The following is a 57,373-nucleotide window of genomic DNA, read 5'->3' as shown; positions in this document are numbered from 1 at the left end:
GCCCTCCCAGTGGCCCAGCAGGAACGCGATCGGCTCAAGATCGGGATGTACGTCCATGCCGACAAGGCTAGTGCGGGTTTAGGCTGCGGGCATGGCACGCCAACTGGTGATCAAAGTGACCGCGGGCAGCGACGCCCCCGAGCGGTGCAACCAGGCCTTCAACGTCGCCGGGGCGGCGATCGTCAGCGGGGTCGGGGTGTCGCTGTGGCTGACCGGCGAGTCGTCGTGGTTCGCCCTGCCCGGCCGCGCCGAGGAGTTCAAGCTCGCCGAGGCCGCCCCCCTCGAAGATCTGCTGGCGGCGGTGCTGGCCGCCGGCCGGGTGACGTTGTGTACGCAGTGCGCCGCCCGCCGGGGCATCACCCCCGACGACGTGATCGACGGAATCCGCATCGCCGGGGCGCCGACCTTCGTCGAGGAGATCACCCAGGAAGGCGTTCAGGCGCTGGTCTACTAACGCGGCACGGGTGTCATTAGGCTTCGGCCTGACTGCAACAGGTCCCCTTATTTTGGGACGGGACGAATAATGACATCCGGCGACCCCCTGGCCGAATTGCGGTCACGCCTCCAGGAGCGATATCGCGTGGCGGGCAAACCGAGCTACCGCGAACTCGCCAAACAGACCGGAATGAGCCACACGTCGGCCCGCACGGTCATTCTCTGCGAACGCCTCCCCCGCTGGGGCGCCCTGGAACTGATCGTGGAATCCCTGAACAGCGACAAAACGGAATTCCACCACCTTTGGCTAACCGCCGACGCCGCCACGGTTCCGGGCAGTTCGCCCCTCGCATCGGATGACGAAATTTCCGGCATTGGCATTTCCGCGCCGCTCACAGGTGAGCGATCGACCGACACGGACATGGTCGCGGACGAGGGGTCCGGGCTCGTGCAGAAGCGGGTCGGGGGTGGCCTCCGGTCTCGGCGGGCCGTGCTCATCTCGCTTTCTTCGGTCGCGGTCGTGGCCGCTGCCGCTGTGGTCGCGCCTCGGCTGCTGGGTGGTGGGGTCGCGCCTCGGACCGGTGTCATGTTCGGGGGGCCGCTCTCTGGCGGGAACGGGGCCGTCTGGTCGGTGGCGCACGGGGTGCTCGCTGGGCGGGCGGTCGTTCTCTACGGGTGTCAGAACGGGACGGTGCATCTGCGGGACTTCGCCAGTGGTGAGCGGGTCGGCGCGGTGCTGACCGGGCACAGCCGGGCCGTGTTCGCGGCGAAGGTCGCCGTCGTGGGCGGGCGGGCTACCGGGGTCACGGGAGCGGCCGACGGGACCGTGCGGATGTGGGATCTCGCTTCGGGGCAGGGGCGGGTGCTGAACGCCGGGAAGGAGTCGGGCGGGATCAACGCGCTGGCCGTCGCGACCGTCGGAGGAAGGCCGTGGGCGTTCACGGCGGGCGACGATCTGGCGATCCGGCGGTGGGACCTGCAAGCCGCCGACCCCGCCGGTGAGGTGGTCGGGCAGCCGCTGGCCATGTCGCCCAAGGCCATCGCCATGGGTGAGGTGGCGGGGAAACTGACCGCCCTCTCCGGGGGCGACGACCGGCTGGTGCGCCGATGGGATCTGACCGAGCCCACGCCGACGGGTGTGCCCATCGGGGGGCACGACGGCACGATCTGGAACCTCACCATGGGCCAGGCCGACGGCCGGGCGATCGCCCTGTCGGCCAGTGAAGACGGCACCTCGCGGCTCTGGGACCTCTCGGAGCGGCAGCCCATCGGCCACCTGCTCGGCGAGCGGCTGCCGAACCCGGTCAAGTGCGTGGCGCTGGCCGTCGTCGGGGGGACCACGATCGGGTTCTCCGGTGCCGACGACGGCACCCTGCGCGAATGGGACCTGACCACCTCGAAGCAGGTCGGCCCGCCCGCCGAGGGGCCGACCTCGGGCCCGGAGGCCTTCGAGGTCGTGACCCACCAGGGACGGACCTACCTGTTCGCCGGCACCTGGGACGGCTACGTCTGGAAGTTCGACCTCGGTCCTACGGCTTGAGCACCGCGCCCAGGCGCTCGTTGCGGAGGCGTTCGTACCAGCTGTCGTCGATCGCGGGCAGCGGGCCGGCGGCCCAGCGGAGCAGGAGGTCGGCCAGGGCCGGGTTGCGGGCGAGGGCGGGGCCGTGGAGGTACGTACCGATGATCTTGCCGGCGAAACAGCCCTCGGTGCCATCGCCGTTGCCGGTGCCGACGAGGGTGCGTGACAGCGGGGTGACCCCGGGGCCCAGGCGGGTCACGCCCATGTGGTTCTCGAAGCCGGTCAGGGTCGGCAGGCCCAGCGACGGGTCGACCTCGGCGGCCAGTTCGCCGACCGAGCGGCGTTCGCCGCGGCCCGAGCTGATGTCGAGCAGGCCGATGCCGGGCACCGGCTGGCCCTCCTCGCCGCCGAAGACCGAGCCCATGATCTGGTAGCCCGCGCACACCGCCAGCAGCGAGGCGCCCCGCTGGATGGCCCGGTGGAGGCCGCCGTCACGCCGCAGGCGCTCGGCCCCGAGGATCTGGGGCCGGTCTTCGCCGCCGCCGATCAGGTAGATGTCACCCTGCTCGGGGACCGGGTCGGAGGAACGTACATGGACGACCTCGACGGGAATGCCCCGGCGGCGGGCGCGCTGTTCGAGCACGAGCACGTTGCCCTGGTCGCCGTAGGTCGACAGCAGGTCGGGGTAGATCCAGACGATGCGGAGGCTAGACTGCACGGCCGAACTCCGTCCGGATCGACTGGAACGCGGTGTAGTTGGCGATGACGTCGATGTCGCCCGGCGGGAGCGCGGCCACCGCCTGGCCGAAGTCGTCGACCAGGGTGAAGCCGACGCCGGCGACGTCGAGCCGCAGGGCCAGGTCGAGGCGGCGTTCGCCGGTCACGTAGACGCGGCGGCCGGTCAGGATGCGGTAGTCGACGTCCCACAACCACGAGGTGTCGCGGCCGTCGGGGCCCTGCGCGTTGACCGACAACACGATCGGGCGGTCGGGCCGGGTGACGTCGAAGGCTTCGAGCCAGCCGGCCGGGTTCTTGGCCAGCAGCAGCTTCATCACGCGGCCGTCCCGCTCGACGGTGGTGTAGCGGCCGGCGACCGACTTGACCTCGCGCAGCCTCGGCAGCGCGCGCTGCGGGTCGAGGCCGAACGCGGCGGCGGTGGCCAGGGCGATGACGGCGTTGGAGCGGTTGGCGGTGCCGGGGAGCTGGAGGTCGAGCCGCCAGCGCCGGCCGTGGGGGTCGACCGCGTCTTCGCCGTCGAGGATCCAGTTGGGCTCGGGACGGCTGAAGGTGCACTCGCGGCAGGCCCAGTCGGCGTTGACGATGCCCTCGGCGCGGTCGAGCGGGCCGCCGCACTCGGGGCAGCACCACGAGTCCTCGTGCCAGCGCTGGCCGCCGGCGACCCAGGTCACCCGGGCGGCCGTGGAGGCGCCCCAGGTGACGAGCGGGTCGTCGCAGTTGGCGATCACGTGGACGGGCTGGCCGGCCAGGGCGCGGCGCCACTTCTGGGCCAGCAGCCAGATCTCGGCCGCGCGGTCCATCTGGTCGCGGCTGAGGTTCATCAGCGTGACGACCCCGGCCTCGGTGGTGCTGAGCACCTCGGGGAGGTACTTCTCGTCGACCTCCAGGACGCCGTAGGGGGCGGCCTTGTTGGACGAGAGGGCCGAGACGTGGCCGGCGGGCATGTTGGCGCCGAACGCGTTGGTGGCCACCTCTCCGAGCTCCTGGAGCGCCGAGGCGATCAGGCGGGTGGTGGTGGTCTTGCCGTTGGTGGCGCTGACCAGTGCGAGCTTCTTCTCGTGGGCGAGTTTGCGCAGGAGGTCGGGCTCCAGCAGCAGGCCCACCCGCCCGCCGATCACGGACCCGTCGCCGCGCCCGGTCGCCCGGGAGAGTGTCGCGGCGGTTCGTCCGAGCGCGCTGGCGAGCTGGGCGCGCAACGGCAACTGACTCATGCAGTGATCCTAAGGGTCGGTGAAGGACAGCTCGGCAGGGGCGTCGCCGTCGAACGGGAGGACGAACCGGCGCGGCCAGGAGAGCACCGTCTCCAACCAGGCCGCTCCCATCGTGTGGGCGACATGCCGGATACGTTCACGAGGTTCGACGCCGACCGCGACGGTGGCGATGTCGCGCTGGATGCCCTCGTGCTCGTCGTCGCCCAGGATCACCCGCCAGGCCAGCGGGCGGTTGCGGTCGACCTCCATCGACAGCGGGTGGTGCCGCAGCGCCTTGGCCCGGTGGCCGAGCAGTTCGGTGCGGGTCTCGACGGCGACCCCGCCGCCGTTGACCCCGGCGTGCAGGTAGGGGCGGCCGGAGGGATCGGTACCGAAGAGGGCGTATTCCATCGCCGGGGCCGGGCTGCGCAGGTTGGGCGCCGGGTGGCCGTAGGGGAACAGCCGGTCGACCTCGTGCAGCCAGCGGATCTGCGGGATCACCCACGCCGGGCCGGGCTTGTCGCCGGCGGGTGCGCCGGACAGCAGCCCGGCCGCGATCTCCGCGGCCTTCTCGGTCAGCAGGGTCGGGTCGAACCAGGTGCGCAACGACCAGGCGCGGCGGGCGACGCTGCGCTCCACCAGCGTGGCCAGCAGGCACTCGCGGCGGCGCGGCGGCAGGTCGGCCCAGTTGTCGGCCAGGATGCGCGGCACCCCCGGCAGCGACCGGTTGGCGACGAACGACAGGATGACCGTGTCGGTCCAGATCCGCAGCCACGCCCACTCGGGCGCGACGGCGAGCAGGTCCGCTTCGCGGACCTCGAAGAGCGTGCAGGCTTTTCCGGTACGGCACTCGCGCCCGCAGGCGGCCGACCGGCGCCCCTTGATCGGCGGGGCCGGTGACTGGAGCACCCGCTCGCGGTCCTCCCCCAGCGGCACCTGGATGCGCAGCGGCCGGTCCATGCCGTCGGCGAAGACCGCCGCGAACCCGGGCTGCAGCGAGACCACCTGACGCGACTGCTCCTCCGACAGGTTCATCGCCGCCCCGACGAGGAACCGGTCGTCTTCGGCCGGCAGCCGGTGCACCACCTTGAGCGCGGTGTTCTTGACCACGTCGGAGACCAGCTTGGTGGGGATCTGCTCGGCCACCACGATGCCCTCGCCGTAGGCGCGGATCTCGGCCAGCATGCCGGCGAGGAGCTCGACCGCGTGGGTGGAGGCCCGCTGGGCGCCCCGGTCGCGCAGCAGCCGGTGGGCCTCCTCGATCACGATGACGTGCTGGAGCCCGGTCGACTTCTGCTGGCGGGCCCGCATCCGCAGGTGCTCGACGATGCGGATGATCAGGGTGCCCATGAGGAACGCCTTGTCCTCGTCGTTGGCGACGTCCTCGATCGCGAGCACCACGTTGCGCTGGAGCAGGCCGCCGATGTCGGCGGGGTGGCCGCCCTCGAAGAACCGCCCGGCCGAGCCGACCCGCAGCGACCGCAGGCGCAACGAGATGAAGCCCTCGACGTCGGCCTGCACCTCGTTGCCGTAGCCGATCTCCTCGATGACCTCCAGGGCGTGCTGCTGGAGCTGTTCGAGGGTCGGCACCTGCGGCTGGACGGCCGCGCCGGGGATGCCGCCGCCGGTGACGACGTCCCAGCCGTTGGCCTCGTAGACCCGCTGGAGCGCCAGCGACATGATCTGCGGGAACGGCTCCTCGGCGTCGAAGGCGGCCATGAACAGGGCCCGGACCATGTCGATGTGGGCCTGCACCGGATAGCCGGGCTCGGGGGCCAGCGGGTTGACGCTGAACGGCACCGCGTCAGGCGCCGACGGGTTGATCACGGTCAGCGGGGCCTGGCCTTCGAGGCGGCCGGCCATGGCGGCGTACTCGGACTTGGCCGGTTCGATGGCCAGCCACGGGATGCCCGCCTTGGTGAGCTGTTCGAGCAGGTGGCGGACGGTCTGGGACTTGCCCGAGCCGGTCGCGCCGGTGACGAAGGCGTGCCGGTTGAGGGTCGCCAGCGGGACGCGGAACGTGCCGACGGCCCGGTCCTGGCCGTCGACGATGGCGCCCAGGTCGAGCATGTCGCCGCCGGTCGAGTCGGCCTCGCTGGTGACGTCGAAGAAGCCGGTGTCGAGGACGCGTACACCAGGGACCTCGCGCCTCGGCAGCCCGGCCAGGGCCGCGAGCGCGCCCGCGGTGGCGGCGAAGGGGGCGGCGGCGCTGTCGGTCGGGTCCTGGAAGTTGACGTTCAGGGCCTCGGTGAAGCTGTAGACGGGCTCCTGGGCGCTCGGCCGGGCCGGGCCCGCCATCGCGCTGCGCAGCCGGTAGGGGTGGTGGCTCATCTCCACCGAGCCGACCAGGACGGGCGCGATCTGGCGCAGTTCCTCGGGGCCCGCCGCGCCCGCCAGGACCCGGACGTTCCACAGGCCCGCCTCGCGGAAGGCGTCGAGCTCCTGCATGCGGCGCTCGGCGCGTTCGGCGTCGTAGCGGGAGCGCTCGGAGGCGTCGCCGTACTGGCGCAGCACGTTGAGCTGGGTGCGGAGGTGGCTGACCTCCTGGTCGAGCAGGTCGGTCGGCTCGGCGACGACGACCCAGGCGAACGGGCGCGACATCAGCGTCGTCAGGGTCGACTCGAACAGGGTCGGCTGCTTCGGCTCGTCGGGCTCCGGCTCACGCCGCCCGTTCAGCGGCGGGGCCTGGCGGCCCGGACAGGGCGTCCAGACCAGATCGGCGAGATCGGCGAGCCAGTCGTCGCCGATCTCGACCCCCCGCGCGCCGCCGGGGAACAGCAGCGGCTGCGGCCCGGTCGGCACCACCTCGATCGCCGCGACGGCGGCCCGGCGCGGGGCGCGCGGCGGGGTCAGCGGACCCGCGTTGGTGATCAGTTCGAGCGGCGCCCCGGAACCCCGGGACAACCAGCCGATGACGAAGGGCCGGTCGCGCTGCGCGGCGGACAACACGGCGGGCAGCACGTTCACGAAGTCCCACTCGGCCGACGACGTGCGGGACGGAGCGGTGATCGCCTGGATCCGATACCACGGCCCGCTCAGGGGGAACGGTTGCATGAGACCCCTCTCTGCCAGGCTTTCACGGTCCTTTGCCGATCATGCTCACACATCCCCGTTGACGAACCTCTTACCGGAAGAAGCGTCAGGGTTTGCGCCAGTCGAGCCTCGGCGGCGGAGGTCCGAGGTTGGGCGGGGGCGCCTTCTCGTCGGTCTCCGGGGGCACCACGGGAGGGGTCGCCGAGAGCGACCTGACCTCCTCCAGCGTGGTCTTCGGGAAGGTCAGGATGGCCGGGTTGGCGTCGGCGAGGCGCACCTCGCGGCCGTCGGCGGTGGCGTGCGTGACGATCACTGAGGTGGTCGGGAGCTGCTGGAGCTGGTGGGGCTCGACGAGGAACTCCCGCGACCGCTGCATGACCCCCTCGTGGACCTTGCCGGCGCTGCGGCCCCATTCGGTCGACTCGGTGATGCCCTCTTTCAGGTCGCCCTCGGCCAGGGCCTCCATCTCGCCGCGGCCCTCGCCCACCGTCGAGGTGTAGCTGCCGCCGGCCCCGTTCACCACGGAGCTGACCGACTCGGTCAGCTGGGCCAGTTCGAGGCGGTGCTCGGTGCCGACGTGCTCGCTGGCGACCCGGGCGTCTTCGGCGTTGCCCAGGCGCATGAACGCGACGGCGGCGTGGCCCCGGCCCAGCCGCTCCCTGACGGTCGGGGTGAGGGAACGGTAGGTGAGGACCAGCCCGGTGCGCGAGGTCTCGCAGGCGTCCATGAGCCGGTCGAGGACGTCGCCGCGTAACTTGTCGGCCCCCGCCACGATGATCGTGTGATACCAGGGCCGTTCGCCGGCCGGCGACTGGCGCAGGATGTGGGTCAGCGCGGTCGCCACGTAGGTGCCGAGCACCCGGTTGCCGAACACCCCGGCCTGGCGGTCCATGCTGACCACGCGTAAGCGCGCGGGTGGCAGTCGCACGGCGTCGGAGCCGAGGGTCTCCAGCTTGCGCAGCTGTGACTCCAGCGCCCAGGCGCGCTCGATGACGACGCGGTCGGCCACGCCCCGGCCGAAGAGGGTGCCGATGCGTTCGAGCTGGATGGCGGTCAGCCGCCCCGACTTGAGGTCTTCGCGCGGGTCGCCGACCTGGGCCAGGGCCCGCAGCGCGGCGGTGACCTGGCTGATGGTGGCGGTCTCGCCGAGCACCTCCAGGACACGTTCGAGGATCGCGTTGTCGAACCCGATGTCGCGGCTGGTCTCCTCGCTGACGCTGACCACGTGGGCCAGCACGTCGGCGAACGCCTCGGGCTTCAGCGTCGCCCCGAGGTCGAGCTTGGGCAGGTCGGAGGGCAGCACCCAGACGAGCGGGTCGTCGCCGCCGCGTTTGGCGAGCTGGATCAGGTCTTTGGCGATCACGCCCTCGGACAGGTCGAGCACGGTGAGGTGGCCGCCGCTGTAGAGGCGGGTGGCGCCGATCAGGGTGATCAGGGCCGACCAGCCGGGCAGCGTGCCCCCGGCCACGTCGACGCGGTCGATGTCGTCGGGGACGGCGACGGCGTACCAGCTGATCTGCTTGTCGTAGACCGCCTTGCGCTCGGCCCAGTCGCGGTAGCGGGCGGCGTGCTCCTCCTGGGCCCTGACGTGCTCGCGCTCGCGCTTGGCGCGGTCGCGCTCGGTCTGGGCGAGCCGTTCCTGGACGCGGAAGCGCACCGCCTTGTTGCCCTGGTGGATCGCGAACGAGCAGACCCCGGCGACCCCGGCGGCCGCGATCACGCCCATGCCCACGAACGGCCAGCCGATCACCCCGGCGAACCCGAGGAGGGCGACCACCACGGCGAGCCCGGCCACCACGGTGCGGAACAACTTGACCGGACGGTTGAGAAGGTCTTCCTGTAGTCGTTCGTTGCGTAACAGTTCGGGGCCGGGATCAAGCGGCAGCTCGGCGTCGGCGCGCGGCGGGCGTTTCGGAGGCGGGCCGGGGTCGGGGTGCAGCAGCAGGTACTGCCACCCCAGGTAGATGCGGTCGGCGCGCAACTCCGCGTGCTCGGGGTGCGCGTCGGTCAGCCTCGCCATGGTCGCGCCTGGCCCCTCCGTATTTCGTCGTAAGGTCAAAGCGTAGGAGCTAGGTACCCGATCAGGGCAGGGTTCTCGGCATTCGGACGGCTTTCCCACCAAAGATAGGGACGATTGCGGCGGATGGGTCGAGTGTGGGCGTACTACCATCCATTGCCATGAGTCGGCGACCGGTGCTCGTGCCCGTGGTGGCGCTGTTGTCCGTGTCCGGGCTCGGGGTGACCGCCGGCACCGGCGGCCTCGACACCGAACCCGATTCGCCCCCGAAGCAGTACCAGGCCGGCGCGACGATCGATCAGAAGCTGTTCAAGACCCAGTTCGTCAAGGCCGTCGACGTTGCGGAGGGCGACCGCCACGCGGTGGAATTAGTCCTGAAGGTCACCAACGAGGGCGACACGACCGAGAGCGTCGGCGGCATGGCGACCGGTCCCATGGTCAGCCGGCACGGACGCCTCGGCTCGACGATCCTCAAGACCACCCCGCCGCTCGGCAAGCCCGACACCTACCCGGAGATCGGCGTGTGGAGCCACGGCGTCCGCAGCGCCCAGCTCCATCCGGGCATCACCCACACCGTCGTCATCCGCTACGACGTCCCGGAGGGCGCCAAGGCCCCCGACAAGGTGACGATCGACGTCGGCGGCTTCGTCGAGGAGCCCGTCAGCCGCCGCGACCCCCGCGAGTTCTGGCAGGTCGAGCCGGACAAGGACCTGCCGACCGGGGCCGGCGAAGAGATGGCCTTCATCAAGCCCAAGGTCATCGCGCAGGTCACCCTGCCGATCCGGCCCGAGGAGGCCTGATGGCCGGCTTCCTGCGCCGGCTGGGCGCGCTGACCCTCGGACTGAGCCTGGCCGCCGCCGCCGTCTACGCGCAGACCTTCGCGCTGGACCCCGGCGCGGCGGACGCCAACCTCACGGCCTCGGGGGCGTCCGGCGAGGAGGTCGTCACCAGCCGGTTCTCGGTCAAGGTGACCAAGACGGCGCTGGCGACCAGCGTCGACCTGCCCGACGACACGGTCGAGACGGGTGACCTGTTCCTCGTCGTGCACGTCTCGGCGACCTCGCCGGCCAAGCCCTTCCGGTTCCGGCCGCACACCGCCTGGCTGATGACCGAAGCCGACAAGAAATACCAGGTCACCGACAAGGTGGCCGAAGACTCCACGCTTCTGGGCAAGTGGGTGCAGGCGGGCTGGTGGATCGACGCCCCGCTCGTGTTCGAGGTGCCCAAGGAGGCGCTTCGAGGGTCGGAGCTGGTGCTCTTCAACGCCACCGACTCCCTCGTCGTCGACGTCCTCGCCCCGGAAGCGCAGATCGATCTCGGGCTGACCGGCGGCGAGAAGCCGGTCGAGCACTACTCGCTGGCCCCGGAGGGCACGTGAACCAGCAAGAGCCACCCCGCGACTGGTTTTCCCCGCCGCCGTCGCAGCCGACCGAGATCGACGACACGACCTACTCGGGACCGCTCCCGCCGATGATCCCGGCCTACATCCCGCCGCTGGCGCCGCCCAGCGACGTGCTGGTGTGGCCTCCGCCTCCGCCTCCGCAGGCGCCGGAGGAGGACGACGAGGGCTTCTCGACCCAGCCCTTCCCGGCCATCGCGGCGGGCCGTCCGCTGCCGCGCCCCCGGCCGTCGTTCCAGGACCCGGAGCCCTATCCGCCGTTCCCCGACCCGCCCCCCGCAGCGACGGAGGAACCGCCCCCGGCTCCCCCGGAGCCGGAACCCGAGCGGAAGAAGAAGGGCTGGGGCCGGTTCTTCGCCGGGGCCGCCGGTTCGGTGGTGCTCGCCGTCGGCGCGCCCGCCGCCGCGAACTGGTCGACCTACGTGTACGGCACCGGCGAGCCCGACGTCGTCCACGTCATCCCGGCGGGCGAGACCTACGAGTTCGAGCACGTCGCCTGGCGGTCGACCTTCGAGCGCATCCCGAACCCGGCGGGCGCGGCCGAGAAGCCCGGCCGCCAGTGGGTGAAGATCATGCTCACCCGCACCGCCCTCGACCGCGACGGCACGTTCCTGACGGGCCTGCCCGAGATGGACATCCGGGACGCCGACGGCCGCAGCTGGCGGACCGAGGTGCTGAAGAACGACACCCCGCTCGACCAGTCGGACGCCCAGATCGGCAAGGCGTTCCCGATCGAGATCTACGCCGTGGTGCCGACCGACGTCGCCGACACGGCCGAGTTCTTCATCCGGCCCGCCGGCTACCGCTCCGACACCCCGACCGAGGACCTGACCGACGACTTAAGCCCCGACCTCGACCTGCTCCGGTTCCTCCGTTAGCCGCTTGCGGGTCGCGGCCTGGTCGTAGGTGGCCGCGACCAGGCACATCGACAGGACGGTCACCACCAGGTCGACGACGAACGTGGTCGGCACGGTGGTGACGATCCACAGGTAGGGGCCGCCGGCGGTGGCGTAGGCGAGGAGTCTGCCCAGGTAGTCGCCGCCGACGTGGAGGCCGACGTAGAGCAGGGCGTACAGGCCGAAGAGGGCGGCGCCGCCCTTGGCGGTCAGCCGCAGGGAGTTGAGCAGCGGGATCCAGCGGGAGGTGAAGCCGCCGGCCAGCTTGGCCAGGGTGACCTGGGTCCAGTTGTGGCTGCGCTCGACGCGGGCGCCGACGCCCTCCAGGCGGGTGCCCCTGATCGTGGTCTGGGTGTCCTCCGCGTAGGCGCCGTACACCAGGATGCCGACGGTCAGCCAGGCCAGCGGGAGCACCAGCGCGTCGACGAGCAGCGGCCACACGTCGCCGAGCCACTCGAAGAACGGCGACTCGCGCACGTCCTCGGTCGCGTCGCTCACGCCCATGATGAGCGCCCGGTGCTCGATCCAGTCTTCGCGGAGCTTGAGGGCGGCGACGGTGGCGGTCAGGCCGTAGAAGACGAAGGCCAGTTCGCCGAAGGTGGTCAGGACGCCGGTGAACTTCCCCGGCTTGTTCTCGTGGCGGCGGCCGGCGAACCACTTGATCGCGAACGCGACGATCATGGCGGCGATCGAGATCCGCACGTCGAGGCCGGTCAGTCCGTCGCCGATGGTGCTCTGCACGCCCTGGAGGTTGTCGACGATCTGCTGGTCGGGGTTGAGGGTGCGGTCGATGTTCTCGAAGTCGCGCATGTCCTGGTCGACCAGGCCCCAGGTCATGTAGAGACCGGCGAAGGTCAGCGCGGTGCGGTTGAGCGCCCCGAAGATCGTCTCCTGCGCCTCGTCGCCCGCGCGGCGGGCCCGCGTCTCGGCCAGCGCCTCCCTGACGGTGTAGAGCATGGCGACCACGGTCGCCAGCGACACCATGACGACCAGGGTGAAGATGAACAGCACCCCCACGAGCCGCAGCTGGTACCAGGAGCCGTGGGACAGGTGCGCGGCCGCGTAGAGGAGCACCCAGCGCACGAACCGGCCGAGCGAGAACCACATGATCAGCGGCAGCGCGCACGACCCGGCGATCCGGAGCGCGTCGAGGGGTAAGCGCGCGGTCTTGGTGGACGTACCAGACATCTTGCGCATGCTAGCGGTCAAGGAGCCGGAAAGGTCAAAGATCGGCCGTCCGGGCTGGTCAACGACGGATATGCGGGAGGCGAGGTGGGACACTCCCTGAAGTCGTAGATCGGGGAATCAGACGGTGAGTGCGAAACGGGACGCCGGTCCAGGCCGGAGCCCGGGTTTCCTGCTGTGGCGGGCGACCCTTCGATGGCAGCGGGAGATCACCACGGCGCTGAAGACGATGGGGTTGACCCACGTGCAGTTCGCCCTCCTCGTCGACCTGTGGTGGTTCGACAGTCAGGGCGTCCGCCCCAGCCAGCGCGAACTGGCCGAACACGCCACCGTCGACGTGATGATGACCAGCCAGGTGGTCAGGGTGCTGGAGGTCAAGGGCCTGCTCGGCCGCGAAGAGGACCCCGCCGACATGCGCAAGAAGGTGCTCGTGATCACCGACGAGGGCCGCCGGCTGGCCGAACGCGCCGCCGGGGTGGTGGAGAACGTCGACCGCGCGTTCTTCAAGGTCGCCGGGGAGCACAACGCGCTCATCGACGTGCTGGAGCAACTCGCGGGCGTGCACTGAAAAAGCCCGGCCCCATGCGGGGCCGGGCTTCTCCATTGAGCTTTAGACGGCCACCGCGAGCTGGGCGACCTCGCCGAGCTTGGCCTCGACCGCGACGTCCTTGGTCCGGCCGCCGCCCGCGATGATGCGGACGGTCCAGGAGCCGGGGGCGGCGAAGAAGCGGAAGATGCCCTCGTCGGAGACGACGACCTCGCCGGTGAACTCACCGGAGTGGTCGAGGAGACGGGCGTAGGCGGTGCCGGCGCCGGTGACGACGCCCTGGATCACGGCCTGCTTGGACAGATCGATGCCGGTCGGCAGCGCCACGGTCTGCTCGGGCGCGGCGCACCCCTGCTGGATGGTGGTCATCGGGCCTCTCCCAGTTCCACCGGCACGCCCACGAGCGAGCCGTATTCGGTCCACGAACCGTCGTAGTTCTTGACGTTGGCCTGGCCGAGCAGCTCGTGCAGCACGAACCAGGTGTGCGCCGAGCGCTCGCCGATACGGCAGTAGGCGATGGTGTCCTTGCCGAAGTCGACCCCCGCGTCGGCGTAGAGGGTCTTGAGCTCGTCGTCGGAACGGAAGGTGCCGTCGTCGTTGGCGGCCTTGCTCCACGGGATGTTGCGGGCGGTCGGGATGTGCCCCGCACGCTGCGCCTGCTCCTGCGGAAGGTGGGCCGGAGCGAGCAGCTTGCCGGTGAACTCGTCGGGCGACCGGACGTCGACCAGGTTGAGCTTGCCGATCGCGGCCACGGCCTCGTCGCGGAACGCGCGGATCGACAGGTCCTGCTCGGTGGCGGTGTAGGTGGTGGCCTCGCGGTTCGGCACGTCCTTCACCAGCTCGCGGGAGTCGAGCTCCCACTTCTTGCGGCCGCCGTCGAGGAGCTTGACGTTCTCGTGGCCGTAGAGCTTGAAGTACCAGTAGGCGTAGGCGGCGAACCAGTTGTTGTTGCCACCGTAGAGGACCACGGTGTCGTCGTTGCCGATGCCGCGCGACGAGAGCAGCGCCTCGAAGCCGGCCTTGTCGACGAAGTCGCGGCGGACCGGGTCCTGCAGGTCGTCGCGCCAGTCGACCTTGACGGCACCGCGGATGTGACCCTTGTCGTAGGCGCTGGCGTCTTCGTCGACCTCGACCAGGACGACGCCGGGCGTGTCGAGGTTGGCCTCGACCCAGTCGGCGTCGACCAGTGCGGCGGAGCGACTCATGAATTTCTCCCAGGTTGTAGACGGCTGATGAGCGGTGGTGATGCGGGGGAAAGGCGGCCAGCAGTGCCGCTGCTGTCGCACCCAGGGCCGAAGGGACGATTCCGGAGGCGGGAACGATGCGAATGATGCCCAGGCCCCGAGACATGCCGGGGCGGAACCAGAGTGGTGTCGGCCGCGCCGGAGCGGGGGCCACGGGGATCGACCTGCATCGCCTGATGCTCCTGATGGGTTCGCGTGATGCGGCTTCAGACGCCGCCGGGAATCACCCTCAGGCCATGCGACAGAGAGCCGTCGCGACGCGGCAGAAGTCAACCGCCCGCCGCTTCGTGAGCATCTCTGTCGTGGGAGTCATGGGCACGACAGTACCCTTTCGTCTCGCCATCTGTCACATGCCGTCCGATTGCTGAGACCCGGTTTGAGACGCCGTGTCCAGAGCCAGAGCCAGGGCCGCGATGACGTCGGCTTTCCTGGGCTGCCCCGATGCCTTTTTCACGACATTTCCAGAACTGTCGAGAACTAACACCGTTGGGGTTTTCGTGACTTCATGAGCCTGTACGAGATCCAGCCGCGACTCGGCGTCGACCTCGACGTGGCGGACCCCGGGAACGATCGCGGCGACCTCGGCGAGCACCCGCCGGGTGGCCCGGCACGGCTGGCAGAAGGCCGTCGAGAAATGGACGAGCGTCGCCCGCTCACCCAATGACGCACCCAGGTCCATACGATCGGCAACCACCGGCGGCGACCGGGAAATTCCCGGTCAGCCCACCGGGATCGTGATGAGTGCGGCGCCGTTGGCGCCCCGCAGCTCGAACCGGGCGATCTCGGCGATCGGCAGGCTCGTCGAGCCGACGAAGGTGGCGCTGCCCTCGTCGTCGGCCTTGACCTCCCAGCTCGCCACCGACGTGCGCGGACCCTGCCGGGGCACCGCGAACAGTTCGGTCTTGGTGTCGACGGGCACGCCGGTCATGGTGGCGGTCACCTCGGTGCCGCCCTCGCGGCCGGCCAGGTCGAGCCGCAGCGTGACCTCCCCCCGCGACCGCTCCAGGGTCATGGTCTCGGGGGCGATCTTGGTGGTCGCCGGTTCGTCGGCCTGGGCCGACTCGGGGGCCGGGCTCGATTCGGGCTGCGCGGCCCTGGAGGCACGGGGCGCCTTCGACGACGCCGGCACCGGCTCCTGCGCGGGTGCGGCGTCGGTCTCGGCCGGGCCGGTGCCCGCCGCGGCGTCGCTCTGGGGTTCCTGGGTCAGCAGCGGCTGGGGCTCGGGGACGCCGTAGTCGTTCCGTTGCTGGGCGGCGATCTCGGGGACGGGCGCCGATGCCGGGGCGCCCCCGGCGGCCGTGGTGGCCGTCATCTCGCCGGATTCGTTCAGCAGGGTCGCGCCGCCCCAGGCCACGATCGCGACGCTCGCCGCCAGGCCCAGCATGGTGCGGGTGATGCGGCCGCGCCTGCGGCGCTTGGCCGAGTCGGCCAGCAGGCGGTCGAGCACCGCCCGGGGCGGGGCCGCGGCGTGCTCGACGTCGGCGGCCGACACGCGCGCCAGCATCGGCGGCAGGCCGGACAACTCGGCGAGTTCGGCGGTGCACTCGTCGCAGGTGTCGAGGTGGGCCTCGACCATGGCGGTCTCCCGGGCGTCGAGGGCGCCCAGGGCGTACACGCCCAGAGAGATCTTGACGTCGTCGTGGTTCACGGCGCGAGCCCCCGCTCCTCCAGCGCCAGCTTGAGCGCGCGCAGCGCGTAGTAGGTGCGCGACTTGACGGTGCCCGGCGGGATGCCGAGCGACTCGGCCGCCTCCTTGACCGACTGGCCGCCGTAGTAGACGGCCAGCAGGACCTCGCGGTGGTCGGGCCGGAGCGAGGCCAGCGCGTCGGCGATGGCCCACGACTCGACGGCCTTGTCGAGCTCGTCGTCGGCCGGGATGACCGCCAGCGCCTCGTCGCCGGTCTCCTGCGGTCGCGACTTGCGCGCCCTGGCCTGGTCGACGACCAGGTTGCGGGCCACGGTGAACAACCACGCCCGGACCGGCCGGTCGGCGATCGGGTTCTTCCAGGCACGGAGGATGGTCTCCTGCACGATGTCCTCCGCCCTCCCCGGGTCACCGGTCAATCGCAGTACGTAACCGTAGAGCGGCCCGGCATGGTCGTCGAAAAGGGCCCTGACGAGCTCCTCGTCGGCCGTACCGGCTGCGCTCACATCCTCAGAACGCAACCGGCGGCGCTTCGGTTCACCGCGAAAGAGGGACATCGGTCGCCGTCGCGTCGATGGCCAGGCCACCCCCGGGGGCGGACCGGACCTCGTCGATCTTCAGATCGAGCGGGAGGCCCTGCACGGGCACGGTGAAGGTGATCAGGCGCTCGGCGTTGGGCACGGTGAACCCGCCCGCGATCGTCACCTTGGCCGGGGTCAGCCGCAGCACCCCGTCTTTGACCTCGATCTTCATGTCGGCGGTCACCGGCACCTGGTTGCCGAACGCGGTCACCTCGCCGGAGACGCGCACGGTGCCGTTGCCGCCGCCGCCCTCGATCTTGATGCCGCGCGGGGCCCGGGAGTTGAGGGTGTCTTCGGAGATGGTCACCGTGCCGGTGACCCGCTCGGCGACGATCTTCGTGCCGGCGGCGTTCTGGACCAGGTCCATCAGCTGCGCCTCGACGCCGTAGAGGGTCGCCTGCACGTCGCTGAGCCGGATGCCCTCGCGCTGGATGTCGCCGATGTCGATGGCGATCTCCTCATAGCGCCCGCCGATCGCCTGGGTCAGGAACGGCACGCCCTTGACCTGCACGGTCGGGGGCGTGTCGAGATCGGCACTGGCCTGGACCTGCTTGGCGATCTCCCGCTGCACGCCGGCGACGGCCACGCGGTCGAGAACCACGGCCAGCACGACGAGCACGAGCAGCGCCACCACCAGCTTGCGCACCGCATCCTCCGTTGGCCGGGGGGTTTCGGATCAGCCTATCCGCCGGCAAACGGCGGCAAAACCTCAACCGTGGCGCCTTCGGGCAGCTCCACGGTGTGGGGATCCCGGGTGCCGGCCGGATTCCCGTCGACCAGGAACGAGCATCGCGGAAGCACCCTGGCCAGCGCGTCGTTCCTTGTGATTTTGGTAACAAGCTCGCCAAGGGTTTCCGCGTCGAAAGTCTCCTCGGCGACTCCGGCCGCTTCCTTCGCCGCGGCCCAAAAGCGCACCGTTCCCGTAGCCATACGCCTCTCCAGCCCCAGATCCGCACACTCACAGTGAGCGTTTGGATACGGTGATTCTCCACGTGAAGTGCTGTTCACACGGTGGACGCACATTGGACGCAAAGTTGCTGTGGGCTAATCTACGAGCAACGGGACCTGGGCGACGTAGCCCCCGGGTCCTTACGTGTTTCTACGGCCCTGCCGTTGACGCGGACCGAAGGAGGCGAGCCTGTGATCGTGCACAGCGCGGTGCTCTCCCGGCACGCCCGCCCGTTTGGCGAGGAGGCCTCATGAGCAATCTGCTTCTGCTGACCAACGCACTGGAACCGTCCGCCGAAGTCCTTCCGGCGCTCGGGCTGCTGCTCCACTCGGTCCGGGTCGCCCCGGCCGAGGGGACCGCCCTGCTCGACGCCCCGCCCGCCGACGCGATCCTGGTCGACGCGCGGCGCGAACTCGTCCAGGCCAAGAGCCTGTGCCGGTTGCTGCGGACCACGGGGATCGACTGCCCGCTCCTGGTCATCGTGACCGAGGGCGGCCTCGCGGCGATGACCGCCGAGTGGGGCGCCGACGACGTGATCCTCGACACCGCCGGCCCCGCCGAGGTCGAGGCGCGCCTGCGCATGGCCATCGGCAAGATGTCGCTGGCCGCCGCCGAGGAGGTGCCCGACGAGATCCGCAGCGGCGACCTGGCGATCGACGAGGCGACCTACACCGCGCGCCTGCGCGGCCGGGCGCTCGACCTCACGTTCAAGGAGTTCGAGCTGCTCAAATACCTGGCCCAGCACCCGGGCCGGGTCTTCACCCGGGCCCAGCTCCTCCAGGAGGTCTGGGGCTACGACTACTTCGGCGGCACCCGGACGGTCGACGTCCACGTGCGCCGCCTGCGCGCCAAGCTGGGCGCCGAGTACGAGGCCCTGATCGGCACGGTCCGCAACGTCGGCTACCGCTTCGTGCCCGACCGCGGCAACGAGATGGCCCAGGAACTGGAGACCGCCCGCCGCTGATCGGCGCTCCGATGACATAGGAAAAGCCCCCGGTCGCGCTCGACCGGGGGCTTCCCTGTTGTTACGGCAGAACCGTGATGTGGTTGGGGACCGGGGGGGCCACCGGGGAGTTGGCGGTCAGGTAGTCCTCGAACGCGTCGATGTCGAGCGGGCCGCTCCACAGGTCGGTGCCCTGGGTGAAGGCCGCGAAGGCGTCACCGCCGCCGACGAGGAAGTTGTTGGCCGCGACGCGGATCGACTGGGTCGAGGTCACCGGGACGCCGTCGATCTTGATGTCGGACACCTTCGAGCCCCACGCCGCGCTGTTGCTGTAGGAGTAGGTGAGGTTCGACGACGGCTGCAGGATCTTGGTGAAGGCCTGGTTGTTCGGGCCGCCCACCCACTGCTGCTCCAGCACCAGCTTGAGCTGGGCGCCGGTCAGCGTGACGACCTGCACGAGGTTGTTGAACGGCTGGACCGCGAAGATCTCGCCGTAGGTGGTCACGCCGGGGCCCTCGCCGACGGGCGAGCTGGCGTAGGTGAGGGTGGTGCGGATGCCGCCCGGGTTCATCAGGGCGATCTGGGCGTTGCCGCCGGCCTTGGCCGACTCCAGCTGCGAGTCGGCGATCAGGTTGCCCAGCGGGGACTCGCCCGAGGCGACCGCGACGTTGGTGATGTCGGCGGTGATGTCGCCGACCTTCTTGTTGGCGACGCTCGCGACGCGGGTCTTCCAGTCGTTGATGAACGACACGGTGGCCGGGTCGGGGGTGACGGTGCGGCGCACGACGGTGTTGTCGGCGGCGACCGAGGAGCGCACGATGTCGCCCGTGGCCTTGTCGATCTTGAAGTCGATCTGGGTCAGCACGCGGCCGAACGACGAGCCCTGCGTGTAGTAGCGCTGCTGGCCGGCCGGGTCGGTGGCCTTGCAGATGTACGCCTGGTGCGAGTGACCGCTGATCACGAGGTCGATCTCGGGGTCGATGCCCTCGGCGATGCGCGAGCCGGCGCCCTTGACGATCGGGCAGGCGTCGGGGCTCTGGTTCGGGGTGACCTGGTCGCCCTCGTGCACCAGCACGACCTGGGCCTTGATGCCCTTGACGTCGCGGAGGTACTGAGAGGTCTCGTTGGCGGCGGCGACCTCGTCGGTGAACTCGAGGCCGGCGATGCCGGAGGCGGTCACGATCGTCGGGGTGGTCTTGGTGACCAGGCCGATGAAGGCGACCTTCTCGCCGTTGATTCGTTCCACGTAGTAGGGCGCGAGGGCCGGCTTGTTCTTCTTGGTGTCGATCACGTTGGCCGCGATGAACTCGAAGTCGGTGCCCTTCCACTTGCCGGCGGGCGAGCACCCGTCGACCGGGTGGCACTTGCCCTCCATGACGCGCTTGAGCTCGGCGTAGCCCTCGTCGAACTCGTGGTTGCCGGCGCTGGAGGTGGCCAGCTCCAGCGAGTCGAGGAACGCGACCGTGGGCTCGTCGTGGAAGGCGGCCGACAGCAGCGGGGAGGCGCCGATCAGGTCGCCGGCCGCGACCAGGACGGTGTCGCGGTTGCGCTGCTGCTTGACGTAGGTGGCGAGGTAGGCGGCGCCGCCGGCGCCGTCGACGATGGTGCCGGTCTCATCGGCGATGCGGCCGCTGGACCCCGTCGGGGGCTCCAGGTTGCCGTGAAGGTCGTTGATCGAGAGGATCCGGATCGGGATCAGCTCGTCCTTCTTCTTCGCCGAGCCGCTCGCGCTGGCGCCCGCGGGCCCGATGGCCAGAGCGACGACACCCGCCGTGGCGACGGTGGCCACGGCGAGTCTCTTGAGGGATGCAGGGGTCATGGTAAGTGAGCCTAGAGTGACCACCTGACTGGCCAATGGCCCAAAGGTAACGATTCCCCCGGGTGACACCTGGCGGGATTTGCCAGTCGGGGGTACGTAGAGTGCGTTCCATGAACGCGCACGTGGAGATCAGGGAACGACTCGATGACGACACGGTTGCCGAGGTCAGGCGGCTCGTCCAGGCCGCGACCGACGCCGATGGCGTCCGCCCGCTGAACGAGCACGTCATGCTCCATCTGCGGTACGGGGGCGACCCCGGAGCCAAGTCGGCACTTTTGTATGACTCGGGCGTTTTGTCAGGTTTTGCCCATGTGGACCCGACCGACGAGGTCGAAGGGCCCAGCGGCGAACTCGTGATCGCCCCCGACGCCCGCCGCAAGGGCCACGGGCGCATGCTGCTCGACGCGATCATGATGGAGACCGGCGGACGGTTGCGCCTGTGGGCCCACGGCGACCACCCCGGGGCCGGGCGGCTGGCCGCCTCCTCCGGCTTCCAGCGGGTGCGCTCGCTCTGGCAGATGCGCCGCAGCCTGTTCGCGCCGTTCCCGGCCGCGCGGGTGCCCGAGAGCGTGCGCATCACCACGTTCGAGACCGGCCGCGACGAGAAGGAGTGGGTCGCCCTCAACGCCCGCGCCTTCGCCCACCACCCCGAGCAGGGCTCGTGGACCGTCGACGACGTGCGACGCCGCGAGCAGGAGCCGTGGTTCGACCCGGCGGGCTTCTTCCTGGCCTTCCGCGACGGGACCATGACGGGCTTCCACTGGACGAAGGTCCACGGCGACGGCGGCCACGGGCACGAACCCATCGGCGAGGTGTACGTGGTCGGGGTCGACCCGGCGGAGCAGGGGTCCGGCCTGGGGAAGGCGCTGACGCTCACCGGGCTCGCGCACCTGCGGTCGCTGGGGTTGTCGCAGGTGATGCTGTACGTGGACGAGGAGAACCGGGCGGCGATCCGGCTCTACGAGGGCCTGGGCTTCAGCCGGTGGGACGTCGACGTGATGTACGCCCCGGCCCGCTGATCGCCCGTGACGGCGCGCGGCCGGGAGCGCGGGGCCGGCGCCGGATCTCCGGGAGCGCCGGGGGCGGCGGGCGGTGCCGGGGTGGGCGTAGCCGTAACGGAAAAAGAAACAGGCGCGTGATCGGGTGATCACGCGCCTGACTCGTCGAGCGAGGGCTACTCGATGATCGCGTGGGCGATCCAGTAGGTGATCGCGGCGACGATGCCCGCCGCCGGGATCGTGAGGACCCAGGCGGTGACGATGTTGCCGGCGACGCCCCAGCGCACGGCCGACAGGCGCTTGGTCGCGCCGACGCCCATGATCGCGCTGGTGATCGTGTGGGTGGTGGAGATGGGCGCCTGGAAGCCGATCGCCGCCACGTAGAGGACCGTCGCGGCGGCGCTCTCGGCGGCGAAGCCCTGCGGCGGGTTGAGCGCGATGATGCGGCGGCCGAGGGTGCGCATGATGCGCCAGCCGCCCGCGTAGGTGCCCAGGGAGATCGCCGCCGCGGCGGCCAGGATCACCCACTGCGGGATGTTGTCGCCGGGCTGGTTGTAGCCGCCGACGACCAGTGCGAGGAAGATCACGCCCATGGTCTTCTGCGCGTCCTGCAGCCCGTGGCCGAGGGCCATGGCGGCGGCCGACACCGTCTGCGCGTAGCGGAACCCGCGGCCGGTGGTGTGCGGGTTCGACTTGCGGAAGATCCACAGAATCGCGATCATGATGCCACCCGCCAGGGTGAACCCCACGAGCGGCGACAAGATCATCGGAATGACGACTTTGTCCAGCACCCCATCCCAGTGGACAGTCGTGCTGGCCGCCAGCGCCGCCCCCACGAGCCCGCCGATGAGCGCGTGGGACGACGACGAGGGCAGCCCGAAATACCACGTGATCAGGTTCCACGTGATGGCCCCGACGAGGCCGGCCCCCACGATGACCAGACCGTGACTGCCTTCAGGCGGCTCGATGATGCCGCTGCCGACCGTCTTCGCGACCTGCTCCCCCAGATGGGCGCCGATGAAGTTCATCACGGCGGCCATCAGCAGCGCGGCCCGCGGCGTCAGCGCCCGCGTCGAGACCGAGGTCGCGATCGCGTTCGCGGCGTCGTGGAAGCCGTTCGTGTAGTCGAAGACCAGTGCGATGACGACCACACTGATGACGAGCGCAAGCTCCACTTAACTTTCCTTGACCGCAATCGACTCGACCGTGTTGGCGACGTGCTCGAACGCGTCAGCGGCGGACTCGAGCTGGTCGATGACCTCTTTCATCTTGAGGACGGTCAGGGCGTCGTACTCGCCGGAGAAGAGCTTGGCCAGCAGCCGCCGGTAGACCTGGTCGGCCTGGTTCTCGAGACGGTTGATCTCGATCCAGTACTCGTTCATGTTGTTGAGCGACCGCAGCCTCGGCATCGCCTCGGCGGTCAGCTCGGCCGCGCGTTCGAGCACCTCGACCTGCCGCACGACTTCCTTCGGCAGGTGGTCGATCTGGTAGAGCACGATCAGATCGGCCGCCGCCTCCATGAAGTCCATGACGTCATCGAGGTTGGAGGCGAGCTTGTAGATGTCCTCCCGGTCGAACGGTGTGATGAAGCTCTCGTTCAACCGGTTCAGAATCGCGTGAGTACGCTCGTCGCCCGCGTGCTCACACGCGCGCATCTTCTCAGCGAGAGCCTCACGGTCGGAACCGTCACTGATGATCTCGACCAGCAGCCGTGACGCTGTGACGAGGTTGTTCGCCGAGTCGGCGAACAAGTCGTAGTAACTGTCCTCACGGGGCGTGAGACGCAGACGCACGTGGATCTCCAGATGTGCGGGGACTGTCCGCAGAGAAGAGTAGAGGCAACCAGGCAGAACGTGAACTTAAGGTAGATGTCACCTAATGGTTGCCCAACGCGCTTCCCCTGACACATATGGTTCTTTGCTCGTTTTTTAGATCTTGGTGCGATGGAAGTTGAGGAAAGACCGCGACGGCGTCGGCCCACGCTGACCCTGGTACCTCGAACCGTACGCGGCCGACCCATACGGATGCTCGGCGGGGCTGCTCAGCCGGAACAGGCACAGCTGACCGATCTTCATCCCGGGCCACAACTTGATGGGCAACGTGGCGACGTTGCTGAGCTCAAGGGTGACATGACCCTCGAACCCGGGATCGATGAAGCCGGCCGTGGAGTGGGTCAGCAGCCCCAGCCTGCCGAGGCTCGACTTGCCTTCGAGGCGGCTGGCTATGTCGTCGGGGAGCTTGATGACCTCGTAGGTGCTCGCGAGGACGAACTCACCGGGGTGGAGGATGAAGGGCTCGTCCTTGTCCGGTTCGACGAGCCTGGTCAGGTCGGGCTGCTCACACGACGGGTCGATGTGCGGGTAACGGTGGTTCTCGAAGACCCGGAACATCCGGTCGAGCCGGACGTCGATGCTGGAGGGTTGGACCATGTCGGGGTCGTAGGGGGTGAGGGTGACTCTGCCCCTGTCCACCTCGGCTTTGATGTCGCGATCTGAAAGCAGCACGACGACAGGGTAGTGGGAATGGGGGGATGGGCTTGGCGTGGATCATGTAGAGTAGGCGGAGCACCTTGCGGGTGTAGTTCAATGGCAGAACATCAGCTTCCCAAGCTGACAGCGCGGGTTCGATTCCCGTCACCCGCTCTTACGACGAAGGCCCAGGTCAGAAGATATTTTCCGACCCGGGCCTTGATCTATTTCTGGGCTGATTCTCGCCGTCGTGCCAGATCCGTGCCAGAACAAGTGATCTTGCTGGTCAGGCGGTCGGGACGAGCACTCCCGCTGAGCCGTCGTCGCCTTCCTCACCCTTGGGCCTGAGGCCCTTCTCCACGATCTTGCCGAGGCCATCGGCGATCTCGCGGTCACGCTCCTTGGAGCCGTGGAGGTAGATCACTGCGGCCTTGGTGCTTGCGTGGCCCATGCGTGCCATGAGCTCTTTCAGGGTGGCGCCCGTGAGCGCTGCCAGGGTGTTGCCGGTGTGGCGGAGGTCATGAATGTGAATCTTCGGAAGGCCGGCCTTCTTGAGTGCCTTCGCCCACACCCGCGAGAAGTTGCTCCGGCGCAGTTGCGCGCCCTTCTCACCGACGAAGACCAGGCCGTCGTGCCTTTTCTCGCTGAACCGTTGGACGTGCCACGCCAGTTCCCCCGTGATGACCTCAGGGAGGTTGACCGTGCGGGTTCCGGCGTCCGACTTGGGCGGGCCGGTGAGCAGTTCGCCGGTCTTCATCTCGGAGACAGCGACCGCGATGCGGACCGTTCGGGCGTCGAGGTCGAGGTGGTTCTTCCGGAGGGCGGCCAGCTCGCCCCAACGCATGCTGCCGAACGTGGCGAGGAGCACCAGGGCGCGGAAGCAGGGAGGCATCGCGTCCGCCAGCCTGAAGACCTCGGGCACGGTGAGGACGGGGCGCTCTTCCGGGCGCTCGACACCCGCCTTCTTGATCTTGCAAGGGTTCTTCTTAATCAGCTCGTCGTCGACGGCGGTGTTGAGGATGCCGCGAAGGAGGCGGTACGCCTTGGCGATCGTCGATGCGCCGAGGCCGTGCTTGGTCAGGCCGGTGTGCCAGACGCGGACCTGACGGGACGTGATCTCCGTGAGCATGCACTCGCCGAAGGTCGGGTTGATGTGCAGCCGCAGCAACCCCTCGTAGAGCTGTTCCGTCTTGGGCCGAAGCGTCCTCTCAGTGAGCCAGGTGGCCGCGTAGTCGCTGAAGAGGACCTTCCCGGCGTCGGGGTTGGTCCACTCCTGCTGGAGTACTTCCGCTTCGGCCTTGGACAGCCATTTCTCGGCGTCGGTCTTGGTCGCGAAGGTCTGCGGCGCCGTGTACTCCTGTCCGTCCGGACCCTGATAGCGAGCCTGGAAGCGGCCCGAAGGCAGCTTGCGGACGGCACCGAAACGGCGACGAGATCCCTTGTTGTTGCCGCCCATCAGGCAGCCCTTCCCTTCCGGGTTGCGATCGGTTCGACGAGTCCGGCCCGGATGAACTCTTCTAGGGCCGATTCAGGGATGCGCACGCTCCGCCCGATGCGGACGAACGTGATCCGGCGCTCTGCGATGAGCCGCCGGGGGAAGCGGGTCGAGGTGTTGAGACGAGCGGCCACCTGGTCGACGGTCAGGAGGTTGTCCCTGATGGCGTTGGGGTCATCCGCCTTGCTCTGTCGCCTCATGCCGCCCTCCCCGTGGTTGCCGAAAGATCTAGGCCGTTCGCTGCGGCTTGGAGTTGGTTCATGTGGGCTCGCCAGCGGAGGCGTTCGCGGATGGAGCGCAGCAGCCGGACCCGGATCGGAGGTAGGTCGGGGTCGCCAGCCTTGACCGGGGACCAGACGTAGCGGCCAGCGTTGGCGGGTTCGTCAGCGACGCCGAGGGCCTCCAGGACCCAGGTCCGGCGGTCGGCCTTGTGCTCGCTAAGGGTCTTGTTCGACCACTTGCGGGAGACCAGGACGCGGCGCCCGCCGTAGCCGAGGTGTTCGGGACGGTGGGCCTTGCCCCTGCATCGGCCGGGGATCATGCCCGGCTTGGCGTTCTTGGGCTGGACGCCATAGCGGAGCCAGTTCGGGCAGGTCGGGGTGCAGGGTTCGTACCGCAGGACATCAGCGAGGCGGGCCGCGTGGTCCCGGGCTGCTTGGGAGTCGGCGGCCTGACCGAGTGACTTGGTCAGGTACTTGGACAGGTAGCGGATCGCCTGGTCTGCGTCCGGGGTGCCCGAGAGGATGCCCTGGGCGTCGATCTGAGGACCGAAGCGGACGACATGGAGCGGTTGGGCGTCGGGATCGGCGTCGAGCTCGTCGAGGGCCTCATCCCAGGTGGGGAGGATCTCGCCGGTAGCGGGGTCGAGGTAGCCGGCCTTCTCATCCCAGACCGGCAGATGCCCGCCCTCGAAGCGGATCGTGTCGCAGGAGGGCCACCACACTTGGTGATAGGTCGCCGCAACAACGGCGCGGATGTCGGCGCGGGACATGCTGCCCCGCATGGCCATGTGCAGGTGCGGTGCCAGACGCTTTTGCATCTCGACCGTGGCGAAGTACTGGACGTCATAGCCCGCGACGCGGCGAAGGTTCTGCACGAACCGGTCGATCAGCTTCGAGAAGTGGAGAGCATCCCGGGCCGCCTTCACATAGTCGTAGGTGGCCGGGTCGACCGGGACGCCGTTGTTGACCCGGCCATAGGAGTCGAGCGTGAGCGTGATGAACATCGAGGGTCGGTAGCTGCGGCCGTCCGGGCTTTCGTAGGTGCGGCCCAGCGTGGTCGCCGTCATGGCCCGCTTCGGAAGGTCGGGAGCGTCCTGCCGTCGACGAGTTGAGCGGGAGCGCTTGGAAGCGGTCCGGCCGAGGACGTTCCCGCGCACTCCAGCGGCGTTGATCTCGATGTCGAGTTCGGCGATGGCCTGGTCATAGTCATCGGTAGGAAGCCCCGCGGATTCGAGTTCGTCGCGGAGGGCCTGGGCGTCGGCGCGCCACTCCACCAGGTGCCGTTGATAGTCGTTCGGTTCATCCGGGGTGATGGCCGGTTCGGTCGTCAGGTGCCAGCCCTCGCGGCACTGGGCCTTTCGCAGAGCGCGGTTCCGCTTGGCGCACGGAGGGCACTTGGCCTCAAGGGTCGCCCCGCACGGCGCGTTGATGATGTCGCTGATCCCGGTCTTCAGATCCATCCGGCGCAGCCCCACCGGGCGGATGCACACGCCGTTGTCGATCGCGAGAGCCTCGACCACCTCGTGCGCCAGGGGCATCGTCTGCTTGATGGCGCGCGGGGTGTGCCGGTCGTTCGGGTTGGTCAAGGCACCTCCTACTGGTCGAGGGCGTCGAGGATCACGACGGCCTTGGTCCCGCACTCGCGGCACTCGACGACGCCCCGGACGGGATAGATCCACAGGCAGTCGGTGGTGCCGCAGGACGCGCAGGTCAGGTCATCCAGGGCGCGAGCCAGTTCAGCCATTGGCGTCTCCCTCGACGAGGTCGGCGGTCAGGCGGACGAGGCCCGTGTACGGCTGGGTGCTGATCTGGACGTCGGCCAGGTGCAGGAAGCGCACCACCCCCGAGGGGGTCAGCCGGGCGAAGACGATCTGTTCGGGGACGCGGGTGATCTCGGTGCGGGTGCCGGTCAGTGTGAGCCTCACGCGGCCCTCGTCTCATCGGCGGTGGCGGTCCACAGGTGGGCGACCATGGCGCGGATGTCGTCGTCAGAGACGTAGGTGGCGCGGACGCGGATCGGGTCTGGGGAGGACTCCAGCCGGACGTAGCCGATGCCCGCGCCTTGGGCCGGGTTGGGTGAGATGAGGTCGGCTAGCGCTCCCCGGCCGCGTGCACCGTCGCCGAGGACCATGTCGACCTGTTCGGACTCATCCAGTCGGAGCGCGATCTTGTCGGGGAACAGGTTGCGGATGTTCATGACCTCTTTGCGCGGGTCCTGAAGCGCCGCCAGGACGCCGAAGCCGACCGCCCGACCTTGGGTGGTGAGTGTGGCCAGAGCAGCGGTGATGCGCTGCTTGAGGTGCTTGTCGGACTGATAGGCGGTCAGGAACGCCACTTCGTCGACGACCACCAGGACGAACGGCTCATCTGTCGTGGCGGTGTGGGTGCGCCGGACACCGGCGTACTTGTCGGCACGCTGCTGCATCTGCGCCACGGCCGTCTCCAGCAGGTCGGCGCACTCCTCCGGGGTGGCGGCGTACTTGCCCCGGAAGAGGTCCTTGCCGAGGGACAGTTCCATGCGCTTGGGGTCCAGCGCCCAGACCTCCACCAGGCCCGAGGTCATCGCAGAGAGCAGACCCCGGATGACCGACCAGATCCACGAGCCCTTGCCGGCCCCGGTCGCCCCGGCGACGAGAACGTGTGTCCCATGGACCTTCAGCCGGTAGGGCAGGCCGTCCTCACGTTCGCCGACCTGAACCGGCTCGACATCGATCGGAGGTTTGTCGGTGTGGTCGGGGAGCGGTAGGGCGGGGATGGGGTCGGCGAGAGGATCCCGGCGAGGCATGACCAGCAGCACGACGCCGGGAGCGTGCAGGGTGACGCGGGAGCTGGTCGCGCCGAAGCCCTGGGCCAGGTGGTCGGCGCGCTTGGTCCAGTCCTCCAGGCATTGGCCCTTGAGCATGCGGACGACGACCAGATCGGCCCACGGTGTGCAGGCGACGTTGACGACCCGGGGCAGGTAGTCCCGGCCGTGCAGGTGGCGGCCGAGTCCGGAGACGACCATGACCGGTTGCCAGTGCCGCCGGTAGATCCAGAAGCGTCGCCAGGAGGCCAGCAGCGGCCAGCCGATCCAGGAGGAGAACGACGGGCGGTGGATCACAGCCCAGCTTGCGAGGACGGGCAGGGTCAGGCCGACCAAGAAGACGCTGCCGCGCCAATCTACCAAGACCGCGAGCGCGGCCAGGCTGCCGACGATGCCGACCGCGATCGGGTGCCGCCAGATCAGCCGGACCAGGCCGACGACGAGGCGGATCAGCCACAGGCCGATGGCGAGGAAGGCCGGGGTGTTGACCACGACCGGCTTGAACACGATCTTCGTGTCGGGGGTGGTGGTGACGAGGTTGCGTGCCTCATCCCCCGGGAGCTTGCGAAACACTAGGTTGGAGTCCTCTCGGAACATATGCAGTGGGCTGGGAGAACCGGGGCGGCCGGAGGGTCCAAGCTCCAGCCGCCCCACCGAGGTCAGGCCGCTTTCGGCTCGCCGGTGTCCGGACCGTCGTCGAGTTCGGGCAGCGGAAGCTGAGCGGGCGAACCCTGCGTCTCGGCCAGCAGGCTCGTCACGGCCTTCGCCAGCTCGCGGAGGAAGTCGACACCCGGCTCGGAGTTCACCGAGGGCAGGGCGATCTTGAGGCTGACGCGGTCCTGATCGATGGCGATGAACCCCGGGTTGCCGTCGCGGCCAGCGAAGTAGCGGACGTTGACGTTCGCACCTGCGCAGATCGACGCGCTCACGCTGGCTTCACGGCCGGGGTGGATCATGATGGTCGCAGCGCCGTAGCCCTCGCTCATGCCGCGTTCTCCTTGCCGTTGGCGGCCGACTTGCCAGCGCCCGAGGTGGCCAGCGGGCGAGGGGCGTACATCTCGCGGACCTTGATCGACCAGGCCAGACGGCCCGCGCCGTTGACGTAGGCGGTGACCGCCATGCCGTCGAACTCGACCGGGGTGAACGGCAGGCCCGGCATGGGCGCCGGGGGCACGGGCTGGACCGGGGCGAGGATCTTGACGGACACCGTCTTCTGGGCGGGCTTGACCTCGGGGTCGGCGTCGAGCACCGCGACCTGCCACACGAGTTCGCCGCTCTTCTTGTCGCGGGTCTGGACGAAGCGGCCGTTGGTCGAGGCGTCGAAGTCCTTGACCGGCTCGACCTCGCCGACGACGTAGCAGCCATGCGGGAAGACCTGCGCGAAGGTGACCGGGATGGGTCCCTGCAATGCCATGGATGCCTCCTGTTGACTGACAGGCACTTAACCTATCAAGTGATGCGAGCATAAGGAGAGCCCGCCTGCTACGTCAAGTAACTAGGCGGGCTCGTTGAGTAGCAATCGGCTAGCCGATCGGATAGGCGTCTTCCAGCTCGTGGCGGTCGGCCGGCAACAGCACCTCAACGGCCGCCAGCGGACGCCCCGACGCATCGCGCACCGCCCCGTACACGACCAAGAGCGGCACACCCTTGGGCATGCCGAGCTGCTTCACCTCTGCCGTGGTCGGCATCCGGGCCGTCACCTGCTCCACCACGTGATCGAACCGGACACCCTTCCGGCTCTCCAGGTGGGCGCGGATCCCTTCGGTCAGGGGTGTGGCGCTGGTCAGGTCGGTCCCCTCGGACAACTCCAGCGACACCCACACCGAGACGATCTCTGTCGGCTCACCGTCTCGGCTGACCAGTCGACGGCGGACAAAGGCGCGGGTGTTGGGGTCGACGTCGAGGAGGGCGGCCAGTCGATTCGGGACGGCAACGGCAGCCGACTCGATGATCTCGCCCGCAGTCAGGCTCTCCGCTGTGGTGAGGTAGGCCCGGCCCGGTCGAGAGCCCTCCAGGGAGGCGAGCGCCGGACGTCCGAGAACGAAGCGGCCCTTGCCCTGCTGGGAGTCGATCCAGCCCTGATCCTTCATGATCCGCAGAGCCGCGACCACGGTGGGCCGCGAGACGGCGAACTCCTTCATGAGTTCGTTCTCGCTGGGCAGGGTCGAGCCCGGGGCGTACTCGCCCGACTCGATGCGCCGCTGAAGGTTCTGCACAAGTTGCGCATACTTCGGCGGAACGGACTCTAGCGACATCTCGACCGTCCATCACCCGACAGGTTGTTTTACCAAGTTTGAGAGTATCCCGGCGGTAGACCACTGTCCATGCCGCCGCCTGAACCCGCATAACGCAGAAGACCCGGCAGGTGGGAGCCACGGAGTCCCTCCACCTGCCGGGCCAGACACGGACCGGACGAGCCATTGCCAACGTCAGCTCCCTCGATCCGACGCGACCGCCCAGCCGTGCCCGCTCTACCGGGTCACGAATGCCTTGAGGGCTTCGGCCGCGCCCTTGATGTCCGTGACCGGGTGGCGCTTCTCGGCGTTATTCCAGGAGAAGCACGCGCCGCCGTAGCCGATGAAGACCGCGACCGGTAGCCCCGGCCCGTGCGGCGGATACACCAGCACCATCCGGTTCTCCTCCCGCAGTACCGCCTTGATCGCGATCTCCGTCAACTGACCGGCCAGCAGAATCAGGTAGTTCTCGTTCTCCGGCTGGTCGGTCTCTTCCAGCGCTTCCGCCATGTTGGGGTTCATCTCGCGCTCCTTTCGGCCCGGCCGCTTCCGAGGCAGTCCAGACACATCCGCTCTCCGCTCCCGTCGCGCTCCTCATCCACCGGCCCGACCAGCAGTTCCCGCCGTGACACCCGCAGCTTTGCGCCACGGCCCCGACAGGCGGAGCATGGAAATGCCTGACTGAACTCGATTGGCCGGGTCACCGTCGCCAACTCCTCATTGATCCGGCACACCCGCTCTTTCGGGGAGGCCGCTGTGACGTACCGTGGTTGCTTGATGACAAGTCCACCGGCCAGCGACTGAACGCAGTACCCCCGAACGCGCCCCTCTTACCCCCCTCATGCACCTCCGCTTGGGAGGAAGGCACCGGATGCCCGACCACATCCCGAACGTGCAACTACGCGCATGGCGGAACGAGCATCGCCTGACTCGCGCCGAATTGGCCCAGCTCATCAACCAAACGCCGACCGGGATTAGGGAACGTCTCGCGGTCGACGAGGAACGCATTCGGCGGTGGGAGGCGGGCGAGGTCTCATGGCCGCGCACCCCGTTGCGGCTCGCCCTTGAGCAGGCGACAGGGCTCTCACCCGAACGGCTGGGGTTCTCGCAGAGCGGGCGAAGCCGGTTGGTGGAGGCGCGCGTGATGCCTGTTGACGCACTCCGTGCCGAAGCAGACTTGTACGGGACCATGGAACTGGCTCAGCAACTCCAGGCATCCGACGTCGGAGCTGGGACATTGGAAGCTCTGGCCGAGGCCGTCGACCTCCTCTGCCGCGCCTATCCCGTCGTGCCCGCCGCCACTTTGCGCGACCGCACTCAGAAGCGTCTTGCGCAGGTCACCCAGCTTCTTCGGGGACGTCTCACCTTCGACCAGCACCGCGAAGTGCTCGTCATCACCGGCTGGTTGACCGCTCTTCTCGGGTGTGTGCATTACGACCTGGGAGAGCGGGAGGAGGCCGAGACGGCGCGACGGGCCGCCTACGAAATGGGCCGCCAGGTTGGCCACGGCGAACTTATGGGATGGGCACATGAGATGTCGGCCTGGTTCGCCCTGGTAGAAGGCCGGTTTGAGGACGTCGTGAAGTCGGCCCGCATGGGCCAGGCAGTAGCCGGCAGCAGCAGCGCGATGGTTCAGCTCACCTTGCAGGAAGCCCGCGGATTGGCCCGCATCGGCGACCGACGGGAAGCAGACCGCGCGCTCACCCGAGGCGCGAACGTCCTGTCCACGCTCGCGATGCCTGAGAACCCTGACCATCACTTCGTGTTCGACCACGCCAAGTGGATCTTCTACGCGGCCACCTGCTACACGTGGCTCGCGGACGATGATCGCGCTGAGGAGCATGCGCGAGAAACGATCCAGATGCACACACGTCCGGACGGCAGCTCGAACGCACCTATGCGAGTTGCCGATGCACATATCGACCTCGGAATCGTCCACGCACGACGTGGCGATCTTGACGCCGCGACAGAACATGGCGCAATGGCGCTCGACATCGATCGGAAGTCGCTTACGGACCTCATCAACCGCGCCGAGGACCTCGATCGGCTGCTCAGGCAGAAGTACCGCAAGGAGGCAGCCACGTTGGAGTTTCGCGAGCGTCTGATGGACTTGCGCAGCAGCAAGTAAGGCGCAGGCTCTAGTAACCAACAGCAGACCGCGTAACGATTTAAAGCGCTACATACAAGCCCCACTTGTTCGATTACGATAACCCTATGAGCGAAGCAGGGAACTCATCTGGGACAGGGCGGCGCCTTACCATCGATTTCTCTGCATGGCTGACTAACAGCCATGTAGCGCAGGAGCAATTCTATCGAGATGCAGTGATAGTCCTCGACGCTAACGTCCTCTTGGACCTATATCAACTTAATCCCAATTCCCGAGATCAAATCCTTGACGCTTTCAGTCATGTAAGAAGTCGACTTTGGATCCCCCATCAGGCCGCCATCGAGTTCAGCCGTAACCGTAGGCGCGTCGTAGAGGAAAGGATGTCGACCCTTAAGCGCACAGGCCAGCTATTAAAAAGTGCCACAGTCGATGCTGTCCATGTTATTGAGGAAGCCCTTGAGAAGCTTCAGTTATTACGCGAACGGACGGGAGCAACAAGAGAATGGAAGCGCGAGGAGATTGGCCTGGGACGAGAAGACCTCCTTGCAACTCTTGAGGGAGTGATCGATTCGGCAATTGATGAATTTCGCACTCTAGAGGCCGAATATGATCTGCATCCAAAGGATCTGCGGCAGGTAGATCCCCTACTATCCAGAATCGATGATCTTTTGGCTGGAAGGATTGGCCAAGGATACTCATCAAGCGAGCTTCGCCTACTTGTAGAGGAGGCGCATTCTTTTCGGTTCCCGAATGAGATTCCACCCGGGTTTCTTGACGCAAATAAAGGAAGTCAGCTGCGCGCCGCCGGTGATTTTATTCTATGGCGCCAGACCTTGGATATGGCATCTCAGATCCCTACCGGTGAGCGGCTAATTCTTCTTATTACTCAAGACCTGAAGGCCGATTGGTGGGAGCTGGATGCAAAGAAGAGACCTAAAGGTCCGCTACCGGAATTAACCCAAGAGATGCGCGATATAGCAGGAGCCGACCTCTTGCTAGTTACACTCAAAGAGTTCATCGCAGGGACAAAGGAACATCTTTCCTCTAAGGTCTCGAATGAAGCGATTAAGGATCTAGGAGAATTTGACGAAGATATCGACTCCCTACTGCCCGAAATCTTCGCCAACGCCAAGGCTCCACTGAACATACTCGAACTAGATTCAACTACATTCGAGCGCCTGATTCACTACCTATTGGTTCGAATGGGCTATCACGCCGAAAGGATGGATATAGGCGTAGGAGATAGAGGTTACGACTTCATCGCGGCCAGCCCCGAAGATCCCAGCAAAAAGATCATCGTTCAAACCAAGCGCAGCCTCGGCCCCAGCTCCACAAGGCAGGTCTATGAGTTAGTGGGAGTTCTTCGAAGCGGCGGCTTTGGCGGCGCGCTATTCTTCAGCACGTCAGAATTTACGCGGTCCGCAAGAGAAATTGCCACAGCCGAGGGTATTGAAATCGTGGGCGGCGCCGACCTGACGCGCATGCTAGCGGAATTGGGGATCGACATAACTATTTCAGATCCCCGATACACCAACCGCGATAACGACCCGCGAGGCCCTTGGCTTGCCGTGGACATAACGAGCCCTATAGCACGTAGCGACAATCACTACGCGATAACAAGACCGGACGGCAATGAAATCTATCCCCCACCGGGGAGAGGCTGGCGATTCCCGGAAGAGCGCTTCAAAGCGCTAGAAAATGATGGCAGAATTTACTGGGGAAATATACTGAGCGGAATTCCGCGACTGAAGCGATTCCTTTCCGAGCGCTAGTCGGGCCCGTGATCATACATCATTTCATTATTGTCTTTGGGCGTAGAACTAAGAAGGAAATACTTCAGGAGCGGTAGCGTCGATTCATGCCCAATTGAGTGCACTCGACCATCCGATGCAAGCAATCATATTGGCGTTTCGAATACACCCAAAGGCGTCGGCGACTCCGGCATAGGTCAGCTCTATATACTTATTTCCCAGGCTGGGGGTGCTAGCTGACGCTGTCTGCATCCTGCAAAGCGATTGTCGTCGACGGTTACGCAGTGCCTCTACCTTGCCTCGCCTGGTTCATATGGTGGGACTAAAGTTCCAAGCATGTCGCGGGACACGACAAGGCAGCACTGCGGTTGATTGCCGAATTGTTCTTGTGGGGATCAAGACGGCGGCGCGCCGCGCCGCCGTAACCGGCCCTCCACCGCCCGCCGCCCGGGCTGCGGCCTGGGGGCCGGTCCCGGCCGGCGGCAGCACGGGCCGTCGACCGACCGACGCAAGCGCCGTTGCCGAACGTACTCACCGAGGCCAGCGACGCGCCGCCTTACCGGATGCATGCCGCCGGGGTCCCTTTATTGTCGCATTGGTAGCTCAGGGTGCCTGGGCGGCGACAGAGTCGGCCGGTCACATCCAAGCTGCCCGATCATGATCAAATACTCTGCCGCGCGGCTTCCGCTCCTCGGGCCTGACGGCCCTGCGGTACGGGTCCACTTGCCACCGAATAACATCGCATCTCGTTCCGCATTCCCTAGGTCGGGTATAGCCAGGGCCGGATCGTTCCGCGCTATGAGCGGCTTAATGGCAAACATCCTGAAAGGCCATTTCAGGTGCGTAGAATTTCCACTCCTCAAGGCTCATAGAACTTCCCGCGATACCACAGATTACTCTGGGAAGATCAACTGGAGAACTGGTATCCCATAGCCGTACCGCGCTGTCGTCGCTCCCGGTAACCAGGATGCGTCCGTCCGGACTGAAGGCCACCGACTCGATCCGGTCGGTGTGGCCTATTATTCCGATTGGTTTGCGTGTCTGGGTCTCCCATAGTCGTACCGCGCTGTCGTCGCTTCCGACAGCCAGGATGCGCCCGTCCGGACTGAAGGCCACCGACTCGACACTGTCGGTGTGGCCAAGGGGGGTGCCGCTGGGTTTGCGTGTCTGGGTGTCCCATAGCCGCACCGTCTTGTCGATGCTCCCGGTAGCCAGGGTGCGCCCGTCCGGACTGAAAGCCACCGACTCAACGCCGCCGGTGTGGCCGGTGAGGGTGCTAATGATTTTGCGCGTCTGGGTGTCCCATAGCCGCACCGTATTGTCGCCGCTTCCGGTAGCCAGGGTGCGCCCGTCCGGACTGAACGCCACCGAGAGGACACGACCGGTGTCGTGATCAAGGGGGGTGCCGATGAGTTTGCGTGTCTGGGTGTCCCATAGCCGCACCGTGCTGTCCCAGCTTCCGGTAGCCAGGGTGCGCCCGTCCGGACTGAACGCCACCGAGGAGACAGCGTCAGTGTGGGTGGTGAGAGTGTCGATGGGTTTGCGTGTCTGGGTGTCCCATAGCCGCACCGTCCTGTCGGCGCTTCCGGTAGCCAGGGTGCGCCCGTCCGAACTGAATGCCACCGACTCGATCGGGTCGGTGTGGCCGGTGAAGGTCTCTATAGGTTCCCGTGTCTGGGTGTCCCATAGCCGCACCGTGCTGTCCCAGCTTCCAGTAGCCAGGGTGCGCCCGTCCGAACTGAACGCCACCGAGAGGACAAAGTTGGCGTGGCCGGTGAGAGTGTCTATTGGTCTTAGTGTCTGGGAGTCCCATAGCCGCACCGTACTGGCCCAGCTTCCAGTAGCCAGGGTGCGCCCGTCTGGACTGAAGGCCACCGACTCGACGGCGTCAGTGTGGCCAAGGGGGCTACCGATTTGTTTATGGGCCGTTATATCCCATCGCCGTACGGTGTCATCGTTGCTCCCGCTGGCCAGGATGCGCCCGTCCGGACTGAAGGCCACCGAGGTGACAAGGCCGGTGTGACCGGTGAGGGGGGTGCCGATGGGTTTACGTGTCTGAGTCTCCCATAGCCGCACCGTACTGTCCCAGCTTCCGGTAGCCAGAGTGCGCCCGTCCGGACTGAAGACCACCGAGAGGACGCGACGGGTGTGGCCGGTGAGGGGGGTGCCGATGGGTTTACGTGTCTGGGTATCCCATAGCCACACCGTGCTGTCATAGCCCCCGGTAGCCAGGGTGCGCCCGTCCGGACTGAAAGCCACCGAGAAGACCGGGCCGGTGTGGCCGGTGAGGGTGTCTATGGGTTTGCGTGTCTGGGTATCCCATAGCCGCACCGTGCTGTCGCTGCTTCCGGTAGCCAGGATGCGCCCGTCCGGACTGAAAGCCACCGACTCAACGCCGCCGGTGTGGCCGGTGAGAGTGTCGATGGGTTTACGTGTCTGGGTATCCCATAGCCGCACCGTGCTGTCCCAGCTTCCGGTAGCCAGAGTGCGCCCGTCCGGACTGAACGCCACCGCAGTGACAGCGTCAGAGTGGCCGATGAGGGGAGTGCCGATAGTTTTGCGTGTCTGGGTGTCCCATAGCCGCACCGTATTGTCGCCGCTTCCGGTAGCCAGGGTGCGCCCGTCGGGACTGAAGATCACCGAGGAGACCAAGTCAGTGTGGCCGGCGAGAATCGCACGAACGGGCCTGCCCAGCATGGTGAGCATGGCAACCCGAGCCTCCGGCGTCTCCTTGACGCGCCAGGCGGCCACCGCCAGCAGCGCCGACAGTCGAGGGTCGTCAGCAGCGAGTTCGCTCTGCGCTACGAGCTGACGGGACAGAGCCAGATCCCGCTGCTCGTCGGCGTCCCTCTGGGCCCGTACCGCGAGCCCCGTGGCTCCCATGGACACCAGTAGCAACACCGTCAGCACCCCGGTGACCATCTGACGGCGCCGAATGGCGCGAGCTTGGGCAACGGTGCTGGCGTCCAGCAGCTCACGCTCCAGACGGTTGAGCCGCAGATACCGGTGCCCGGCAGCCGCCCACACCAGCGCTTCCTGCAACAGCCGCCCGCTCAACGCGTCGGCGGGCCGGCGCCCGTGCTCGGCCCAGGCACGGGCGGTCTGGCGAATGCGCTGATGCATCACCAGTCCGTCCCGGGCCTCCACTACCCAGGCGCGCAGGCGCGGCCAGGCTCGCAGCACCGCAGGCCGCGCCAGGACGACACGCCCGTCGGCGCAGACCACGATCGGGTCGAAGACTTCTAGCACGCGCCGCACCGCCCGCTCCTCCTCGGCGGGTACCCGGTCCAGCACCTCCTCCACCAGTGCCGTACGTGGGCCCAGATCCCCACCGTCGGTGAGCGCGACCAGCCTGAGAAACACCCCCGGGACCAGGCCCCGCTCCTCAGGTGTCAGACGAACGTGCAGGTCTTCGGCGACGGTGCCCAGGGCCGGATCACCTGATCCCCCGCGCTCCACCAATTCTGCCTGGGCGCTTGCCGCCGCCATCAGGTCGCCGGAAACGCCCGAACCGCCGACCAGCGCTGCCAACAGCGTGGCTGCCTCAGGGCGATCAGCCGGGTCCTTGGCTAAGGCCCCACCCACCAATGGCCGCAGGCTCTCTGGCAGAACCGTCAGGTCAGGCTCATAAGTCAACACCCGATGGGCGATGGTGGCGACCGAATCTCCCCGGAAGGCGTGCTCCCCGGTCGCGGCGAACACGAGGATCGCGCCCCAGGCGAACACGTCGGCCGCAGCGCCGGCGCGCTCACCGCGGAAGACCTCTGGCGCCATGTAACGCGGGGTGCCAATGGCCGAACCGGTGGGAGTCAGGGACATCTCGGCTGTGCGGGCGATACCGAAGTCGATCAACCGGGGGCCGTCAGGCCCTAGCAGCAGGTTGTCGGGCTTGAGATCGCGGTGGATCACACCGGACCGGTGGATCGCCGTCAGCGCGGTGGCGATTCCGATTGCCAATCGGTGAAGCTGGTCGCCACCGAAGCGGCGGCCCCCGTCCACCGCGTGTGCCAGGCTCGGGCCATCAATGAACTCGCTGACGAGATAGGGACGGGGGCCATCCAGATGCACGTCTAAGATCCTTGCGGTACAAAACGAGGTAACCCGCTGGGCGGCATTGACCTCCTTGGCGAGGCGGCTCAGTTGGCCGGTGTCGTGGGCGACGTGCAGGACCTTGATCGCCACACGGGTGCCGTCGTCGTCGTAGGCGTCGTAAACCACACCCTGCCCACCAGCTCCCAGGCGGCCAGCCAGCCAGTACTCGTCCATGCGGTACGGATCACTAGGTTCGAGCGGTTGGGACATGGCCGACCTCTTCTCCTATGGATCACATGCTGTTCATGATGTGTGACGCTTCGCGCCGTCGATAAGTTTTTGCATAGGTTCGCTCGCCTGTCTCTCGGAGAGTTTTAGTCGTACGGCGTGCCAGATCCGTGCCAGTACGACGAGCTACGGCGGGTCACTCACGGGTACTCACAGCCAGATGACCAGGTCTGACCTCCACTCGCGTTTCCGCAGGTCAGCGCCGCTTGATCAGTAACCGGTTCCCAAGCTGACAGCGCGGGTTCGATTCCCGTCACCCGCTCTCATGGACACTCTGGGGGGCGACCCCCAGACCCCCGCTACGAAGGGGCTTCGCCCCCTCGCCTCCCCCCGGCCGCTATCGCGTCCATGCCGTCGCTCTCGCTCCGGGGTCGCTGCGCTCCTTGCGAAGGGCTCCGCCCCTCGCGCTCCCTGGACAGGCCTCGCTTCGCTCGGATTGCTGCTCGCTTCGCTCGTAAATGCATTTTCCGTTACGGCTTCGCCTGGCCAGCCACCCGACCGACTCTGGCCGCCCGTCCGGCGGGTCACGTCTGCGGAACTGCTACCCGATTCGCTCTTGTCCCTCCACCCAGCAGCGGTGATGTGGTCGTTGACCGATTGAGTCCGAATTCCGACGACACTGCCCTACTGGCAGGGCTCGACGTATAGGCCGCTTGTCGATCAAGCGAGCGTCCCGGAGTTGCCGTGTGGCGCCGTCACAGTCGGGTTCCGCGGTTGTGGCGGCGGAGGGTCCTGCTGAAGCTGCCCGTGTCTCAGGGCGACTCTTCGGGCGGCGGTGACGTAGTCGGCGGCCGGGCTGAGGGCGTAGACCGGTCGGCCCGAGTTCGACGTCCTGCCGGACTGCCAGCGGAACCAGTCTCCGTTCGTCCACACCACCAGGCCGTAACAGACCGACAACAGGGCCACGCCGTCACCGACGTGGCAATCACCCATGAGGTCATGGACGGTGCGCAGTTCGAGGCGAAGGAGCGTGATGGCCTGGTGGGCGTCGGACACCGCCCGCAGAGGAACGGCGACGCCGAGGATCACATCTTCGATGCGGTCGGTCCTCATGACTGCGCGCCTCCGGTGCCCACGCAACCGAGGCACTCGGCCTTCACACGCGCCGGGGTCGACGTGTCGGACCCGGTTGCGGCGACGACGCGCCGTGGGCTCATGTACTTCCACCCGCGCCCGAAACACATTTCACACAGTTCGACCATGACTCGACGATTCCGCCAGGTCATGTCACGTCTCGACCGCGCGGAATTCTCGTTTCAACGCACTCCGTCTCGTTGTGTCTCCTCTTCGCTGCCTCTTACCTCATCACCCTGGTTAACCTGAGCGATGGCAGGCTTCCAACCTCCGGGGTGTGAACCATGACCGAGCAAGCGATCATGTTGCGGACCCTCTTACGGCAGCGGCACTGGCAGAGTTACACGACCTTCTGCCGGGAGTACGACAAGGCGGCCCGGCAGGTGGACCCCTGTCTCATTGGCAAGTGGCCGAGCCGGGCGCAGCTCAACCGGTGGTTGACCGGAGAACTGAAGGGGCTTCCTTACGCCGATCACTGCCGTGTCCTTGAGGCGATGTTCCCTGGCACGACGGCTGCCGAATTGTTCTCCGCCGAGGTCGCACCGCGTCCTGAGGTCCTTGTCCCACCCGTGCTTGCGGCGGGCGCTATGGCGGATCTGACCGCCGTCTACAGCAGCCGGTCTGCCTTCACGGCCGCGCACCCGCCATCGGCTTTGTTCGACAACGCGCAGTCGATCGACGCCGCCGGCCTTTCGCTGAACGTGATCTGCCAGAGCTACCCCGATCACCAGCTCAAGCGATTACTCGACGAGGGCCCTCGGATTCGGTGCCTGTTCCTTGACCCCAAGGGAGCCGCCATCAAGGCCCGCGAGGCCGAAGAGCAATACACCGACGCGACATTGCAGGTGCTCACGGCCCTGAACATCAGTATCCTTACGAGGCTCAAGGCCCATCTTGGCGACGCCACCGCCGAGCGGCTTGAGATCTGCGTCTATGACGAGACGATCCGATTCAACATCTTGATCGTGGACGGGAAGACGTGCGTCGTGCAGCCGTACCTTCCGGCTTTCCGGGGTGTCGACTCGCCCACGCTCGTCATGACCAACGACGCCACCGAGGGCGGGCTGTATCCCGTCTTCGCCCAGGTCTTCAGTTCATTGTGGGAGCGGAGCAAACCTGTATGACCATCGACGCCCGCGAGCTACTGCCGCTAGCAGAGCAGGCCGTCACCATCGCACGACAGATCTTCACCACGGCACAGCCCGGAGTCGTCACGTCCAAAGGTGACCGCGACATGGTCACCGAAGCTGACTACGCCATTGAACAGGAGCTCCGCGAGTTCCTTGCCCGGGAGACCCCTGGAGTGGGATTTCTCGGCGAGGAGGAGGGACTCACAGGTAACCGCGAGGGGCTCACGTGGGTGCTCGACCCCATCGACGGGACTGCCAACTTCATGCACGGAATTCCTCTGTGTGGGATCTCGCTTGGGCTCGTCAAGGGACATCGGTCTGTGCTCGGCATCATTGACCTCCCCTTTCTCGGCATGACCTACGCGGCGGCCGAAGGTGCTGGAGCCTCCTGCAATGGCGAAGCGATTCACGCCAGCAGAACGGACGCCCTTGACGCCGCGATCGTGGCCATTGGGGACTACGCCGTCGAAGCCGACGCCGAGGAGAAGAACCGGCTCCGTATTCCGCTCAACTACCACCTCGCCACGAGAGTTCAGCGCGTACGGATGTACGGGTCCGCCGCTGTCGATCTGGCGTGGGTTGCCGCCGGCAAGACGGACGCCTGCATCATGCTCTCCAACAAGCCATGGGATACCGCCGCTGGCGTGGCAATTGCTCGCGAAGCGGGGGCGGCTGTCGTGAACATTGATGGCAGCCCTCACACGATGGTTTCAAGCGTGACCATCGCCGCAGCGCCCAAGCTTGTGGCTGACCTAATGGGACTGATCGAGCGGGCGCAGCAGAGTTAAGCGTCCGACTTGCCGAATAGCACCGTTAGGTATCAAGCGGCGGCGCGCCGCGCCGCCGTACCCGGCCCTCCACCGCTCGCCGCCTCGGGTTGCGGCCTGGGGGCCGGTCCCGGACGACAGCGGCCCGGGCCGTCCACCGACCGACGCACCCGCCGTTGCCGAACGAACTCACCGTACGTCGGCACGCCGCCGCGTTTTCGCTGCAACCCCTGCGGCCCCGCTGTCCGATGTTCGTCGGGGCCCCGGTTGCAGGGCCTCCTCTTGGTGCGGCATGTGTGCTCGCTGCGATCTGGCGGCCTCTGCCCGGATGGTGCGGACAACTCTTAGAGTTGACATACCCGTGGCCTCCTGCTGGGCGGTGCCGTAAAGGCGATGAGGGAGTGGGTGGGTCAACAGGGATGACACACCCCGTTTCCGTGGCTCCTTGGTGATCGACTCATTGACGAGTCATGTACATGCAGAGATGATCAGCTTCTGACATTTCGGACACTCGGAGGCGGCTGGCGGCCAAATCGTGCCCATTCTGGGAAGCCGGGGTGGCGACGGAATGTGCACTATATGCAACTGCGTGTAGTAGTTTGGCTGTCCCGTATGGTTTCGATCTTGATGGGGTTCCAGATACGGTTGGTGCTCGTCGTTGTCGCATCCGAGGCGATCGGGAAACTGGAAGAATGATGGGGAACGCGAAGAAGAGGCCAGCACGTCGAAAACCGTGGTCGTCTGAAGCAGTCCTCGATAAGCCTGGCGCCCTCGTGGACGATGGGTTATTCCGCAATTCGGTGATCAGCCCACTTCGCTACCCCGGGGCTAAACGTCAACTTGTTCCAGTCATCGAACTGTTGATCAACGCAAATATTCCGCCGCCGCGTCTGCTTCTCGAGCCATTCTGTGGAGGGGCAACCACCACGTTACGACTTCTAGGAAGTGGCGTGGTTGAGCACGGAATCCTTGCCGACGTCGACCCCTTGATCGCGGCGTTCTGGAGAACAGCGGCCTTCGATTCACGATGGCTTATCGATGCGATGCATGAGGAATCGATTACCGTCGCGCGATGGGACTGGTGGCGTGCTGCGAATCCGCGAGGTAGGCGTGAGAGGGCCTTGAAGTGCCTATTTCTTAACCGGACTACCTTTTCTGGCATCCTCCATGGCCGGGCGGGACCGATCGGCGGACGCACCCAGAAATCCGAATACAAGATCGATTGCCGTTTCGGATTGAAAGGGCTCACCCGCCGAATCGAAGGCGTAGCGGACCTGGCGTCAACTGGGCGCCTGCTCGATGTCTGGCAGGCTGACTGGCGGAAGGCGCTACAAGACCTGCGGTCCAAGTTCGGGATTCTTGAGCCTGGCGAGGTCGTCGTATACCTGGATCCGCCGTACGTTGAGAAGGCCCCATGGTTGTATGAGTGGTCCTTCGAGAGCACCGAGCACGCGGAGCTGGCCGCAGCACTCACCAGCGAGGCATGGTACGGCTGGCTGCTGTCCTATGACGACAACTCAACTATCCGACATCTCTACAGCGGACGACCGGGGGAAGCTGTGTTGCATATCCCTCACCGGTATACCGCCGCCGGTTCTGTAACCCGGAAGGTTCGGGACGAGCTTCTTGTCACGAACCTTCCCACGATCCCGCCATCGGACCGGTACCGACTCCTCGGCCCACCCGAGGAATCGGACCAATCGTATTAAATGGATCAAATCGGAACGATTTAAGCTCGGGTTTGATGCTGCGCCTAATTTCGTCGTACCTCCTTGGTACAAAGAGGGTCATACCCTCGCGGTGATGGTCACCGCCGCCTTCCAAGGCAGGGCATGGCGACTGCAAAGGAGCAGCACGTGAGCGAACTGTCTGGCATCGCCGGGGCGGCGAACGTGGGTGGCAACCCACTGACCGTGCTCCTCGGTGGGGCAAAAAGGCTCGGCGGTATCTATCACCTCGACTATGACCGAGCGATCGTCATCACGGACGACTTCGTTAAGCGGGAAGCCGGCGGAGTGCCGCGCAACGGCTTCCTGCTGGCGGCCGCTACCGTCCCCACCCAGGAGACGAAGGCTCCCCTCGACGAGGATGAAGTCATCCTGCTGCGCGTGCGGGGGACCGCCAGCCTCCCGAACGAGAGCGAGTTGGTCGCCACGCGACTCGCAGCCATGCGTGATGCGGATATCCGCGAGCAGCGACCTGAGAAGATCGTCGACAACCTGACGTCGAACCAGATTCAGATGTCCGCCTTCGAGTGCGATGTCCTCGGCACCTTCTACGGTGAGACAGTCGCCCGCAAGCCCTTCATCCAGTGGGGTGCCGACATCGACAACGTCTACTCCGGCGCTCGCTACTTCGTCTACCTTCCCTCCGCGGACATCCTTTCCTTTATCGCCTCCTACCCTGAAAGGACCGAGGAAGAGATCCAGGAGAACAAGCAACCAGACCTCATCGACCTTGGTGTGGTCCGCTTCGCTTCAACCCGCCGTCGAGCAGCGGACGCAAAAATGGACAAGGCGCCTGTCAATGTCCGTGTCACGGACTTCATTTCGCGAAAGACGGCCGTACTCGGCATGACACGCGTCGGTAAATCCAATACCAATAAAACGATCTGCACTGCCGTCTTCGAGCACGCTGCACGTACCAACACGCGGATCGGTCAGCTGATCTTTGATCCTCAGGGCGAGTACGCCAACGTCAACGAGCAAGACAAGACGGGACTCCGTCTCCTCGGCCTCGGCTCCGACCTAGTGCACATCTACAAGATGAAGCCGAACCCTCACGACGACCAGGAGTTCCCCCTGGCAGTCAATTTCTACGATACCGATGAACTTTCCATGATCTGGGGCCTGATCCAGGACTCGCTCTCGGATGTGAGTGCGGCTTACGCGAATGCCTTCAAGGCAGCTAAAATTCTGGACCCGGACCGCACCGACTATCCTGCCGGATCGGCTGGAGATAGCGAGTATTTCGGTGCCCGTGACGATGCACAGCGAGGTCAACTGGCCTTTTACGCCATGCTCGCAAAGGCTGGATTTAACGGCCCCCAGCGAGGTTTCAGCATCTTGTTTAAGATGAATAAGATACTTCGAGAGGCATTAGAGGCCGACAGGCCAGGGCAGATTCGGTTGGTGAAACCCACACAAGGGCTGTGCGTAGTTGATTCACCCTTCGCTGCCCACCAGGTGCTTAGGTGGCTATCAGAGCGCATCGGGGAAGTGGTGGCAGGCCAAATCCCCCCTCAATATCAGCGACTCGATCTAGGCAGTTGGCAGAACTGCGATGCATTCATGGCTATTCTCGCTGCCTACGACGCTAATGTTGGCACCGTCGTCCTCAACCGGGTTAAAACGCTTGTCGACTTTCATGATCCTTCCAGTAAGGGGGATCTGGCGGACCGCGTATGGGACGACCTGGTCGCTGGACGCCTCGTCATCGTCGACCTGTCCATCGGCTCGGATCATGTGACGAAGATGCTTTCAGAGCGACTTGTCTTCCGGCTTATCGACAAGGCCAACAAGCGGTTCCGTGAAAATCAGCCGAACGTCCCAATTCAAATCGTCGTAGAGGAAGCGCACAATCTCTTCGATCGCGACAAAGCTCGAAAGTCGACCGTTCAGGATGATCCATGGGTCAGGCTGGCCAAGGAAGCGGCGAAGTACGGCATGGGCCTCGTGTACGCCACACAAGAGGTCACCAGCGTCGACAAGCGTATTCTTTCGAACACCTCGAACTGGATCGTGGCACACCTGAACTCTGACAACGAAACTAAAGAGTTGTCCCACTACTACGACTTCGCGGTCTTCGCCGACGGGCTGCGCAAGATCGAGGACCGGGGCTACGCGCGGATGAAAACCTTCTCTGGCAAGTACATCGTTCCGGTACAGATCGCCAAGTTTGACCATGGGATGATAAACCGGGCACGCGATGCCGCAGGTCTCCCCGCCGTCGACCCGCAGTAGTGAGGTAAATCCGAATGCCTTACCCAGAGGAACGAGCCTCGCGGATCGGCCACGTGCCGACTGCGCTAAGCCCGGCGATCGTCGAAGCGATGAAGCGATGGGAGACACCATCGCTGGAAGTCGGTGATGAGGCACCCGCCCACATCACGAAGCGACTTACCCCACTCGATGACCTCCCTAGAGATCAGCGCCCCGACCCGTCATTCACGATCGCGTTCGACGGTTCCAACCAGGAGGTGGAGGCGCGTGCTGGATATCCCTCCGTCAGGGTCGGCTTCATGCAAATCGCAGGCGTCTATGTGGATATCGTGCGGTTTCTCCATGCAAATCAGACTGGTTTGGTAGATGCTCGGGAGCTGGAGAAGGCGCAGATTACCCAGACGGTTAATAGCGTCCTGCCTGGATCCAACGTCTACCTCAAGGGGACGACCGGCGTAGATACATGGCGGATGGAGTTCGCCCGCGCGTTCGCCGAGGCTGGCATCTCCGACTTCGGCCCGAAGTTCACGCTTGCCGACGCGCTGATGACGATCCATGGCCGGCCTGGAAGGGCCGCCACTGAACTCACACTCAGCAAGTGTCCGAACTGCGACTCGGTTGGGATGCCCTCACAAACGGTTACAATTAAAGGCGGCACTTGCAGCGAACCGCTGTGCGGAGCTTCCTTGCATGCGACCGACGTACTTCGCATTTACGAGGAATACACTAAAGATGGGGAGAATATCCGCACTCTGAACCTCTCAATGAATATCGCGGAGAGACTTCTCCTCGTCTCATACATCGACGGATTCTATCGGCACAGCCCTTACCGGCTGTCGCAGGGCCTTTTCATAACGGACGGCCCCCTGGCCGTGTATGGCGCGACCGCCCCCATGAAGTCCGGGTTCCTGAGGTACTGGGAGCAACTCTGCGCTGACCTCGAAGCCCGTGATCTCGCACCACCTCTACTCGTCGGCATTGAAAAGCGCGGGAATTTCGCCGACCATGCGCATGCGATTCACAGCCATATTCCCAATGGCCATGTGATGATGCTCGACACCCCCTACATAAATGAGTACATCAACAACGAACGTCCCGACCATTTCTATGGAAAAGACGAGTTCTACGGGCGAAGATTCTTCTACAAGACCACCACCGGAGAGATGCTTGTGGTTACGGTACCGCGGGTGCCCGGGGGCCGGCCGTACGAGAAGCCGCAACCATTGTTCAACGGTTCGTTCAAGCGATTGGCGGCCGAAGACTACGCGTCCTACCCCACGCTCCGAGTTACCCTGGAGACGCTAGATCTTCTGCAGACCAGACTGTATCCCAACGCGGTCATCCCCGTCGCGTTGGCCCATTCTGCCTCATCCCTTCCATTGGGTACGGGAAGGAGCGTCTTGACACTGCTCGCTCAGCAAAGCCTTGGGATGCCCCAAGACAGCATTAGCCTGAGCCGCTTCAAGCCGCAGCGGTACGGCCAGCGGTGAGCGGAGTGTCCGGGAGTAATAGGAACAGCAGCGGAGACAAGCAGTGATTGTCCAGCCAAAACTCGAAGTGCCTGCAAAGATTGCGGAAGGTATAACGAGCGGGAAGTTTATCCTAATCGGAGGAGTGGTTCGTAATGCCCTTAGTGGGAGAATTGTTACGCTTTTGAAGGAAGCACCCAACGCTGAGAACAACCAGGAGGTATTAGGGAGTGCTTCAGCGGTACTGAAAGCCCGAGGCGTCGTCGTGGCCACTGTTCTGGGCACCTTAACCGTGGGCGCAACTGCGCTTGTCGTTCTGAAGAAGCGGAAACAGGCTGGCAAGTCTGAAGTGGCGGAGTGTGTTGCTAGCCTCAACGCCTCTCTGTGCAGATACCTGGATGCAGGTCGCAAAGGGAGCCTGGACCCAAGCATTATCAGTCGGCTTATTTCCGATTTGGATGCTGTGATAGCGTACTCTAACGACACTAGCGTCGCCGTTAACTTTCCTGCCGATCTGTGGGAATTGCTATTTCATCTGGTTATTGATCACACGCAGAAGCTTTTCGGAGCATATTCCAATGAACTGGACGAGCTTCCGTGGAAGGCCGCGGCTTCAGGGAACGTCATTGTTGTCCTGCGTCGCCATCTTGACGTCCAGCGGCAAATCCTTGTGAAGGCAGCATAATCGGCTACTCAGGGGTCGATTCGTCTGGCCGTGTTGCGTATTCCCGTGAACAGCATTGTTGTGCCCTGACGGACTTGAGCTGCCGATATCCTCGTTAGTTGAGCGGGGCGCCGCGAACGAAGGCCGCGCCTTTGCCTGCGCCGTGGGTCGCCGGGAACAGCTCGTCCAAGCGGCCCTCTGCCGCCTGCCCCCCGGGCGTGCGGCGTGGGCGCCGGTCCCGTACGACAGCGGCCCGGACCGTCCACCGACCCGCGTATCCGCCGTTGCCGAACGATCTCACCGATCCTCTGCGGCGCACCGCCGCCGTGCCGGATTCACCCTCACGATCGCCTGATGATGGTTGGCCGCCGTTGATGGTGGGGGGCGATCGACGATCCGTGGCTTCGTTCCCTCAGCCCCGGCTCATCGGGCGTCGTGTGATCTCCACGTTCTGGTCACTCGGGAACGCAGAAACGAGCCCGGTCGGGACCTGTACCTCTGTTCGGGTCGTCAGATGTGGGTCTGGTGGCCAGCCAGGCGGAGCCGTTTGACGAGCAGATCTCTGACACGCTGGAATTTAGATACTCGACCATTGGACCGAGGTCAACGACGAAGGTCGAATCAGGTTGGAAGCCATCGGCAAAGTAGCTGGCGTGGCCTCTGAAACTCTCGTGAAATCCATGCACGCTCTGGACAACGAGCTGATCGAGAGCCCTGCTGGGCGAGGTGTGATCGCGGTCAGAGCCGCGCTACGCGTGATTGGCATGCCCTACTCCTGGGGTGGCGGCGGGCCCAGCGAGCCGAGCTTCGGCACTGGCTGGGGCGCCGGGACCAAGGGTTTCGACTGCAGCGGCCTCACCGAGTAAGCGTGGAGCAAGGCGGGAGTCAGCATCGGATCTTCCACCGGCCCCCAGTGACACTCAGGCAAGCACGTCGACCGCTCGCAGCTCCAATCAGGCGACCTGGTCTTCTTTGCTTACGACCCCCGAATCCCGACACGATCCACCATATGGGCCTCTACATCGGCAAGGGGAAGATGGTCCACGCTCCGCACACCGGCAGTCACGTACAGATCGCACCGATGTCCTGCAGCGACTACGCCGGAGCCGTGCGGCCTTCGCGCCGGAATGATTTGTACCCCTATTGACGGGTTACGTATATCTACCACGGGCTCTTCTATGCCTTTTTCTTGGGACGCTTGCTAAGCTGCGTGGAAAGTTGCTTGCGGATTTCCTGGGGAAGTTGCTCGCGGATCCGCTTCAGGGCCTTTACCTCTATTTGCCGGATGCGCTCACGGGTCACGCCATAGTAGCGGCCGATCTGCTCAAGGGTCTGGGGTTCGTCAACGTTGAGACCCAGGCGCCTGCGGAGGATGTCTGCTTCTTTCTCCGAGAGAGAGGCTAGCCACTCCTCGACGGCCTGCTCCGAGAGCATCTCCTGCAGCCTTTCCTCCGGCCCCGGCGTGGTGTCGGGAAGGGACAGGAGATCGCCCAGGTGGACCCCATCCCCAACGATTCGGTCCAGGGAGTCGGTGACCTTACTAAGGGTGCGCACCTCCTCCACCACTCGGACCTCCAGACCGGTGGCCAGCGCCACATCAACCGCGGTGGCGGACCTGCCGGCCCGGCGCAATGCTGACTCCGCGGCCGCAACCATGCGCATCTTCTCGTGCATGTGAACGGGGATGCGGATGGCCGCGCCCTCGTCGGCGATCGCCCGGGTGACTGACTGCCTGATCCACCAGGTGGCGTAGGTGGAGAACTTGTGGCCCTTGCGTGGGTCGAACTTCCGGGCGGCGCGGATGAGGCCAAGGATTCCGTGCTGGGCGAGGTCTTCTTCCTCGAGCCCCTTCCCCAGGTAGCTCAGGATGACGCTGTACACCAGCCGCATGTTGTGCAGGACGAAGGTGTTGCGGGCGACCCTGCGAATGTCATCGGTGGGCGATGCGGAGAGTTCCTCGTCGGTCGGTTCGACCCCCGCACGGTCGACGCCGCCGCGCAGCAGGATGCTCAGGCCCCTCTCCTCGGTCGCGCTGAGCAGGTGCTTGCCGGGGTGGGCGCGGAACCGGTCGTCGCTGATGAGGCGCCGGGCCGCGGCGACGGCACTCGTGAAGTCGTCCGTCGTGCCGGTGAACTCAGGGGCGGACTCGGGCTCACGTCCGGGAGTGGGGGATGATTCTGCCCATGTGGAAACCGGTTCGTCATGCAGAACGACGATGCCGGCCGTCCTCGCGCGCTCGGGGAGTGACGCGATCTCTTCGGCATCCAGCCCGGCCAGTCTGCCGAAACAGCTCAGTTGCTCTCGCGTGACATGGCCAGTGGGGATGTGCCGGCGGACCAGCGCGAGCGCACGATCCAACCGCTCGGACGGCGTGACTGTCACAAGAGGCCTGGTGATGACGACCCTAAGGCCCATATCGGCCAGCGCCGCCACGACGCGCTCCCGCGCTTCCGGGGCCAGCCTCATCTGCTCGGCGGCATCCTCGAAGACTCCGGCGGGCACGGCGCCGTTCACGGCGCTGCTTCTGAGCTGCCTCAGGACGCGTGCCACGACTCGGTGGAGGCCCGGCTCGTCCGGGCGTGCCAAGGGCGTGTCAACGGTCATACTAAAAAACGTTCCCATAAGCCACCGACAATAAAGACAACCAAGTTTTCGCGCCAAGCGTCTGTGTCCTTGAGCGTTGTTAGCATCGCGGGTGTCCGGATGGAGCGGGAGGGGCGGATGTTGCCACGCGAGGAGCTAATGGGGTACCTCCGTCAGCAATTGGTCGGGCCGGCCGGGGAAGCCACAGAGCTAATCGAGGAACCACCCAACCGGCGTTACCTCATGGGCACGCTTTACCCACAGGACACTGACCGGCAGCAGAGCTTGACCAAAGGTGCCGAGGTCACCGAGCCGGACAGCGCTCTTGAGGATCCGTCCGAGGAGACGCGCTTCGCGGGCGACACCGTCCCGGACGCCAACGCCTGGCTGCCATCTTCGATGGGGATCTCCTTCTACACCGGCGCTGAAGAGCTGAAGCTGATCTGCCGAGGCGCCCGCTACGAGACGCGGCGGGGCAAGGTCAGGAAGTGGCAGCGCGTCCCGCTGGAGGACTTCGAGGAGCCTTTTAAGGCCGGAGAGGTCGAGAGGGACATCTGGGACAACCGTGCGCAGATACGCCTGCGGTGGCGTTCGTTCGCGGGCAACCGGCTGGTGACCGTCGCGCTGGTCAACACCAAGAAGGCCATGGGGGACCACGGGTCCCAATGGGACGACATGCTCTTTCAGGTCTCACTGGAGGTCAGGCCGGTCGACGGTGAGTTGCTGCAGTACCCGAGCGTCCGGCTGACCAGCCGCGACCTGGAAGAGCAGGAGCTGCGCCTGCAGTACCGGCATGTAGTGACTCGCGCCGTCGGCCACAGCTGCGCGGTGGACGAGGTCGCCGAGGACGGCCGGGTAGGCGGGCTCCGCACCCAGATGATGCCGGAGGCCGAGGTGCCGGCCATCAGGCCGACCGGGCCGTCCAGGCTACCCGTGCTGAAGCTCGCACACCTGTGTGATCCGAACGTGGCGGAGCCCTTGCTGCACACGGAAATCATGGACTTCATCGGCGGCTATCGGAATTGGTGCCAGGAGCAGCGCACGGTCGACGTACCTCAGGGAGCGCGGGAAGCGGCGGAACGCATCATTGACAGGCTGGACACCGCTGTTCGCAGGATGGAACTCGGGGCCGACGCGCTGTTCGCCGACTCCTCCGGCCATGCACTTCGTGCCTTCCGGTTGGCCAACCGGGTGATGGCGCTCCAGATGCGGCACTCGGCGCGGGACCTCGGGGGACGGCGCCGTCCGCGTTCCGAGGCCGTCACGCTAGATCCGGATCCCTCGCCCGACGCGGCATGGCACCCGTTCCAGCTCGGGTTCTTCCTGCTGTCGGTCTGCGGGCTGATCGACGAGTCCCACCCTGACCGCGAGGTGGTGGACCTGCTCTGGTTCCCCACAGGCGGCGGTAAGACGGAGGCGTACCTCTTTCTGGCCGCCTTCGAGATGATCCTGCGCAGGCTGCGGCATGGAGACGACGGCGGCGGAACCGCCGTGCTCAGCCGATACACGCTGAGCCTGCTGACGACGCAGCAGTTCCAGCGTGCCGCGACCACCGTCTGCGCCTTGGAGTACCTCCGCCTAAAGGAGGACCCGGTGATTCCGGGCGGCCCGTTCAGCATCGGGCTGTGGGTCGGCGGCGGCACCACCCCCAACAAGTACGCCGAAGCGCACGAGATGTTCCGGCAGCAGCGCGAGGCCGCCAGGCCGAAAGACGTGTTCATCCTCGACCGCTGCCCCTGGTGCGGCACGCAGATCATGCCCACCGCCAAGTCCCCCGACATCGGTGACTACGGAGTGCGGACGACCGAGACGTCCTTCCGCTTCCTGTGCCCCAGGAAGGAATGCCGCTTTCATGAACGGCTGCCGGTGGCGGTGGTCGACGAGCACCTCTATGCGGACCCGCCGACATTCGTCCTCGGGACCGTGGACAAGTTCGCCCGGCTGGCCTGGGAGCCCGACGCGGGACGGCTGTTCGGCGGTGATTACCTGCCCCCCTCCTTGGTAATCCAGGACGAGCTGCACCTGCTCACCGGCCCGCTCGGAACCACCGTGGGTCTGTACGAGGCAGCCGTGCTCGAACTGTGCTCGTGGAATGGAGCCTGCGGGCCGAAGGTCGTCGCGTCCACCGCCACTATCCGGCGCGCGAGCGAGCAGATCCGCGCGCTGTACGGTCGCAGCGTTCAGCTGTTCCCCTCGGCGGGCCTGGACGCCCGCTACTCCTACTTTGCCGAACCGGATGACACCGTCCCTGGGAGGAAGTACGTCGGCGTCATGGCACAGGGCCACACCGCGGGCCGCGCAACGGCGGTGACGGCGGCCGCTATGTTGCACGCGCCCATGGAGCTGCCCGAGGAGCACCGCGACGACTACTGGACGCTCGTCGCCTACCACCACAGCATGCGAGAGCTTGGCCGGACCCGTACTGCCGCCGGTGACGAGATCCCCGCGCACCTGCGCGGCCTCGGCTCGCCCGGACGCCGTCGTGAACTGACAGAACGGCAGGTGGAGGAACTGTCCAGCAACCTCGACAGATCCGAGCAGCCCAAACTGCTGGACCGCCTCGAGCTGAGTTTTGAGGATCCTGACAGCGTCTCCATGGTCGTCTGCACCAACATGCTTTCGGTCGGAGTGGACGTGAAGCGGCTTGCGCTGATGCTGATGCTCGGCCAGCCGAAGGCGACAGCAGAGTACATCCAGGCGAGCAGCCGTGTCGGGCGGCACGGCGTCCCCGGGCTCGTGGTCACCTTCCTCAATGCGACCCGGTCACGTGACCGCTCGCACTACGAGACGTTCGGCACGTTCCACAAGGCGCTCTACCAGCATGTCGAGCCGACCAGCGTGACCCCGTGGTCGATCCCGTCCCGCCGCCGGGCGCTGCACGCCGCGCTGGTGATCCTTGTCCGGCACGGCCTCGGGCTGTCGGCGGACGATCAAGCCGGCGACGTTCTCCACCACGCCGGCGAACTGGCCGAGGCCACGTCCCGGCTGGTCCGCTGGGCGGCCAAGGCGGACCCGTCCGCCGCCGGCGAGGTGCGGGCCGACCTCGACGGACTCCGCCGGGCCTGGCTGGACGCGGCGGAGCATGCGAGGCAGGCGGGCAAACGCCTGTACTACAAACCCGCGGGAAAGGCGCAGGCGAGCCTGCTCAAGAACTTCGACCGGCCCGGCGGCATGTGGGAGACGCAGCATTCCATGCGTAGCGTCGACCGTGAATGCCAGGTCGTCGTGAAGGGGGCCGGGGAATGAGCAGCCGCAAGCTACGCGTCCGGCAGGCACAGACGGTCGTACCTTTCGGGGTGGGCGCGGTGTTCGACGTCCAGGGCGAATCATTCGTCGCAGCCGGCATCGCCGACTGGCCGTCGCCACGGAACCTGGAACGGATCCACGCGCCCCGGCTGGAGCGGAAGCTGAAGGTCACGGGCCTGTGGGCGCCATTGCAAGCACCGGTTGCGGACTACGACGTCCCCGACGCGTCGGGGCCGGCGTTTATCCGCTTCCCGGCCTGGCTCTTCTGCGGATCGTGCCGTCGGATGACGCACTGGCGGATCCAGGACGAGAAGTTCGGGCATCCGCCTTACTGCGCCTTCTGTAGTCCGCGGCACAAACTCACCCCGATGCGGTTCGTCCAGATCTGCGAGGCCGGGCACCTGGGGGACGTCGACTGGTGGTACTGGGCGCACTCCCAGCTCACGCCCGAGGAACGCGACAGATGCCCAGGGCCGACAGCGCTGAGCTTCGAGGCAGGAGAGAACGCCACCGGGCTTGAGGCGCTGACGGTGCGATGCCGGCACGAGGAGTGCGCGGCGGCCCAGAGAGACCTGCTCGACATCCTGGGCACGCAGAAGATGCGCTGCTGCGGGCGCAATCCCTGGGAACGGTTCAGCGAACGGAAGGACTGCGGGGAGCAAATCCAGATCGTGCAGCGGACGGCAGGCAACGTCTACTATCCCGTCGTCCATTCAGCACTCGACATTCCAGCCCCCGCAGCGCCCGTGGTGGCCGACGACGAGGCAACGCGGCGGATTCGGGAGCACCCATACTTCGGCATGCTGTGCCAGTCGCCCGACGCACCAGGAGCGGACGGCCTCATTGTGCTCATCGCGGAGGTGACCGAGGCCGACCCATCGCTCGTCAAACGGCTGGTGGAGGAGGAAACCGGGCAGGCCGCCAGCCCCGAGGCAGCGCCCACCGGGGAGGGGCCCGATCTCAGCAGGGGCGAGTGGGCCGCCTTCACCGCAACCAAACCCGCGCGCAGCGCCCATTTCGTCACCCGCGAGGTCAACCTGGGCTCGTCACGAGAGCTTCCGTGGACTGAGCTGCAGGCGAGGATTTCGCGGGTCGTCGTGGCCGAACGAATCCGTGAGGTCCGTGCGCTCCAGGGTTTCAGCCGGGTCTCCCCGGAGGGCCGGATAATTCCGGTGGACCCATCGGGACGCCGACGCTGGCTGCCTGCCATCGAGGTGTTCGGCGAAGGGATTTTCCTGACGCTGAGCGAGGAACTGCTCAGGCAGTGGGAGGCCCTTCCGCAAGTTCGCACCCGCACCGCGGGAATGCAGGCAGACCTGGCAAAGTCGTTCCAGCGGGACCGGATCGAAGCCTTCGCCGGTCCCCGGCTGCTGCCCCGGCTCCCTCTGCTGCACACACTGGGGCATCTTCTCGTCCGGCAACTGTCCTTCGAGGCCGGGTACAGCGCCGCGTCACTGCGCGAGCGGGTGTACGCGCGTTCTGTGGAGGGCGATGATCACCAGTACGGACTGCTCGTCTACACCGCCTCCGGCGATGCGGAGGGCACCCTGGGCGGTCTCGCGCGTCAGGGCGAACCCGACCTGCTTCCCGAGCTTCTGCTACGGCTCTTGGAACAGGCCGCCTGGTGCTCGGCCGACCCGCTGTGCTCGGAGCACGGCGGCCAAGGGTACGGCAATCTGAACCGGGCGGCGTGCCACGCCTGCGCGCTCATCCCCGAGACCAGTTGCGAGGTGGGCAACATCCTGCTCGACCGGGTGATGGTGGTCGGCGGCTCAGGGGTTCCGGGGTTCTTCGAGCCCGTTGTCCAGTCGGCTCGGGAAGAGGCGGCGCACCGGGTCGGTGCGTGGTGACCATCGGCTATCTCGACCTGCACCCTGAGCAGCGCCACGTGCTGGACCAACTCGCCAAGCCCGGCCATCACCTGGTCAGTGGACCACCCGGGTCCGGCAAGAGCCTGCTCGCGATCCACCACGCCGCCGCGCTGGAGATCGTCGGCCGTCCCGTGACGCTGATCGCGCATTCGAAGCTACTCGGACAGCATCTGACTGGCGGCGGTGCGCAACTCGGCGTGTCGTTGCCGATCATGACCTTTCACGGCTGGGTGCACGCCTGGTACTGGGAGGCCACCGGCTCGCCACTCGGCGGAGCAAGGATCGGCGCCTTCGACTGGACCCGCTTGATGTCTGCGGCCCTGCACGACACCGGACGACGAGGACATGTTCTCGTCGTCGACGAAGCGCAGGACCTCCCGCAGGAGTTCTTCGGCCTGTGCAGAGTTCTCCGAATGAACGTGGTGGCGTTCGCCGACGAGTGCCAGCGGATCACCAGTACCCAATCCACGCTTAATGAAATCGAGAAGGCTCTCGGCGGGTGCGGACGGCTGGAGATCAGCACCAATCTGAGGAATCCCCGCCCGGTCGCGGAACTCGCCCGCCACTTCTACCCGGGGCTGCACCAGCCGCCGCTGCCGCAGCTGGACGGGCCGGTTCCGGTGCTGCTGCGGCGCCCGGAAGCGCGTCGTCCATTCGCGCGCTGGCTCGCCCGCTATGCCGGGACCCATCGCACGCGCACAATCGGAGTGGTAGTCAAGCACAGCCGTGAGCAGCGCGAGTTGCTGGCGGAGATCGAGCGGGTGAGCCCCGGCCTGGGACCCCAGATCTATGTCAGTGCCGCGGAAGACGCGCGGTACCGGAAAATCGACCCAGATCGTCCGGGTCTCCGACTGGTGAATCGGGCGAGCGTCAAGGGCCTGGATTTCGACACTGTGATCGTCCCGGATGCGCATCTCGACACGGACGATCCATCCGGCGCCGATTTGAAGATGAAGTACTACGTGCTCGTCACGAGGACGCGCGGAGAACTCTACATCTGCTATTCCGGCCACCAGGAACCGCGGATGTTCCACGGCATACCGCAGCGGACCGTCGTCCGACAGATTCTGCCTGTCTAGCCCTCAGCAAGAACACGACCGGTTGGCACCTAAGTCAAGCAAAGCGACTCCAGAATCGCCGCCCGCGCCCGTCCTTGCGCCACAACATCCTCTACTGATGAGGTGTTGCAACGACCCCTTGAACCCGGGCAGTACTGCAGCCGCGAGTTCGAGGAGGCCTGCCGGCGCCTGCACGTCACCCGTTCCCGGGGCGCGGTCGGCACGAGCGCGGACAACGCCGCTGCCGAGTCCTTCAACGCCACACTCAAGCGCGAGACACTGCGGGGCTCTCCCCGATGGGCCTGCGCCCGTGACGCCCGCCTGGCGGTGTTCCGATGGATCACCCGCTATAACACCCGCCGCCGACACTCCGCGCTCGGCCAGATGTCACCGGTCAGCTACGAGAAGACCGCAGGTAGCATCGCTACCGCAGCCTGAGAACGGTGTCCACATTCAGGGGCGAACCCCCTTGGCCGCGAATCGGCGTGCCTTTCTCAAGCGACTTTCCAGGTTCGGTCGCCGAGCGTAGCCACGAGATCCAAATGGCCCCCAAGTGCAGCGATGTACTCTCGTACGACGTCAATGCCGGATACCTCGCCATGCTCGATCTTGGAGATACGAGCTTGACTTACTCCCAAGGTGTCGGCGAGTTCAGCCTGGGTGACACCGGCGGCCTGACGGATCTCGGCGAGCTGGAATCCGCGGACGTACGCTTCGCGGCGCTCACGCGCGACGGCTTCCCCCGCAGCACGTTCCGTCTCGTCTCGCGGGTCGAGCGCGGCCGCCTTGGCCTTGACATCCGACCACTTGCTGTACCGAGTGCTCATCGCTCCTCCTGCTCTTCTTGGTTGAGCGTGATCAGGTGCTGGGCAAATCGTTCATCAGCCAGTGGTATCGCTTCCCGATACCAGCGATTCCAACTGCCGGCTTTGTCGCCAGCTACCAGAAAGATCGCTTCCCTTGCCGGATCGAAGCAGAACAGCATCCGGATCTCGCTCGTCCCTGATGAGGGCGGACGCAGTTCCTTCATGTT

53 protein-coding genes, 1 tRNA gene and 1 pseudogene (2 of these 55 only partly in view) are annotated in these 57,373 nt (G+C 66.4%); 22 read left to right on the top strand and 33 right to left on the bottom strand.

All coding sequences use genetic code 11. From position 1 onward, the window contains the following. Positions 1–57: the beginning of a heme-binding beta-barrel domain-containing protein gene (locus tag AW274_RS13515; RefSeq protein ID WP_062431339.1), read on the bottom strand. It extends 426 nt beyond the left edge of the window; 57 of the gene's 483 nt are visible here — the first part of the coding sequence; it begins with the start codon at positions 55–57; its stop codon lies beyond the left edge, outside the window. A 34-nt stretch (positions 58–91) separates the two neighbouring features. Between AW274_RS13515 and AW274_RS13510 the strand changes: the two genes are divergently transcribed. Together AW274_RS13510 and AW274_RS41245 are read left to right on the top strand one after the other, a co-directional pair. Further along, a complete protein-coding gene (locus AW274_RS13510; RefSeq protein ID WP_062431338.1) occupies positions 92–454 on the top strand; it encodes a DsrE family protein in 363 nt (120 codons plus the stop codon). A gap of 672 nt (positions 455–1,126) precedes the next feature. Next, positions 1,127–1,975, top strand: coding sequence for a WD40 repeat domain-containing protein (locus tag AW274_RS41245; RefSeq protein ID WP_062431337.1), 849 nt, complete (start codon positions 1,127–1,129; stop codon positions 1,973–1,975). Here the strand turns inward: AW274_RS41245 and AW274_RS13500 are convergent. From AW274_RS13500 to AW274_RS13485, 4 genes are all read right to left on the bottom strand, one after another. Beyond that, complete coding sequence (locus AW274_RS13500) at positions 1,965–2,672, bottom strand: type 1 glutamine amidotransferase (RefSeq protein WP_062337965.1); 708 nt, start codon at positions 2,670–2,672, stop codon at positions 1,965–1,967. The genes AW274_RS41245 and AW274_RS13500 overlap by 11 nt on opposite strands. Beyond that, complete coding sequence (locus tag AW274_RS13495) at positions 2,662–3,903, bottom strand: MurT ligase domain-containing protein (protein ID WP_062431336.1); 1,242 nt, start codon at positions 3,901–3,903, stop codon at positions 2,662–2,664. Before AW274_RS13495 ends, AW274_RS13500 begins: the two co-directional genes overlap by 11 nt. 9 nt (positions 3,904–3,912) lie before the next feature. Then, entirely contained in the window at positions 3,913–6,936 is a 3,024-nt protein-coding gene (locus tag AW274_RS13490; RefSeq protein WP_062431335.1) for an ATP-binding protein, read from the bottom strand. An 85-nt stretch (positions 6,937–7,021) separates the two neighbouring features. Next, positions 7,022–8,935, bottom strand: coding sequence for a hypothetical protein (locus AW274_RS13485; RefSeq protein WP_232320099.1), 1,914 nt, complete (start codon positions 8,933–8,935; stop codon positions 7,022–7,024). Between the two features lie 158 nt (positions 8,936–9,093). On the opposite strand from AW274_RS13485, the gene AW274_RS13480 reads away from it, so the two are divergent. From AW274_RS13480 to AW274_RS13470, 3 genes are read left to right on the top strand one after another with little or no spacing between them, the layout of a single operon-like run. Further along, complete coding sequence (locus AW274_RS13480; RefSeq protein WP_157520141.1) at positions 9,094–9,732, top strand: hypothetical protein; 639 nt, start codon at positions 9,094–9,096, stop codon at positions 9,730–9,732. After that, entirely contained in the window at positions 9,732–10,310 is a 579-nt protein-coding gene (locus AW274_RS13475) for a DUF4352 domain-containing protein (RefSeq protein ID WP_062431333.1), read from the top strand. The genes AW274_RS13480 and AW274_RS13475 overlap by 1 nt, the downstream gene beginning before the upstream one ends. Beyond that, a complete protein-coding gene (locus AW274_RS13470) occupies positions 10,307–11,209 on the top strand; it encodes a hypothetical protein (protein WP_062431332.1) in 903 nt (300 codons plus the stop codon). The genes AW274_RS13475 and AW274_RS13470 overlap by 4 nt, the downstream gene beginning before the upstream one ends. Here AW274_RS13470 and AW274_RS13465 read toward each other — a convergent pair. Then, positions 11,171–12,415, bottom strand: coding sequence for a hypothetical protein (locus tag AW274_RS13465; RefSeq protein WP_157520138.1), 1,245 nt, complete (start codon positions 12,413–12,415; stop codon positions 11,171–11,173). The two genes, AW274_RS13470 and AW274_RS13465, sit on opposite strands and share 39 nt — an antisense overlap. 124 nt (positions 12,416–12,539) lie before the next feature. Between AW274_RS13465 and AW274_RS13460 the strand changes: the two genes are divergently transcribed. Continuing rightward, the gene (locus AW274_RS13460; RefSeq protein WP_062431330.1) at positions 12,540–12,980 is read left to right on the top strand and encodes a MarR family winged helix-turn-helix transcriptional regulator; all 441 of its coding nucleotides are present in this window, start codon (positions 12,540–12,542) and stop codon (positions 12,978–12,980) included. Positions 12,981–13,022: 42 nt separating this feature from the next. Here AW274_RS13460 and AW274_RS13455 read toward each other — a convergent pair whose 3' ends face one another. From AW274_RS13455 to AW274_RS13425, 8 genes are all read right to left on the bottom strand, one after another. Beyond that, positions 13,023–13,328, bottom strand: coding sequence for a DUF1416 domain-containing protein (locus AW274_RS13455; protein WP_202610564.1), 306 nt, complete (start codon positions 13,326–13,328; stop codon positions 13,023–13,025). Then, positions 13,325–14,164 carry a sulfurtransferase gene (locus AW274_RS13450; protein WP_062337984.1) on the bottom strand — a complete coding sequence of 280 codons (840 nt, stop codon included), beginning with the start codon at positions 14,162–14,164 and terminating at the stop codon, positions 13,325–13,327. The genes AW274_RS13455 and AW274_RS13450 overlap by 4 nt, the downstream gene beginning before the upstream one ends. A 268-nt stretch (positions 14,165–14,432) precedes the next feature. Beyond that, entirely contained in the window at positions 14,433–14,498 is a 66-nt protein-coding gene (locus tag AW274_RS42960; RefSeq protein ID WP_369408633.1) for a putative leader peptide, read from the bottom strand. 51 nt (positions 14,499–14,549) lie between these two features. Further along, the gene (locus AW274_RS13445) at positions 14,550–14,882 is read right to left on the bottom strand and encodes a thioredoxin family protein (RefSeq protein ID WP_062431329.1); all 333 of its coding nucleotides are present in this window, start codon (positions 14,880–14,882) and stop codon (positions 14,550–14,552) included. Between the two features lie 39 nt (positions 14,883–14,921). After that, positions 14,922–15,851 (bottom strand): anti-sigma factor family protein, encoded by a 930-nt coding sequence (locus AW274_RS13440; RefSeq protein ID WP_062431328.1) that lies wholly within the window; start codon positions 15,849–15,851, stop codon positions 14,922–14,924. Continuing rightward, positions 15,848–16,354: a sigma-70 family RNA polymerase sigma factor gene (locus tag AW274_RS13435; protein ID WP_062431327.1), complete on the bottom strand. Its 507-nt coding sequence runs from the start codon at positions 16,352–16,354 to the stop codon at positions 15,848–15,850. Before AW274_RS13435 ends, AW274_RS13440 begins: the two co-directional genes overlap by 4 nt. Positions 16,355–16,385: 31 nt before the next feature. Continuing rightward, the gene (locus AW274_RS13430; protein ID WP_062431326.1) at positions 16,386–17,075 is read right to left on the bottom strand and encodes an LmeA family phospholipid-binding protein; all 690 of its coding nucleotides are present in this window, start codon (positions 17,073–17,075) and stop codon (positions 16,386–16,388) included. A 35-nt stretch (positions 17,076–17,110) separates the two neighbouring features. Continuing rightward, entirely contained in the window at positions 17,111–17,359 is a 249-nt protein-coding gene (locus tag AW274_RS13425; protein ID WP_062345258.1) for a MoaD/ThiS family protein, read from the bottom strand. Between the two features lie 269 nt (positions 17,360–17,628). On the opposite strand from AW274_RS13425, the gene AW274_RS13420 reads away from it, so the two are divergent. Continuing rightward, on the top strand, positions 17,629–18,342 hold the full coding sequence (locus AW274_RS13420; protein WP_062431325.1) for a response regulator transcription factor: 714 nt from the start codon (positions 17,629–17,631) through the stop codon (positions 18,340–18,342). A 61-nt stretch (positions 18,343–18,403) separates the two neighbouring features. On the opposite strand, the gene AW274_RS13415 is transcribed toward AW274_RS13420, so the two are convergent. Beyond that, a complete protein-coding gene (locus tag AW274_RS13415) occupies positions 18,404–20,140 on the bottom strand; it encodes a bifunctional metallophosphatase/5'-nucleotidase (protein ID WP_062431324.1) in 1,737 nt (578 codons plus the stop codon). A gap of 110 nt (positions 20,141–20,250) precedes the next feature. Between AW274_RS13415 and mshD the strand changes: the two genes are divergently transcribed. After that, positions 20,251–21,159: a mycothiol synthase gene (mshD, locus tag AW274_RS13410; protein ID WP_062431323.1), complete on the top strand. Its 909-nt coding sequence runs from the start codon at positions 20,251–20,253 to the stop codon at positions 21,157–21,159. A gap of 155 nt (positions 21,160–21,314) precedes the next feature. Here mshD and AW274_RS13405 read toward each other — a convergent pair whose 3' ends face one another. From AW274_RS13405 to dcd, 3 genes are all read right to left on the bottom strand, one after another. Continuing rightward, positions 21,315–22,313, bottom strand: a complete 999-nt coding sequence (locus AW274_RS13405) for an inorganic phosphate transporter (RefSeq protein ID WP_062431322.1) — start codon at positions 22,311–22,313, stop codon at positions 21,315–21,317. Then, on the bottom strand, positions 22,314–22,931 hold the full coding sequence (locus tag AW274_RS13400) for a DUF47 domain-containing protein (protein ID WP_030451631.1): 618 nt from the start codon (positions 22,929–22,931) through the stop codon (positions 22,314–22,316). Positions 22,932–23,066: 135 nt separating this feature from the next. Beyond that, positions 23,067–23,642 carry a dCTP deaminase gene (dcd, locus tag AW274_RS13395; protein WP_062431321.1) on the bottom strand — a complete coding sequence of 192 codons (576 nt, stop codon included), beginning with the start codon at positions 23,640–23,642 and terminating at the stop codon, positions 23,067–23,069. Positions 23,643–23,709: 67 nt separating this feature from the next. On the opposite strand from dcd, the gene AW274_RS13390 reads away from it, so the two are divergent. Then, positions 23,710–23,780: transfer RNA gene (locus AW274_RS13390), tRNA-Gly, on the top strand. Between the two features lie 112 nt (positions 23,781–23,892). Here AW274_RS13390 and AW274_RS13385 read toward each other — a convergent pair. The 10 genes from AW274_RS13385 to AW274_RS13345 all read right to left on the bottom strand — a co-directional run bounded on the left by AW274_RS13385 (position 23,893) and on the right by AW274_RS13345 (position 30,881). Further along, a complete protein-coding gene (locus AW274_RS13385; RefSeq protein ID WP_062431320.1) occupies positions 23,893–25,062 on the bottom strand; it encodes a tyrosine-type recombinase/integrase in 1,170 nt (389 codons plus the stop codon). Beyond that, entirely contained in the window at positions 25,062–25,301 is a 240-nt protein-coding gene (locus AW274_RS13380; RefSeq protein ID WP_062431319.1) for an excisionase family DNA-binding protein, read from the bottom strand. Before AW274_RS13380 ends, AW274_RS13385 begins: the two co-directional genes overlap by 1 nt. Further along, complete coding sequence (locus tag AW274_RS13375) at positions 25,298–26,908, bottom strand: replication initiator (RefSeq protein WP_083974109.1); 1,611 nt, start codon at positions 26,906–26,908, stop codon at positions 25,298–25,300. Before AW274_RS13375 ends, AW274_RS13380 begins: the two co-directional genes overlap by 4 nt. 8 nt (positions 26,909–26,916) lie before the next feature. Next, positions 26,917–27,066 carry a hypothetical protein gene (locus AW274_RS40245; protein ID WP_157520135.1) on the bottom strand — a complete coding sequence of 50 codons (150 nt, stop codon included), beginning with the start codon at positions 27,064–27,066 and terminating at the stop codon, positions 26,917–26,919. Further along, positions 27,059–27,247: a hypothetical protein gene (locus AW274_RS13370; RefSeq protein WP_062431318.1), complete on the bottom strand. Its 189-nt coding sequence runs from the start codon at positions 27,245–27,247 to the stop codon at positions 27,059–27,061. The genes AW274_RS40245 and AW274_RS13370 overlap by 8 nt, the downstream gene beginning before the upstream one ends. Further along, on the bottom strand, positions 27,244–28,698 hold the full coding sequence (locus AW274_RS13365; RefSeq protein ID WP_062431317.1) for an FtsK/SpoIIIE domain-containing protein: 1,455 nt from the start codon (positions 28,696–28,698) through the stop codon (positions 27,244–27,246). Before AW274_RS13365 ends, AW274_RS13370 begins: the two co-directional genes overlap by 4 nt. A gap of 86 nt (positions 28,699–28,784) precedes the next feature. Continuing rightward, entirely contained in the window at positions 28,785–29,111 is a 327-nt protein-coding gene (locus AW274_RS13360; RefSeq protein ID WP_062431316.1) for a hypothetical protein, read from the bottom strand. Then, positions 29,108–29,539 (bottom strand): hypothetical protein, encoded by a 432-nt coding sequence (locus tag AW274_RS13355; protein ID WP_062431315.1) that lies wholly within the window; start codon positions 29,537–29,539, stop codon positions 29,108–29,110. The genes AW274_RS13360 and AW274_RS13355 overlap by 4 nt, the downstream gene beginning before the upstream one ends. Positions 29,540–29,648: 109 nt before the next feature. Next, entirely contained in the window at positions 29,649–30,380 is a 732-nt protein-coding gene (locus AW274_RS13350; protein ID WP_062431314.1) for a GntR family transcriptional regulator, read from the bottom strand. Positions 30,381–30,596: 216 nt separating this feature from the next. Beyond that, positions 30,597–30,881 (bottom strand): hypothetical protein, encoded by a 285-nt coding sequence (locus AW274_RS13345; protein WP_062431313.1) that lies wholly within the window; start codon positions 30,879–30,881, stop codon positions 30,597–30,599. A gap of 349 nt (positions 30,882–31,230) precedes the next feature. On the opposite strand from AW274_RS13345, the gene AW274_RS13340 reads away from it, so the two are divergent. Both AW274_RS13340 and AW274_RS39140 read left to right on the top strand, forming a co-directional pair. After that, positions 31,231–32,487 carry an NsdA family TPR-like regulatory protein gene (locus AW274_RS13340; RefSeq protein ID WP_062431312.1) on the top strand — a complete coding sequence of 419 codons (1,257 nt, stop codon included), beginning with the start codon at positions 31,231–31,233 and terminating at the stop codon, positions 32,485–32,487. An 86-nt stretch (positions 32,488–32,573) separates the two neighbouring features. Next, positions 32,574–34,238: a PIN-like domain-containing protein gene (locus AW274_RS39140; protein ID WP_083974107.1), complete on the top strand. Its 1,665-nt coding sequence runs from the start codon at positions 32,574–32,576 to the stop codon at positions 34,236–34,238. 786 nt (positions 34,239–35,024) lie between these two features. On the opposite strand, the gene AW274_RS13335 is transcribed toward AW274_RS39140, so the two are convergent. Together AW274_RS13335 and AW274_RS13330 are read right to left on the bottom strand one after the other, a co-directional pair. Continuing rightward, on the bottom strand, positions 35,025–38,483 hold the full coding sequence (locus AW274_RS13335; protein ID WP_062431311.1) for a protein kinase domain-containing protein: 3,459 nt from the start codon (positions 38,481–38,483) through the stop codon (positions 35,025–35,027). Between the two features lie 714 nt (positions 38,484–39,197). Next, positions 39,198–39,590 carry a hypothetical protein gene (locus AW274_RS13330; protein WP_062431310.1) on the bottom strand — a complete coding sequence of 131 codons (393 nt, stop codon included), beginning with the start codon at positions 39,588–39,590 and terminating at the stop codon, positions 39,198–39,200. Between the two features lie 305 nt (positions 39,591–39,895). Here AW274_RS13330 and AW274_RS13325 point away from each other — a divergent pair, with 305 nt between their 5' ends. From AW274_RS13325 to AW274_RS42955, 7 genes are all read left to right on the top strand, one after another. Further along, positions 39,896–40,735 (top strand): DUF5919 domain-containing protein, encoded by an 840-nt coding sequence (locus tag AW274_RS13325; protein WP_062431309.1) that lies wholly within the window; start codon positions 39,896–39,898, stop codon positions 40,733–40,735. Then, the gene (locus AW274_RS13320) at positions 40,732–41,529 is read left to right on the top strand and encodes an inositol monophosphatase family protein (RefSeq protein ID WP_062431308.1); all 798 of its coding nucleotides are present in this window, start codon (positions 40,732–40,734) and stop codon (positions 41,527–41,529) included. Before AW274_RS13325 ends, AW274_RS13320 begins: the two co-directional genes overlap by 4 nt. A 671-nt stretch (positions 41,530–42,200) precedes the next feature. After that, a complete protein-coding gene (locus AW274_RS40240; RefSeq protein WP_369408630.1) occupies positions 42,201–43,217 on the top strand; it encodes a DNA adenine methylase in 1,017 nt (338 codons plus the stop codon). Between the two features lie 147 nt (positions 43,218–43,364). Then, the gene (locus AW274_RS13315) at positions 43,365–45,470 is read left to right on the top strand and encodes an ATP-binding protein (RefSeq protein WP_062431980.1); all 2,106 of its coding nucleotides are present in this window, start codon (positions 43,365–43,367) and stop codon (positions 45,468–45,470) included. 14 nt (positions 45,471–45,484) lie between these two features. Continuing rightward, on the top strand, positions 45,485–46,939 hold the full coding sequence (locus AW274_RS13310) for a hypothetical protein (protein ID WP_157520126.1): 1,455 nt from the start codon (positions 45,485–45,487) through the stop codon (positions 46,937–46,939). Between the two features lie 43 nt (positions 46,940–46,982). Beyond that, entirely contained in the window at positions 46,983–47,603 is a 621-nt protein-coding gene (locus AW274_RS40235) for a hypothetical protein (protein ID WP_157520123.1), read from the top strand. Positions 47,604–48,450: 847 nt separating this feature from the next. Then, a complete protein-coding gene (locus AW274_RS42955) occupies positions 48,451–48,729 on the top strand; it encodes an NlpC/P60 family protein (RefSeq protein WP_369408629.1) in 279 nt (92 codons plus the stop codon). Positions 48,730–48,758: 29 nt separating this feature from the next. On the opposite strand, the gene AW274_RS13300 is transcribed toward AW274_RS42955, so the two are convergent. Next, a complete protein-coding gene (locus AW274_RS13300) occupies positions 48,759–50,096 on the bottom strand; it encodes a sigma-70 family RNA polymerase sigma factor (RefSeq protein ID WP_198169164.1) in 1,338 nt (445 codons plus the stop codon). A 312-nt stretch (positions 50,097–50,408) separates the two neighbouring features. Here AW274_RS13300 and AW274_RS13295 point away from each other — a divergent pair, with 312 nt between their 5' ends. The 4 genes and pseudogenes from AW274_RS13295 to AW274_RS39135 form a co-directional block, all read left to right on the top strand. Continuing rightward, on the top strand, positions 50,409–53,411 hold the full coding sequence (locus AW274_RS13295) for a helicase-related protein (protein WP_232320098.1): 3,003 nt from the start codon (positions 50,409–50,411) through the stop codon (positions 53,409–53,411). Further along, on the top strand, positions 53,408–55,261 hold the full coding sequence (gene drmB / locus AW274_RS13290) for a DUF1998 domain-containing protein (protein ID WP_062431304.1): 1,854 nt from the start codon (positions 53,408–53,410) through the stop codon (positions 55,259–55,261). The genes AW274_RS13295 and drmB overlap by 4 nt, the downstream gene beginning before the upstream one ends. Then, the gene (locus AW274_RS13285) at positions 55,255–56,361 is read left to right on the top strand and encodes an AAA family ATPase (protein ID WP_062431303.1); all 1,107 of its coding nucleotides are present in this window, start codon (positions 55,255–55,257) and stop codon (positions 56,359–56,361) included. Before drmB ends, AW274_RS13285 begins: the two co-directional genes overlap by 7 nt. 129 nt (positions 56,362–56,490) lie before the next feature. After that, positions 56,491–56,778, top strand: a pseudogene (locus AW274_RS39135) (integrase core domain-containing protein); the annotation flags it as partial. A gap of 56 nt (positions 56,779–56,834) precedes the next feature. On the opposite strand, the gene AW274_RS13280 reads toward AW274_RS39135, so the two are convergent. Then, positions 56,835–57,167 carry a helix-turn-helix domain-containing protein gene (locus tag AW274_RS13280; protein WP_062431302.1) on the bottom strand — a complete coding sequence of 111 codons (333 nt, stop codon included), beginning with the start codon at positions 57,165–57,167 and terminating at the stop codon, positions 56,835–56,837. Next, positions 57,164–57,373: the 3' portion of a type II toxin-antitoxin system RelE/ParE family toxin gene (locus tag AW274_RS13275; RefSeq protein WP_062431301.1), read on the bottom strand. 171 nt of this gene lie beyond the right edge of the window; only the last 210 of its 381 coding nucleotides appear in the window; the start codon falls outside the window, past its right edge — the gene reads right to left on this strand; its stop codon occupies positions 57,164–57,166. The genes AW274_RS13280 and AW274_RS13275 overlap by 4 nt, the downstream gene beginning before the upstream one ends.

The sequence above is a fragment of the Herbidospora daliensis genome, assembly GCF_001570585.1.
GTDB classification, from domain to species: domain Bacteria; phylum Actinomycetota; class Actinomycetes; order Streptosporangiales; family Streptosporangiaceae; genus Herbidospora; species Herbidospora daliensis.
Note: the sequence above shows the minus strand (reverse complement) of the source record. Positions and strands in the feature narration are given on the sequence as shown.

Coding starts and splice junctions, on each gene's coding strand:
- AW274_RS13510 (WP_062431338.1), top strand. CDS start 92: ATGGCACGCCAACTGGTGATCAAAGTGACCGCGGGCAGCGACGCCCCC.
- AW274_RS13345 (WP_062431313.1), bottom strand. CDS start 30,881: ATGAACCCCAACATGGCGGAAGCGCTGGAAGAGACCGACCAGCCGGAG.
- AW274_RS13455 (WP_202610564.1), bottom strand. CDS start 13,328: ATGACCACCATCCAGCAGGGGTGCGCCGCGCCCGAGCAGACCGTGGCG.
- AW274_RS13380 (WP_062431319.1), bottom strand. CDS start 25,301: ATGAGGCGACAGAGCAAGGCGGATGACCCCAACGCCATCAGGGACAAC.
- AW274_RS13495 (WP_062431336.1), bottom strand. CDS start 3,903: ATGAGTCAGTTGCCGTTGCGCGCCCAGCTCGCCAGCGCGCTCGGACGA.
- AW274_RS13340 (WP_062431312.1), top strand. CDS start 31,231: ATGCCCGACCACATCCCGAACGTGCAACTACGCGCATGGCGGAACGAG.
- AW274_RS13310 (WP_157520126.1), top strand. CDS start 45,485: ATGCCTTACCCAGAGGAACGAGCCTCGCGGATCGGCCACGTGCCGACT.
- AW274_RS13485 (WP_232320099.1), bottom strand. CDS start 8,935: ATGGCGAGGCTGACCGACGCGCACCCCGAGCACGCGGAGTTGCGCGCC.
- AW274_RS13475 (WP_062431333.1), top strand. CDS start 9,732: ATGGCCGGCTTCCTGCGCCGGCTGGGCGCGCTGACCCTCGGACTGAGC.
- AW274_RS13360 (WP_062431316.1), bottom strand. CDS start 29,111: ATGAGCGAGGGCTACGGCGCTGCGACCATCATGATCCACCCCGGCCGT.
- AW274_RS13325 (WP_062431309.1), top strand. CDS start 39,896: ATGACCGAGCAAGCGATCATGTTGCGGACCCTCTTACGGCAGCGGCAC.
- AW274_RS40240 (WP_369408630.1), top strand. CDS start 42,201: ATGATGGGGAACGCGAAGAAGAGGCCAGCACGTCGAAAACCGTGGTCG.
- AW274_RS13295 (WP_232320098.1), top strand. CDS start 50,409: ATGGGCACGCTTTACCCACAGGACACTGACCGGCAGCAGAGCTTGACC.
- AW274_RS13420 (WP_062431325.1), top strand. CDS start 17,629: ATGAGCAATCTGCTTCTGCTGACCAACGCACTGGAACCGTCCGCCGAA.
- AW274_RS13280 (WP_062431302.1), bottom strand. CDS start 57,167: ATGAGCACTCGGTACAGCAAGTGGTCGGATGTCAAGGCCAAGGCGGCC.
- AW274_RS13490 (WP_062431335.1), bottom strand. CDS start 6,936: ATGCAACCGTTCCCCCTGAGCGGGCCGTGGTATCGGATCCAGGCGATC.
- AW274_RS13415 (WP_062431324.1), bottom strand. CDS start 20,140: ATGACCCCTGCATCCCTCAAGAGACTCGCCGTGGCCACCGTCGCCACG.
- AW274_RS13425 (WP_062345258.1), bottom strand. CDS start 17,359: ATGGCTACGGGAACGGTGCGCTTTTGGGCCGCGGCGAAGGAAGCGGCC.
- AW274_RS13350 (WP_062431314.1), bottom strand. CDS start 30,380: ATGTCGCTAGAGTCCGTTCCGCCGAAGTATGCGCAACTTGTGCAGAAC.
- AW274_RS13450 (WP_062337984.1), bottom strand. CDS start 14,164: ATGAGTCGCTCCGCCGCACTGGTCGACGCCGACTGGGTCGAGGCCAAC.
- mshD (WP_062431323.1), top strand. CDS start 20,251: ATGAACGCGCACGTGGAGATCAGGGAACGACTCGATGACGACACGGTT.
- AW274_RS13445 (WP_062431329.1), bottom strand. CDS start 14,882: ATGGACCTGGGTGCGTCATTGGGTGAGCGGGCGACGCTCGTCCATTTC.
- AW274_RS13320 (WP_062431308.1), top strand. CDS start 40,732: ATGACCATCGACGCCCGCGAGCTACTGCCGCTAGCAGAGCAGGCCGTC.
- AW274_RS13355 (WP_062431315.1), bottom strand. CDS start 29,539: ATGGCATTGCAGGGACCCATCCCGGTCACCTTCGCGCAGGTCTTCCCG.
- AW274_RS13385 (WP_062431320.1), bottom strand. CDS start 25,062: ATGGGCGGCAACAACAAGGGATCTCGTCGCCGTTTCGGTGCCGTCCGC.
- AW274_RS13465 (WP_157520138.1), bottom strand. CDS start 12,415: ATGTCTGGTACGTCCACCAAGACCGCGCGCTTACCCCTCGACGCGCTC.
- AW274_RS40245 (WP_157520135.1), bottom strand. CDS start 27,066: ATGGCTGAACTGGCTCGCGCCCTGGATGACCTGACCTGCGCGTCCTGC.
- AW274_RS39140 (WP_083974107.1), top strand. CDS start 32,574: ATGAGCGAAGCAGGGAACTCATCTGGGACAGGGCGGCGCCTTACCATC.
- AW274_RS13480 (WP_157520141.1), top strand. CDS start 9,094: ATGAGTCGGCGACCGGTGCTCGTGCCCGTGGTGGCGCTGTTGTCCGTG.
- drmB (WP_062431304.1), top strand. CDS start 53,408: ATGAGCAGCCGCAAGCTACGCGTCCGGCAGGCACAGACGGTCGTACCT.
- AW274_RS13330 (WP_062431310.1), bottom strand. CDS start 39,590: ATGAGGACCGACCGCATCGAAGATGTGATCCTCGGCGTCGCCGTTCCT.
- AW274_RS13335 (WP_062431311.1), bottom strand. CDS start 38,483: ATGGACGAGTACTGGCTGGCTGGCCGCCTGGGAGCTGGTGGGCAGGGT.